Raw genomic sequence first — 57,671 nt, 5'->3', positions numbered from 1 at the left:
AGATGGTCAAGGCTAATGCATAGTTTATATCAATGTCTCTTTGTTGAATGACTACCGGCTTGGCAAAAAAATAACCCTGAAAATAATCAAAGCCCATCTTATGAGCTATTTTAAAATCATCAATAGTTTCGACTTTTTCGGCAAGCAACTTTAGCTTTTTGTATTTTTGCAGCCGTCGAATAAGCGGTTCAATTTGCTGCAAAGGAGTTATTTGAATATCAAATTTGATTAATTTAACAAGTTTTAAAAACCTTTCCCACTTAGGCTCATATACAAAATCGTCAAGTGCTAACACAAAGTTTTTATGAAACAGCGCACGACATAGCTGGTAGTTTTCTTCAGTCGGCTCAATTGTTTCGAGCAACTCAAGTACCACATCTTGCGAAGGCAAAAATGCACATAAATCCATTTTTAAAGAATCAGGACCGATATTTATCAGTGCTTTTTTACCAGAAGTAATATGTCGAGTGCCAAAATTAAGCTGATTTTCCATGATCAGTTTCGCCGTTGCGACACTTTCTTCAATATCCGGAAAATAATTATCACTACTATTACGAAACAACAATTCGTAGGCAACTACATGTTGACGACGATTGAATATTGCTTGGCGCGCAACAAATACTTGCACTTCTTCACCCTTAAACTCGACTATTGATGGTTAGTTACAAAATAAAAAACAATACTAAGTAACTAAATCATAATGTTATTACAATCCATTATAGCTAGTAAGATGATAAATAGCAGTATTAATTATAAAGTTTACTAATATAGTCCTTTGCTACGTGGGACCATGTAAAGCGAGCAGCCTTTGCATTGCTGACAATTTCGACCCATTGTTTGGGTTGTTCTTGTTTCAGAGTAAGAGTATTATCGAAGCACGTTACTAGCGCCTCGCTTTGTGTTTGTAATGTGTCACCACTAAAACTAAAACCATTTTCCATATGTGTAATGGTATCGTTTAAGCCACCAACTTGGTGCACTAAACAAGGCTGTCCAGCTCGCATAGCTAGCATTTGGCTAATACCGCATGGTTCAAAGGAGCTTGGCATCAAGAATAAGTCTCCTAACTCATACAGTAATTCGCCAACGTTATTACCATAACCCTTTAAAAACAATAGGTTACTATTACGCGCCATGGCGGCTGTCATGACATCTTCAAGAGCCGTGTCACCGGAACCTAAAATTATCATACGTCCTTGCTGTTCATTTAACTTTTCACACAATGCATCAAGCACTTGCTGGTTTTCGTAGGGTTGGCGCAGTAACAAAGCTTTTTGATCGGTTAGGCGTCCAACACTGGTGACTAAAGGCCCTTTAACTGGCTGCTCAATAAACTGCTGTAACCGCTGATGAGCTATATAGTAACTGCTTTGCAGGTTAACTTCTTTAGCCATCCAAGCAAACAATGCCTGCTCTATTTCAAAGTATAATTGTGATAACGTACTGCTTATCTGCGCATTTTGATTGTGCTCAGTGTACTCACAGCCATTTAATATTCCGACGACTTTATTGTTTGCCATCGCATTATTCAAATCGCGCTCTAAACCTTCGCCACCAAAAAAGCCGTTATGCGGTTCACTGGCTTGCAATACTTCTAGTGCGTAGCTTGGAGATACTAAATGTATCTTATCAACTAAATTGATAGCGCTGCGCATCGGATTAAAGCAATGAGGATAACGCGGATCGCATAATACCTCGCCGTTATAACTTAACGCCGGAAACCATGCTTCTAAACTTGAATCATCTCCTTTGAATGGGCGGATCCCTTGCAGTGCAATATTGTGTACTGTAAATATACTACGCAAAGAAGAAAAAGATGCAAACCGATGATCAAACTTTAACAATACCGCCACACACGCACTGTGCCAATCATGCAAATGCAACACATCGGGACGGGTGATAACACCTTGCAATAGCGCTTCACACACTGCAGCATTAAATAATGCAAACTTAGTGGCATCAGTGGCAAAAGGTCGGTCACCATCATCATTACAGTATACAGCGCCATGGTGCTGGCTAAATAACGGATGTGACATTACTAATTGCCTGACTTGCTGCTGATCTACATATACTTGCGACACTTGAACATCATAAATATATCCTGCAAAGGGCACATGGAGCGTGCCTAATTGCACACGCTCTAACGCGGTAAAACCATAATCTGGAATAACCACGTCAACGGTTAAGCCAAGCTCCGCTAATGCTTTGGGACAATCTCGTAGTACATCTGCAACACCACCCACTTTGGCATTTGGTAAAGCGTCATTTTCGGCCGCAACCATTAATACATGCATCTTTTTCTTACTTCCTACAACTGTATGATATTTAAGCTAACTGTTTACTCTCACGCTCTTGGCGCTCAAGCTTTTTGGAAAGTTCTGTGAGCATTTCACGAGTCACTAATACTATGCCCTTTTTAGACACTCTAAAACCATTTTCCTCGTCGACCTTACGATCAAAACCGATTTCAACACCCGCAGGCACTTCACAACCACGGTCGATAATAGCACGACGAATGCGACAATTACGTTGAATAATTGCACCTGGTAATATCACCGACTCTTCAATTTCACAGTATGAACGAATATGTACATTAGAAAATAACAGTGATTTACGAACCACCGAGCCTGAAATGATACAGCCGCCTGAAACGGTTGAATCTACAGCCATGCCACGTCTGTCGTCATTATCAAAAATAAACTTAGCGGGTGGCAGTTGTTCTTGGTAGGTCCAAATAGGCCAAGTTGGATCGTATAAATCCAGCTGTGGTTCTGGCATCACCAGCTCCATGTTTGCTTCCCAAAATGAGTCCAGTGTACCCACATCGCGCCAATAAGGTTGGCCGTCATGACCAGGCTCTCGAAATGGAAAAGCAAATACATTATGCTCTTCAATAATTGCCGGAATAATATCATGGCCAAAATCACGGCCTGAACCTTCGTTTTCTGCGTCTTTTTTTAGTTGTTCAAATAAGAACTCAGTATTAAATACATAATTACCCATTGATGCTAAGCAAGTCCCCGGACGACCAGGAATTGAACTTGGCATTTTCGGTTTTTCGTCAAAACGACGCACTCGCTTTTCTTCATCTACCGTCATCACACCAAATGTTTCTGCAGCTTCCTCGCAGGGAACTTCTATACAGCACACTGTCATGTCCGCACCAGTTTCTACATGTTTTGCCAATAAGCCACCGTAATCCATACGGTAAACATGATCGCCAGATAAAATCATTACATATTTAGGTAACTCATGACGGATAATATCCATATTTTGGAACACCGCATCAGCAGTGCCGCAATACCATTCGTCACCATAACGCTGTGATGCAGGTAATATCTCTACAGATTCACCCAGTTCCTTTTTAAAATGACCCCATGCACGGTTAACATGGCGGATCAGCGAGTGCGATTTATATTGTGTTGCAATCCCAACACGACGAATACCTGAATTAATACAGTTTGATAGCGGGAAATCGATAATACGATGTTTGCCACCAAAATAAACCGCCGGTTTGGCCCGCCAATTTGTTAATTCATGTAAGCGTGAACCTCTGCCCCCTGCTAAAATCAGTGCGTAGGTTTCTCGTGTCAGACTACTTATGTAGCGATTTGCATAACTTGGCATAATTTATCTCCGTATTAATCTTTGCTATTGCTTACGGCTGTGTCGGCCGAACTAGATGTTGTTAATGCTTCTAAATGCCAAATATCATCACTGTATTGGCTGATCGTTCTATCACTTGAAAAAGTACCACTGGCCGCAGTATTTAAAATACTCATTTGCGTCCAATGCTGTTGATCTTGATAAGCGTGTTCAACAGCTTTTTGAGCTTGTACAAAACTATCAAAATCGTGGGCAACCAACCAAGGATCATGAGGACTTTTGATTGCACCAATAATGTCGTCAAATAAACCAGGTTCGAATAAATTAAAGTGCCCACTTTCAAGTAATTGCATAACATTCAGTAAGTCAGGTGTATTATGAATAATATGTAATGGGTTATAGCTTTGTTTTATTCCTTCAATTTGCTCAGCTTGTGCACCGAATAAGAAGAAGTTATCAGCTCCTACTGCATCGCGAATTTCTATGTTAGCACCATCTAAAGTGCCAATTGTCAGCGCACCATTCATCATAAACTTCATATTACCAGTACCAGATGCTTCTTTACCTGCGGTTGAAATTTGTTCAGACAAGTCTGTTGCGGGGCAAATAGTTTCCATTGCTGTAACATTATAATTTGGTAAAAATGCCACCCGTAAATAAGGCTGAGCAAGTGGATCTTTGTTGATCACATCTGCAACATTATTAATTAGCTTAATAATGCGCTTAGCCATGTAATACCCCGGTGCTGCTTTGCCTCCTAGTAATACACAGCGTGGCACTAAATTGGCGGTATCGCCACGACGAATACGGTCATATAGGTGAATAATGTGTAATACATTCAGTAATTGGCGCTTATACTCATGAATTCGTTTAACTTGCACATCAAATAGCATGCTAGTATCAAATTCAACACCACAACGTGCTTTGACTAAATCAACTAGCCGTTGTTTGTTTTCAAGTTTGACGCTTTGCCATTGTTTATGGAATTTAACATCATCATAATAGCGACGCAGCTGGCTAATTTGCGCAAAATCCCTCACCCAATCTTGACCAATTTTTTCACCAATCAACTGGGTTAGTTTAGGGTTACAATGAGCTATCCACCGCCTTGGCGTTACACCATTAGTTTTATTGTTGAATTTTTCAGGCCACAATTCATAAAAAGTTTTAAACAAACCTTCTTTAAGTAATTCTGTGTGCAATGCTGCTACGCCATTAACTGAAAAACTGCCAACAATGGCTAAATACGCCATTCTTACTTGTGGATCTGAGCCTTCTTCAATTAAAGACAACGCTTGTTGTTTTGCAACATCACCCGGCCATGCCAACGCAACTTGAGCAAGAAAGCGCGCATTTATTTCATAAATTATTTCAAGAATACGCGGTAATAAACGCGCAAATAATGACACAGACCACTTTTCGAGCGCTTCTGGAAGCAACGTATGATTGGTATACGCCATGGTTTTTGTGGTGATCTGCCATGCAGCATCCCAATCCAAGTCATAATCATCAATCAGCAATCGCATTAACTCTGCAACAGCAATACTTGGGTGGGTATCATTAAGTTGAAAAACATGAAAATCAGCAAAATCACTAAACTTTTCACCATGCTGTGATACCCATAGACCAACAATATCTTGTAAGCTCGCCGACGATAAAAAGTATTGCTGCCTTAAACGTAGCTCTTTACCATTTTCGCTGCTGTCATTAGGATAAAGTACCATGGTGATTTGTTCGGCAAGGTTTTTATGCGCGACGGCTTCTGAGTAACTACCGGCGTTAAACTCACCTAAATCAAACTCATCAGTGGCTTCTGATTTCCAGAGTCTGAGGGTGTTAACTATGTCATTTTTATAGCCAGGGATCGGCACATCATAAGGGACAGCTAATACATCTTCAGTGTCTAACCATTGTCGATGAATGCGTCCGTTCTTATCAGTATAACTTTCAACATGGCCAAAAAACTTAACACGCTTGGCTTGCTCTGGTGCGCTCAGCTCCCATGGATGCCCTTCACGTAACCAATTATCAGGCTGCTCTATTTGATGGCCATTTTCGATTGACTGGTTAAACATGCCGTATTCATAACGAATACCATAACCGGTTACAGGTAATGCTAAACTCGCACAACTATCTAGAAAACACGCAGCTAAGCGGCCTAAACCACCATTACCTAACCCAGCGTCATGCTCTGCTTGCGCAACATGTTCAATGTGAGCGCAATAATTATTAAGTGCAAGTTTGACTTGCTCTTCTAAATCTAAATTTAAAATGGCATTACCTAGTGCTCGGCCCATTAAAAACTCAAGTGATATATAAGCCGTTTTACGACGCTTTTCACTGTGCATTTGCTGTTTTGTTGCTCGACAACGAGCGACTAATCGATCGCGAATTGTCAACGCTAGTGCGTTATACAAATACAGTTGAGACTTTCCGACCTTATCGCGCCCAAGGGTATAATAGAAATGGCGTGATAAATCATCTTCAAGCGTACTTTCATCTATTAAAGGGGCATCTTGCCAACCTTTAGCAACACACATTTGTTCACCATTATTCGCCATTACATTCGTCCTCTAAATTGGCTGTAAAAACCCAACTGCTTTGTGCAGCAACCTCAAACTGTTCTGTATTTTTAACCATTGCTTGATCAACACTGCTAAGCGCTAAACGCCATACCGATAAATCGTGATTAGCAGGTAATTGACATTTAACTGCCACATTACTGGCATTCAAAATAATGAGTAATGCCGTATTTAGTTGTGTATCTTTTAAGCTATACATCAAAAACTGTTTTGAACCATCATGCCAGTCACTTTCTTGCATGGCTTGGCTTTGCTCGGTATACCAATCAACACTAAATCGCTTATCGCTATCGTGTAAAAATACACTGTGTTTAAACACACAGTGTTGCTTTCGTAAGGTCAATACATCGTCAATAAAACGAATGAGGCTGTGGCTACGCTGCGAGTCTTTCCATGCCAGCCAACTAGTGCGGTTATTTTGACAATAAGCATTGTTATTCCCTCCTTGCGAGTGCCCCATTTCACTGCCTGATGACAGCATAGGCACCCCTTTGGAAAGTAGTAAGGTAAGTAAAAAGTTTTTTTGTTGTTGTAACCGCATGGAGGTAACTTTTAAATCATCAGTAAAGCCTTCAACACCGCAATTAAACGAATAATTAGCACTGTGCCCATCGCGGTTTTGTTCACCATTTGCTTCGTTATGCTTTTGTTCGTAACTCACTAAATCGGTTAAAGTAAAGCCATCATGACTGGTTATAAAATTAATACTATTTAATGGCCCACGGTGATTATGATCAAACAAATCAAAAGAGCCATGTAAACGTTTTGCAAGATCAGCCAGCATATTGTGCTGCCCTTGCCAAAAGCGCCTAACAACATCACGGTATTTATCATTCCACTCACGCCAAGGCGCAGGAAATGCTCCCAATTGATAACCACCAGGGCCTATGTCCCAAGGCTCAGCAATTAATTTCACTTGGCTTAACACTGGATCTTGATTGATTGCTTGTAAAAAACTATGGGTTTGGCTAAAGCCATGCGGCGTCCGTCCAAGAATAGTTGCTAAATCAAACCTAAAACCATCAACACCCATTATTTCTACCCAATAACGTAAGCTATCGAGTACCATTTTCAAGCTAAATGGGTCGTCTATATTTAAGGTATTACCACACCCAGTGTCATTGATATAAACTTCAGGGTTATCGTTAACACTACGGTAATAACCAGGGTTATTTAGGCCGCGCCAAGATAACAAAGGACCGTCGCTACCAGCCTCTGCGGTGTGGTTGTAAACCACATCTAAAATCACTTCAATACCCGCTTGATGAAGTTTAGTAACCATTTGTTGAAATTCACCAATTTCATCAGTTACTAAGTAATCTTTATTTGGTGTAAAAAAATTTAATGTATTGTAACCCCAGTAGTTTTGCAGGCCTTTGGCGGTTAAAAACTGTTCGCTAATAAAACTATGTACCGGTAACAATTCTAAAGTGGTTACGCCAAGTGTACGTAAATGCTCTATAAAACTGGGATGGCTCAAGCCCAAATAGGTACCTTGTAGCTGACTTGGAATAGAGGGATGTCGCGCTGTGGCGCCTTTAACGTGACATTCATAAATAACCGTTTCTCCCCAACTATGGCCCGGTTTTTTACCTTGATAAGGCTGCAGCTGTGTGACTTTAGATTTAGGGATATCAATGGCGTTATTTACCGTACTCAAAGTACCTTTAGGCATTTGCCCATAGTGGCGTTCACTCCAGGTAAACTCACCAAATAAATCTTTTGCATAGGGATCAATTAACAATTTTTGGCTATTAAAAAACAATCCTTTTTTAGGTTGATATTCACCTTCTGCGCGATAACCATATAAAGTGCCCATAGCCAGTGGGGTTATATGTAAACTCCATATCCCCCCTTCATTATTATTCATTGCTAACTTTAAAACTTCGGTATGACCACTGGCATCAAATAAACACACATACAACTGTTTAGCCAATGGCGCATAAACGGCAAAATTTACACCGTTTGTTAATACACTGGCTCCCAGCGGAAAAGTTTGCCCTTTATTTAATTCAATCGATAAACTCATCAGCCACCCTTTTTAAATAAACCGTCGCAAGCGCTGGCAGTGAGAGTTTAATACTATGTTGATGCCCGTGGCATGGAGTTGCTGTACTAGTTGTTTTAGCTGATTGCCCACACACTTGTACTCCAGAACCAAATAACTGTTCATCATCGGTATTTAAAATTACTTCAAATTCACCTGAGCTTGGCACACCAATACAATAATCATGATAAACCGTTGGTGTGAGGTTACTTACCACAACCACGTAATGACTGGCTTTCTTAGCAAAGCGAATAAAACTAAAAATACTCTGTTGAGCATTTTGATTATCGATCCAGCTAAAACCTGACGGTTCAGTATCTAGCTGATGTAAAGCTGGAACTTCGCGATATACTTTATTGAGCTGCGCGATAGTTCGTTGCACACCTTGATGCGATAGATGCTCAAGCAAATGCCAATCAATTGATTGATCATGATTCCACTCGCTACGCTGGGCAATCTCACCGCCCATGAACAGTAATTTTTTGCCCGGATGCGCCCACATAAATGCATAGTACGCGCGTAAATTTGCAAATTTTTGCCAATCATCACCAGGCATTTTTTCAATTAATGAGCCTTTACCGTGCACCACTTCATCGTGGCTCAAAGGTAAAATATAATTTTCACTATAGGCATACACCATCGAAAAAGTTAATTCATGATGATGATGTTGGCGATATAATGGATCGCGTTGCATATAGTGAAGGCTGTCGTTCATCCAGCCCATATTCCACTTGTAGCCAAATCCTAAGCCATCATGATTCACCTGACGGGTAACACCAGGCCACGCTGTTGACTCTTCAGCCACCATCATAATGCCGGGGTTATTAGCATAACAACGTAAGTTAACTTGCTTTAAACACTCAATAGCACCAAGATTCTCGCGCCCGCCAAACTTATTCGGGATCCACTGTCCATCTTCACGACTGTAATCAAGGTACAGCATTGAGGCAACAGCATCGACACGTAATCCATCAATGGCAAATTCTTCTAACCAATACATTGCATTAGCAACTAAAAAGCTGCGGACCTCTGGGCGATCATAGTTGTAGATATAGGTATTCCAATCTGGATGGAAACCTTGACGCACATCGGCATGTTCAAATAAATGTGTGCCATCAAAACGATGCAAGCCATGCGGATCACTTGGGAAGTGGCCTGGAACCCAATCAATGAGTAAACCAATGTTAGCTTGGTGACATTGCTCTACAAAATAACGAAAATCATCCAAACCGCCAAACCGACTCGTTGGTGCAAATAAGCCAACTGGCTGATACCCCCAAGAACCATCAAATGGAAATTCACTGATCGGCATAAGTTGGATATGCGAAAAGCCTTGTTCAGTGACATAATTAATTAACCGCTGTGCTAATTCTTGATAAGTTAAATAACGATCTCCCTCTTCTCGCTGCCAAGAACCTAAATGCACTTCATAGATAGAGATAGGTGCATCAATCGCGTTGCGTTTAACACGCTGACGTTGCATTTTATCAGTTAGTTTAATTGCTGCGGGCCGAGTTTGAAGTACTGAAGCAGTGCCTGGTGCTTGCTGCATTTTAAATGCAAATGGATCAGCCTTTTCGAGCACTTCGCCACTGAGAGTTGTTATAGAAAACTTATAACACTGACCTTCACTGAGCTCTGGAATAAATAAGTCCCAGACTCCAGACGCAGGGTTAAAACGCATAAAGTGTTGGCTTTGCTGCCAGTGATTAAATTCGCCAATAACTGAAACACTGCTAGCATTAGGTGCCCAAACACTAAAACGCACACCTGAAACACCTTTAAAATCAATAAAGTGGGTACCAAGATGGCGATATGCGTGCTCTAATGTGCCTTCATTAAATAAGTACATTGCACTATCATCTAGGCTGCTATCAAAACTATACACATCTTCACAAATAACCTGACAATCGCTGTAATCTACCACTAGCTGATAAGCTGAAATATCTTGATTATCAAGCTGTGCTATAAATAAATCTGAATCACCATAGCGTGTGCTAACAATCATTTTCTGAGGCAGTTTAATCGTTACTTTTGTTGCCCCGGGCATATAACAGCGTATTTCACTGTGCGTGTCAGTAATTGCATGTACGCCTAAAAAACTAAACGGATCTTTAAAACAGCCACGCTTTAAAGCATTAACTTGTTGATCATAGTGCTGTGACTTTGCGGTTTTACGAACAATACTGTTCATTTAATTAGTCCTTATGGAATTAATAGCACTGAGGAATGCACTGTGACGTGTGAATATTTGTTCACTTGAATGCGTTAATACCCGACGCCAATTAGGGTATTCTTGATCCGTTCCAGGAATGTTTACAGGTAACGTTTGCTCATCTAAATCATCGAGCTGGATAGTAAATAACCGCGCTGGTGCAGCGGCCAAGCCTAAGGTCAGCGCCTGATAAACATCACTTGCTGTACTATCTAAAAACAAGGTGTGTACTGCACATCCTGACAGAAAACGCAGTAGTCGTTGTTTTTCAATATCTCGGTCTGCACGCAGTTGAGTTAACTGTTGTTCATCAATTAATTGATATTTTAATTTCAAAGTAAGATCAAGCCCCTGCCACCAACCAAAGAAAGGCGGTACATCATGGTTTGCAACCATTAACAATGATTGTGGCGCAAATGACTGGGCCGCTAAAAATTCACCTTGATAATCTTTTTCAAAATAGAATAAGCTATTTGAAAATATTGCTTTATCTGCAAGTGCAGCTTTCACCTCTGGTGGAACAACCCCAAGATCTTCACCAATGACAATACATTGATTCAAATGGGATTCTATTGTCAGTACCGCTAATAAATGCTCAAATGGATAATACACATAGCAACCATCTTGTTGCTGTTGATGCTCGAAACACCACCATAAACGGCGAATTGCCATAACATGATCGATACGCAAACCACCGACGTTTTCCATATTTGCACGGATCAATGCTCGGTAGTAGCTAAAATTATTATCACTGAGCTTAATCGGATTCAGTGCTGGCAATCCCCAGTTCTGGCCATGCTCTGCCCATGGATCAGGCGGTGCGCCTACATAAGCAGAATCGGTAAATAACGATTGTTGATTGAGGAATTCGCTACCATCGCCGGCGCAACCCACCGCTAAATCATTGATCAAACCAATACTCATTCCCTGCTCTCGGGCGGTAGTTTGGCATAATTTTAATTGCACATATGCTTGCCATTGCAAGTAGTAAGCAAAGTCGCTGTCAGTAACTTTTAAGGTCGCAAGTGTCGCACCATGTTGTTGACAAAAATCACTAAAGTGTTGTTTGCGGTGCTTACTCCCATGCATACAAAAATGCTGGTATAGCAAGTTAAAGGCTGCGTATTTGAACTCACTCACTGCACTGTAATTAATATACTGCGACTGCAGAGTCCGCTTTTTAAAGTCACTCGCATAGTTGCTTTGTAAATACGCAGTGATATTGGGGTTATTAATGCTGTCATCGCATAAATCAATTGATATATAGAGTGGATTTAATAATGCACGATTATTCGGGCTATATGGACTTGCTCGCTCTGGTTGCTCAGAAAATAATAAATGCAGTGGATTGAGTAAAATATAATCCAGTTTATGACTTGCTGCTTGCTCTGTCAGCGATAATAAATCGGCAAAATCGCCTATCCCTAGTGCTGCATTATTTTTTAAACTGTAAAGTTGAATTGAAAGCCCACTTTGTTTTTTATCCGTCACTTGAAAGCTATATTTAGGTGTCACCCACAGTTGAGTTTCAGCCGTTAAACCTGCAACGTTAATGCTTGCATCATGATAACCAGTAGGCAATGCTGGAAGCGGGAAAATGAGCTCTAAATAAGTGACGTCGTTAAACAAATAATCGCCACTGCATTGTAAATCAGCTAATTGGTGAGTAATGCTGGGCAAATCAAGCTGCGCAAATGAGACTGTACATTGTTGCCCTAACATACGCTTATCAATACGCACTTTAACGGCTGGTTGTTCAGCACATACCAAACTACAATCGGGTACTAATTGCAGCCATTTATTGGCATCTAAGCTGATATTTAAATGAGAAATTTGGGCGTGATCCGTAACATCAACACCACAACAACTGAGTGCCGCACTGCGGGTTGCATCGCTAAAAACCACGTGTTCACCAGTATACTTGGTGTATTCATAGCCAATACCATGTAGATAAAAAAGCTGTGAAAGAGACTCCATTTACCACGCCTTAAATACGTTGTGTATTGACTATGCTATTTTCTGTACCAAAACTGTTTGCTATGTATCCATCGGCATGATGGTCATTGTCCCAAATAGTACCATTAACTAAATACCGAAAATGAAACTGTTGATCGTTCGGTAATCGCTGCTTGAGCTTAAAACATTGTTCTTTTTTATTAAACTTCATTGCAACAGGTTGCCAATCAGTAAATTCAGCGACTAACTGAACTTGCTCAGCCTGAGGATGCTGAAATTCAAATGTTACTTCAGCTTCGTTTTTAGTTTTAAAAAATCGTTTACTTAACATAGTGGGCTCCAAACTAAACCTTAAGGTCAATTAATCCTTGCCACAGAAGTGCGTTCAACTACTCAACATACGCAGGGCTGTAAAATATTATTAGTGCGTGTTGACCTTTCAGAGTCAAAATCTTCAACCTTTAGGCTGTGTGTTCGATCGGTATACTACGTTATCGCACAATTTATGTAGATAAAACACTACTATGTGCTCTGTCTAGCATAAAAACCAAACATACTGCGGTAAAAGTAAACTCAAAAAATAAACACGCTCTAGTTAAACAAAGTTATATTTATGCTTTATGACAGTGCGATTAAATAAATATTGCACCAAATGTGTGCAAATAAAGCAAAAAACACTCACTTTATGATTACCATCTTAATGACAGCAAGAACTAAACCAAGTTAATCACTGTCTGAATTGTGACCTTTAAAGTAGTTAACAAATAACCACTGGTAAAGTGAATTTATTTAATAGTTGAATTGAGTAAACGCTCAAAAAATACTGATAAAATAACATCTAACTGAAAAGATGTTCCTTATTCAGGGTCGTTATTAAAGAAATGTTTTGTCAGTTAGTCTTACAAACTATATACTGAAAAAAATGTGTAATACCTAATAACAAATTCATATAATTAGGATAAAATGGTTTAATGGAATGACTAAACTTTTTCGCTTACTCAGTATTGCCTTTATTGCTATATTTATTTTTTGCTTTAGCATGAATATTTTATTAACGAAACAAGTCAATACCATTAATCCGCAACAATCTAGTATTGCCACTCGCGCTTTTGATACTGCTACCACCCAACTAACGATGCCCTCTTGGTATAACCCGATATTAAATGGCCACTATATAGTTAGCAAAGACGGTACTGATTACTTACTAATTAGAGCAACAGATACACAGTTTATTACCGCTCAAGCATCATCCATCATCAATGCCACTATTTTATCACCTGTAAACTTTATTCTACTGATTTTAATAGGTTTATTTTTAACATGGTATTTTGGTAAACAATTAAACATAAAGCGTGAAAAACAGCTGATAGAACAACTTAATATACAAACAAAAAAAGTTATCGAATCATTTAATATTCAACTTCCTGAACTTGAGCATGCGACAGAAGTAACTCGTTTAAGCCAAGCAATTAATGCATTAACCAGCCATGTAGCTAATTATGCCCGTGAAACTCAAACCAGCATTTGCCAAGATAAATTGACTTTGTTGATTGACCGTCATGCTTATATCGAGCACCTAGACCGCCAACTCAACGGTGCTGAACTAAAAAATATTCACTGTGCCTTGTTATTTATTGATTTAGATGGCTTTAAGCAAGTGAATGACTCTTTTGGCCACAGTTTTGGTGATGAAGTATTGATTCAAGTAGCCGAACGCCTGGCTAGCGTATTACGCCATCATAAGCTTAATGATATCAATCCCACCAGTCTATTAGAGCAAAATTTAGCGCGTTTAGGGGGCGATGAGTTCTCTATTTTCATTAATAATATTGATTGCAACTCTAAAAGCTTAGATGTGGCACAGCATGTACTAAACGAAATAGAGCGGGACTTTGTTCTGGGTAATAAACTAATTAAGATCAGTGCCAGTGTCGGTATTGCTGTTTATCCTGAAAGTGCATCAACTCCCCATGCTTTGTTGCAAATGGCGGATGTTGCTATGTATCGTGCTAAAACCGATGGGCGTGGTATTTTTAAAGTCTATTCGCCAGAAATGGGTAATAAAATGCGTCGCTACCATTACTTACTCGAAGAGCTGCGTTTAGCCATTGCGTGTCATAATTTTCATTTATCATTTCAGCCTATTGTGCATGTTGAAGATTGCGCCATTGATTACTTCGAAGCGTTAGTGCGCTGGGACCATCCTGTTGAGGGGGCTATTTCTCCAGTGGAGTTTATTCCGATTGCAGAAGAATCAAACCTTATATTAGAGCTTGGTGATTGGATAATGCTAGAATCATGTCGACAAATGGCAGCTTGGCACAATGCTGGTATGCGCAAAGTTAAAATCTCAGTTAATGTCTCTGGCATTCAACTCAAACATCGCCCAATTCATGAATGGGTAATGAAAAAACTAGCCAAGACAGGGCTACCGCCCACTTCATTGATGTTAGAGATCACTGAATCGACATTGATCACCGCTAGCAACACTATCATTAATGAATTAGAGAAATTGCGTAAAGAAGGCGTCACTATTGCAATAGATGACTTTGGTACCGGTTTTAGCTCATTAAGTACCTTAGCTGATCTACCTATTGACGTAATCAAGATTGATAGATTATTCATAGCGCAAGCTAATGAAAACCCGAAATATAACAAAATATTAAATTCAATCAGTGAATTAGGTACTAAGCTTGGGCTTAAAATCGTTGCTGAAGGAGTTGAAGAAATCGCCCAGTTTGAATTAGTGAAACGCATGGGAATTAGTAGCGTACAAGGGTATTTAGTTAGTCGTCCGCAGTCATCTGTGAATGTTGGCAGTAAGGTACTACAAGGGAATGTTAATCATATCGCCGCGACGGGCACTGGCGTTTGGAACCTCGAAACTTAACGATTTGTCATTTAAAATTTTATTACCATGGAAATCTAGCTAAAAATAGATAATAATACTTAATAATTAGTATCCAATCCCCCATCTTACATGCTTAAAAAAAGTCTCTTTTCCTTAATCTCAATCGTAATTTTAGTTAGTGTTATTCTTACTAGCATGTCAATTTATACCTTATACAGCAAAAAGAAACTCAGTGTTGATCCTAAACTAAAAGAAATATCGGGGATCGAATTTGATAAATTCAAGCGCTTATGGGCAATAAATGATGGCGGTAATGAAGCAAAACTTTATCGTCTCAACGAAGATGGCTCTATCGCCAAAGAGGTACTGGTTACTAATGCGAAAAACATTGATTGGGAAGATATGACTCAGAATGATTTTGGGCACTTCTTTTTAGGAGACTTTGGTAATAATAATCAAGAACGTAAATGGCTCACTATTTATAAAATAGAAAATCCCATCGACATTAAAACTGATACCACCGAAGCTGAAATTATCAAGTTCACTTATCCAGAACTCGACGGTAGCCCTATCACTCCAGATAAACGAAACTTTGACCTAGAAGCATTTGTAGCCTTTGGCCGCCACTTATATTTGTTTACTAAAAACCGTACGGAACCGTTTGATGGGATTACAAATTTGTATAAAGTTGGCGATCATGCAGCGAATTTTGATGCGCAGTTAATAGATTCCTTTAAAACTTGTACAACGATGGAAAAGCTCTGTTGGATAACTTCAGCGGCACTTAGCCCCGATCGTACAAAGTTAGTATTACTAGATTCAACAAGCATTTGGTTATTTGAAAACTTTACTGGTGATAAGTTTTTCTCAGGAGACGTATCGCGGATAGATTTGGGTATTGTGACTCAAAAAGAAGCGATTACATTTTATGATGAAAATACCATTGTATTTACCGATGAAGAATTTAAAGGAATTGGCGGTAACGCCTATGTCATTAAACTCGATGAAGTAAAAAAAACCATCATTAAGAAAATACCAACGGCGTCAGATTAAAATAAATCTATATCAGTGCTTTTGTCGTTTGAGTTAATTAAGTTATTTTCCATTAACTGTTCATAAAAGCACAGCCTATTGCGACCATTTTCTTTTGCATAATAAAGTGCCTTATCCGCATTTTCCAATACAGTAATAGGGAAATCATAAGGACTGATACGACACATGCCTATACTTACAGTCATATTTTCAACAAATGGAAAATGAGTGTCTCTGATCATCTCCATAAACTCATTCATTTTCTTTTCGATAGATTCAAAGTTAGTAGGTTCAAACACTATCACAAATTCCTCACCACCAAAGCGAAAAATCAAGTCTGTTGAACGCAGGAAGTGACGCATTTTTTGTGCAAGTAACAATAAAACCTCATCACCACAAACATGACCAAAGCTATCATTAATTTTTTTGAAATGATCAATATCAAGCATTGCTAACCAAGATGTTGAACTGAGCTTTCGCTTGCGATTATCATCCGTTTTAACCGTTTTATGCTGTTTAATTACTTGCTTTTCAATTAGCTGCTTTATTTTTTTATCAAATGTTTGCCTATTTAACAGACCAGTCAGTTGATCCCGTTCATTCTCATGCAAGATAAATAAATAATTTTCATAAATACGGCAAAAGGCATTAAGCAAAACCTGATCCGAGCTTTTTAAACCTTTGCAAACAACAGCAATTGCACCTATCGGCTTTTCTTGCAAAGATATTGGTAACCAACGTTTCTCGATACCATCAGCATACTGTACAGTAATAATGCAAGCTGAGCGCAAACATGACAACAGTTCAGGCTCTGGTGAATCAACAACTTGACGTTGCGCCCACTCAAACTGATTACCATTGATTACTTTTAACGATATACTGCGCTCAATCGTTAAATCACTTTGCACGTCTAAATCCTTATAAACTACAATTTCTGTACAACCAACAAATTCTTGGATCGTCGAGATCAAGCTATATTCCAATGAATCTACATCACGGTTTTTGGTTATTTTAATTAGTGAATTTAATAAGTTTTCTTCCATAAGGATCCTGTATTCAAATAACTGAACATTCTTATTATGACTAATTACCCGTATAAAAGATTATAAAAATATAAATCAAACAAAAACGTCAATAAAGTTTGCTCTCATAATTACATTAACGAGTAAGAAAACCCAGTGCTAGTCGTAAGTGTAGTGTGTAAATACTGTTTAGTCACAATAGAAAGTATGACATTCTGTATTTATCGTCAACTTAGCGTTTAAATTTTGTTTCTAAAATAACAGAAGAAGTCGTACGTTCAACTCCATCTAAATTACCAATATCATCGAGTAAATGGCTGAGTTTTTCTAGATTTTGTGCTTGCACAACTGCAATTAAATCAAACTCACCACTGATAGCATACAATTGTGAGATGGCATCAATCTGCTTGAGCTCGAGGTTAGTTTTAGTGGTTAGTTTTTGCTTTACCTTAATCGATACATGGGCCGATACCATGGCACTTAAGTACGCATCGCCATAGTCAACACTGTAGCCCTTTATCACTCCAGTCTCTTCTAGCTTTAACATCCTACTTTGTACCGTTGAGCGTGATAAGTTAAGTGCCCTGGCAAGATCAGAAATACTCGCTCTGGCATTCGTGCGAAGTATAGAAAGTAGCTTTTCGTCTTGTATAGTTATCATATTGATTATTAACCTCGTCATTTTGTATTTTATTTTAATCATTTTTCACAAAATAGCACTGCAAATTTAAGCTTTGAACTCAGATAATAGCGGTAGTAAATAAGAAAAATTATTAAAGCACATTATTGCAGGGTAATAACGGCTTGATTAACCCATCAAATGCAATTTGTTTTTTTTCATATTAAGCCAGAATTAGGTGTAACAAATGCAAGTAACAAGAGAATTATTCAACGACGTAATGGTCCCTAACTATAACCCATCAGAGGTTATTCCGGTGCGTGGCCAAGGTTCTCGTGTTTGGGATCAAAACGATAAAGAATATATCGACTTTGCTGGCGGTATTGCGGTCAACTGTTTAGGTCACTGTCACCCAGCCCTTGTTAATGCGTTAAAAGAGCAAGGCGAAAAAATCTGGCACTTATCCAATGTCATGACTAATGAGCCAGCACTTCGATTAGCTAAAAAAATCACCGACGCAACATTTGCAGACAAAGTTTACTTTGCAAACTCAGGCGCAGAAGCAAATGAAGCAGCGCTAAAACTCGCACGTCGTTTCGCATTGGATGTACATGGTGCTGATAAAAGCCAAATAATCGCATTTAACAAAGGCTTTCATGGTCGTACCTTTTTTACCGTAACTGTGGGTGGCCAAACCGCATATTCTGACGGTTTTGGTCCTAAACCAGCCGCAATTGATCATTGTGACTACAATGATTTAGCTGCTTTTGAAGCACTGATCAGCGATAAAACCTGTGCCGTAATGATGGAACCTCTGCAAGGTGAAGGCGGCATTATCTCTGCAAATAATGAATTTATCAAAGGTGTGCGTGCTTTGTGTGATAAACACAATGCATTGCTTATTTTTGACGAAGTACAAACGGGTGTAGGCCGTACAGGCTCACTATACGCATACCAAGAATTAGGCGTGACACCAGATATTTTAACAACAGCAAAAGCGTTGGGTGGCGGTTTCCCTATTGGTGCGATGATCACCACTTCTGATATTGCAGCACATCTTAAAGTGGGCACGCATGGTTCAACCTATGGCGGTAACCCGTTAGCGTGTGCAGTGGCAGAAGCGGCATTTGATACCGTGAATACCGAACAAGTGCTAAGCGGCGTTAAACAGCGTGAACAGCTTTTCCGTGATGGTTTTGCAGCGATCAACGCAAAATACGACGTATTTAGTGAAGTACGCGGTAAAGGTCTATTATTAGGCGCCGTACTAAACAGCAAGTTTGAAGGGCGCGCTCGCGACTTCTTAGTAGCAAGTACTCAACAAGGGCTAATGAGCTTAGTTGCTGGTACTGATGTTATTCGTTTTACGCCTTCGCTGGTGATCCCACTTGAGGACATTAAAGAAGGTCTAGTGCGCTTTGAAAAAGCCGTAGCAGACGTTGTAAACGGTTAACCTAATTTAACGCCCTGTTTAGGGCGTTAATGGAGCACTTTTAAATGCAAGTATTACGTCCTATAACCGCAAATGATTTTGACTCACTAAAACAAATAGCAATAGAGTCAGGCCATGGTTTTACATCATTACCTGTTGATGATGCCTTGTTGCTAGAGAAAATTGAACGAGCAGAAAGGAGCTTTGCAAAAAACATTAATAAGCCTCAAGACGAGGGCTACCTATTTGTATTAGAAGACAGTGAAACAGGTCAAGTCGTTGGCACTACCGCGATTGAAGCGGCGGTCGGTATGAACGTTCCTTTGTATCACTATCATTTAGGTAAAACGGTTCATCATTCACGCACTCTTAACGTATATAACACCGTTGATATTCTCAGCATGTGTAATGATTACACCGGCTGCTCAGAGATATGCACACTATTTTTACGTGAAGATAGCCGCAAAGGGCTAACAGGACGTTTCTTATCGCGTTCACGCTTTTTGTTTATGGCTCAACACAGTGAGCGTTTTGCCGATACCATCATTGCAGAAATGCGTGGCGTTAGTGACGAAAACGGCCATTCTCCATTTTGGCAATGGCTTGAAGAACATTTTTTCAGTATTGAATTCCCACTAGCCGATCATTTAGTCGGCTTAGGCGATAAAGTATTTATTAGTGAATTAATGCCCAAGTACCCTATTTACGCCAACCTGTTAAGCAAAAAAGCGCAAGCTGTAATTGGTAAAGTACACGAGCACACTAAACCTGCACTAAAATTGCTTGAAAAAGAAGGTTTTGAGCATCGAGGTTACGTTGATTTATTTGATGCTGGGCCAACAGTTGAAGCCAAACTTGGCAATATACGTAGCATCCGTGAATCTCAAGTATGCCCTATTACCATAGGTGAACTTGATCATATTAATCAACAAAGTTCCGACACCTTAGCTATTTGTAATCAAGGCGTGAATGACTTCAGAGCCACTTTCACAAAACATGCACATTATAATCATGCTAAACATACCTTGATTATTAGCAGTGAAGTTGCAAAAGCACTTAAATTAAAACAAGGAGATGCAGCGCGGTTTTTCCGTCTGTAAACCTCTGTAGGAGTTTCTATGAGCGTTAATACGCACAACAGCCAACTAATCAATAACCAATGGCAAACTGGCTTAGGTCATGATTTCTGTTCAATAAACCCAAGTAACGGGGACATTGTTTGGCAAGGTAAAGCGGCAAGTAAAGAACAAGTAGACGCAGCCATTAAATCAGCTCGTCAGGCACACATTACATGGGCAAATACCCCAATTACAGAGCGTATTGCGGTTCTTGAACGTTTTGTCAGCCAGCTAAAAGAAAATAGCGAAGAGTTTGCGACTATCATTGCCCGCGAAACAGGTAAACCACTATGGGAAACACGCACCGAAGTGGGTGCTATGACAGGCAAAGTGGCGATCTCAATAAAAGCTCATAATGAACGAACAGGCACTACTGAAAATCCAATGCCCGGCGCTAAAGCTTTTATTCGTCATAAGCCGCATGGAGTAGTGGCTATTTTTGGCCCTTATAATTTCCCAGGCCACCTCCCTAATGGTCATATAGTACCGGCAATTTTAGCGGGTAATACCGTCGTATTTAAACCATCTGAGCTAACCCCACTTGTTGCTCAATACACACTTGAGTTATGGTTAAAAGCAGGCCTGCCAGCTGGGGTGATCAACCTTATTCAGGGTGAAGTTGACACCGGTATTGCACTTGCTAGCCACCAAGATACCGATGGGTTGTTTTTTACTGGCAGCTCAAACACAGGTCATTTATTACATAAGCAGTTTGCTGGACATCCAGGTAAAATTTTAGCGCTAGAAATGGGGGGGAATAACCCGCTCATAGTTAAAGATGTGGCTGACGTAAATGCTGCCGTGCATGATATTATCCAATCCGGCTTTATAACTTCTGGCCAGCGCTGTACGTGCGCCCGTCGGGTATTTATTGCAAATACAGCTAATGGTAATGCTATTTTAGAAAAGCTGATCACCGCAACTAAAAGTATTAAAGTTGCAGACAGCTTTAGCGAAGAACAACCTTTCATGGGGGCTATGATCAGCGAAAAAGCAGCGCTTGGGATGGTCGCCGCTCAGCAACAATTGATTGATATGGGAGCTGAACCTTTAGTTGAACTAAAACACTTAAAACCAGGCACTGGTTTTGTAAGCCCTGGTATTATCGATGTAACAAATGTGGCCAGCATCGCAGATGAAGAACACTTTGGCCCATTAATTAAAATTTATCGCTATAGCGACTTTGACAGTGCAATTGTGGAAGCGAACAATACCTCATTTGGTTTATCGGCTGGGCTTTTAAGTGACTCAAGTGAAGATTATGAGCACTTCTTAAAACATATTCGCGCCGGTATTGTTAACTGGAATCGCCCAATTACCGGTGCATCAAGTGCCGCGCCATTTGGTGGTATTGGTGCCAGTGGTAACCACAGAGCGAGCGCCTATTACGCCGCAGATTACTGCTCATACCCAGTAGCCTCTGTTGAAGCACCAAGCGTTAGTTTACCAAGTACCCTTGCGCCGGGCTTAATTATTGAATAATCAGTCTGCAGCTTAACGGCTGCAGAAATTAAATTAAGGAATTAAAAATGCACACAGATGTAAATGCCCTTTTTGACAACTTATGGCAAAACTACCTAGCGGTAACACCGTCAGCTGTAAAAGTTCATGAGCTATTAGGCTCGACACAACAAGATGATGTGATCAACGACCATATTGCACTACGCACTTTCAATCATGAAAAAATTGGTCTGGAAAAGTTAGCCGCCCATTTCTTAGCCGTCGGTTATAAAGAATGTGGTGAATATCATTTTGAAGCTAAAAAATTGTATGCTAAACATTATGAGCATACCGATCCAAAGCAACCAAAAGTATTTATTTCTGAATTACTTGTAGAGCAATGTTCTGAACAACTGCAAAACATCGTTAATGAGCTGGTTGCCAGCATAGATGCAGATGACGTAACCGCAGAAAACTTCTTATACTCAGGCACCCATTGGCAAGTAAGCTCTGAAACTTATAAACAGTTACTGGCTGAAAGCGAATATGCAGCGTGGATGTCAGCATGGGGTTACCGTGCTAATCATTTCACCGTGAACATTAATGAACTTGCCAAATTTGATAAAATTGAAGACGTTAACCAAACGCTTAAAGATGCCGGTTTTGCCCTTAATATTTCAGGCGGTGAAGTAAAAGGCTCACCTGAGGTATTACTTGAGCAATCATCAACCCTTGCCGATGACTTTGCCGTAGAGTTTAGTGACACGACGATGAGCGTACCTAGTTGTTTTTATGAGTTTGCCCTGCGTTATGCGAAACCTGATGGTGAACTATATACCGGTTTCGTTGCTGCATCGGCCGATAAAATCTTTGAAAGCACCAATGCACGTTAATTAATTAAATAAAGCCCGCAAGGGCTTTTTTAAAAGACAAAATTAAAGTTTCTTGTTATTTTTAATAATGACTGAAGGAGCTTGTATGAAAATTCTGATACTCATTTGCTGTGCTTTTATGCTGCCGAGCCTTGTCTATGCAAAGCAGGCTGTTACTTTTTTGTCTTATGAATATTTTATCACTGCAGAAGAGAAATCTATTGATGATGGACGTTACCTTGCTGCTTTTACGAAAGCACTCAGCCATAAATTTAAAGTAGAGCAACACACAACTAACGTCGCTCGGATGTTAAAGCAGCTCTCTGGTCAAACCGATGTGTGTAGTTTTAATATATTGAAAACACCTCAGCGCAAAAAACAATTTATTTTCTCTGCGATGCCCTCCTCTATGTTCTTACAACGCAGAGTATTTGCTCTGAAAGACACGCTCAAAGATTTGCCTGAACAAGTGTCAATTTCAAAGTTACTCGCAAATAAACACACTTTTGCCACACTTACATCTACTAGTTATCAAGAACTTGATAGTATGCTGACAATGTACCAACATCAAATCGTGCCCATAATTGGTGCTGGTGATTTTTCCCGTTTAGCAAAACTACTCTTGCACAAGCGTGTTGATATGATCATTGACTATGACGTAAGTGTTAAACATTTTTTAACATCCCAGCAATATGCTGAACTAGATAGTCGTGAGATCATAGAATACCCAGAGTTTAATAGCGGCTACTTTGCTTGTAGCAGAACCCAAGTTGGCACGCAGGTGATTAAGCAAATAGATGCACTCATGCAAAGTGCTAAAATGCACCAGCCCATCAAGCAATATCACTATGCTAATTTTGATCCTGAAATAGCTGAACGAATTATGACTATTTATAAAACTTACTATAAACCAAGTATTTATAATGATTAAATTTACTTACCGACAAGGTATACAAAACGAGCGTGCAATATATACATTAGGGTAATGCGGATACTCATGATGCCCTTGAGTAGGCTGTAATGTATTGATTGATAACATCAACAAACTTGCAAACTTTATTACTTACAAAAACCTGGTAGATATATTAGTTTACTTGAGTTTTAGTAATACAGATACACTTGCTGACTGCTCTAAAAATTCGGTTGTAGTCCACAAATGGCAATAGCAATAATTACCCATGCAACTTTTAGACACTCGTGTTGGAGCGCATACACTAGTAACGGCAACTAACTTTTCAATTCTTCAAATTTGCTGAAGTTGTAGTGTTAAATGCACATATTGACAGCCAAGAGTAACTGACTGACTTATCAAACTCTTAGTTATACGATACGAAAATGCAGTTGTTCATTACAACTGCGTTTTTATTGTTTTTATACTAGGATTATGAGTCACTATATAAATAGTGGTTTATAGTCGTTTTCTAACTGTTCAAATGACAAATCACCAATAAAACGGCCAAAACTAAGCCACGTTGCTAAACCACGTAAATCTTTAAAATGTGGTGGAACAAACTTAGGGTCTTCAATTACACCTAAATCATGTAATTGCGATATTAGTCTAAAGTCATCAATCGAGATTTTACCCACTAACAGCAAAGGTAATTGATCGATGCGGCCAAGTTGTATCGCAACCCGAATTAAATTGTAAACCAATACAAACCCTTTGATATAAGCGATATCTTTAGTAAATGGCAACCCTGTTGCGGTACTGCCACGAAATACTCGCTGGGCCAATGTATAGCTCTCATCTTTACTCAAGCCTTGAGCAACATAATCACGATATATATCAACAAACTCAGCCCCATCAATTACCTTGGTCACCGCTTGAATACGATTTACTAACTTCGCTAAACGTCGAGGTGTTGATTTAAGGGTGATGATTTCGGTTAGTACTGCCAGCCCCTCTTGTGTCACTGTTGAACTTGGCGTGCCTTTACTTAAACAGGTTAAGTATGGCTGAGCTAAACCATTTTGCGTTGTACCGACGTGGATCCAGCCCTCATGTACTTCTAAAATATCAAGCTCTCGTTGAGAAAACTTTACATCTTGATTTAGCTTAATATTATTAGCACCAGCAGCTGCATCACTGACGATCCCATCACTAATGACCACTTCAACATCGATACCTGGCATGCTTAAACGTACTTGTTCAGCTAGAATCCGAACGGCTTCATCAGCATCTATATTTTTAGGATCATCAGGTAAAATATCGGCCGCTAATAGATTTTTGAGCGGTAACTCAAGCATATTTGCAAGCTCTGATAACGATGGCTCACCGGCATGAAATAAATCTTTTGGATGACCAAACAACTCTACAGATAAATCATGAAATTCAGCAGTACCACGGTATTCAAGCATACTTAATACTGTTTTGTACTCGCTGCACATTTTACTCATATATTGAGCGATAGGATTGAGTTGCCCAAGCTGGCTAATGATATTACGGTTTAGATCAGAAAATGCTTGGCGTAGCTCGCTAGGTACAAAACCTAGATCCCGTTGCTGATAATAGGCTTTATCAACCAGTGGGTTTTTTTGACATTTTTGTCTAAAAAACTCTTCCTTTATGCTTTTATCCCAATTTATCGCATCTAAGATGCGGATCGGGGTTTGTAGGGCGATTAATCGATCTGATAACTCGCGAGTTTTAAGTAATAACGCCTTATCTATCATGCTCTAAGCTCACTGATGAATGAGCCTAGAGGATAGGCTAGATTTGCTCATTTTCAAAGCAAATTATTACTTACTTTGCAAATTTACAGGGCTAGAAAAATCGCTGATACGATTAACCATGTGTCCATTTTTATAAATGACCAAGGTAGGCACACTACTTATTTTATTATCAATAAATAAATCATTACCGTGATCAATGTACACCGGATGTATGACTTTAAATTTTTCGATATATTCATCAACAGCTGCTTGATCTGTCCATAATTGGCTAACCCTAGCTTCAGTATCAATTCCCTGATTGGTTAATCGATTGATTTGCTTTTGAGCTGCGGCACAGTTTGTTGCCATCTTCGGGCGAGTATCAGCTAAATACCAATCACACCACGTTGCCGTATATAATATTGCTTTTAAGCCAAACTCTGGAATAACTAAAGCAGTCGCAGCTTGCTTATTACCTTCATCTAACAAGCGTGGCTTTGCCACCACGCCGTCATGTGATAATAATCGCAGTGTATTATCAAGTGCTTTATCTGCTTCATGGCCTTGAAAAATAACTTTGCCCGTTTTATCGAGTAATACATGAAAAGGAGTGCCTATAAATTGATAATGCTGAGCAACTTTTGCGGTATGATCACTCATGATCGGCATGGTTAAATTAAACTCTTTTTTAACAGCTGCAACAGCAGCAGGATCATCATTTAGATCAATGTTAATCGCTATTGTATCAATTGTATCTCCATACTGTTCATAGGCCTGCTGAAAGTGTGGCATTTGCTCCATACACGGTTTACACCAAGTCGCCCAAAATTTTAAATACACAGGCTTTTTGCCAACGATTTTATTCAGCTCGAACAGTTCACCCTGTTGGTTTTTTAAAACCAAATTTGACTCATTTGCTAACAAATGTTGACTGCATGAAAAGTACAAAAAGACCCACAACAGCTTAATATATTTAAACTTCATCATTGTTATCCCTAAAATAAATTCACCTTAGCATGGTCGCTTTCTCAGCAGATTGTAATTTTGCGACATCGGTGAACTTTTCGATCATTTATCATTACATGGTATAAACTAAATAGAGTTAGGTTTCGTATCAATTTAATTATCAAAGCAACTTTTGGAGTAGTGATGAAAAATGACATCGAAGGAAAACAAATATTAGCTGTCTATGAGCAGATCATCCAACATGGTGAGATAAATAATGAAGGGAAACACTATAAAGGATTAACCGCATTTTCAGATATTGATGGTTATACCATTTATCTTAAAGGCAGTGGCGTATTGCTCAGATTTGGTTTTCACAACACCTATCATCTCGATTATGAACATGAGAAGCATAAAGATGACTTCCTTAAAAAGCTGGAAAATATAATCAATGAGGTGTAATTGTGTATAACAGCAAACCCCGCATTCGCCCAGCTAACAAGCACAACCAACATACAGATTTTATAGCCAAGGTTGTGCAAGAATTACGCGACGATGAAAGTAAGCTTGCCATAATTAAAGGTAATCTTGAGGAGTATCGGCAACAACGGTTCCTGAAGCGAGGGTTTTTAACTGCAATCGAACGATTCGACTGGGTGTTTGAAGCTTCTGATAATATTGAAGATATTTGTCAGCAAATCTTAGCGGATGACTATATTGGCCAGCGATTACGTCGCTATCCATTACTTTTCAAAGGAATTCTATAGCCTAATTGACAGTTTATCGTACCCATCTGGTAAACCACCGTTTATTGATGATAATAATGCTTAAAAATGATAGATTGCGGAAATTTTAAATTTTAAGAGCCTTGCTATGTCAAAAGCCGTCGACACTGCCGACTCATCGAGTGAAGAAAAACAATCGGGATTATTTAACCGATTTTTAGCCTCTGTTGAGTTTTTGGGGAATATGTTACCCCACCCAATCACCTTGTTTGCCCTATTTTGTGTGGCCATTATTGTTTTCAGTGGTATTGCTGATTGGTTTGGATTAACTGCAATTGATCCTCGCCCAATTGGCTCCGCAGGTCGTGAAGCTGACGGCGTTATCGAAGTTGTGAGTCTATTAAGTGCTGAAGGCTTACAACGTATCGTCACCGGTCTTGTTACTAATTTTACTAGTTTTGCCCCTTTAGGCACTGTGCTTGTTGCACTATTAGGTGTCAGCGTTGCCGAACATTCAGGGCTATTATCTGCTGCAATGCGTGGCATGGTAATGGGGGCATCAAAACGCTTAGTTACTTTTATGGTGGTATTTGCCGCTATATTATCTAATACCGCATCTGAACTTGGTTATGTTGTATTAATCCCTTTAGCCGCAATGATCTTCCATAGTTTAGGGCGTCATCCTTTAGCCGGCTTAGCCGCGGCTTTTGCTGGTGTATCAGGTGGTTACAGTGCTAATTTATTGTTAGGTACGATTGATCCATTGCTTGCAGGTATTACGACTCCGGCAGCACAAATGATTGATCCAACTTACCAAGTTGGCGCTGAAGCAAACTGGTATTTTATGATGATTTCAGTTTTATTGATTGCCGTATTAGGCACCATCGTTACTGAAAAAATTGTTGAACCCCGCCTTGGAAAATACAACCCCGACGATGCCAGTGCTGATCTGGCGCAGAATAATATAGAAGGCTTAACTGCTAAAGAAAAATCAGGCTTAAAATGGGCTGGATTTTCTTTATTGTTAGTATCACTACTACTTGCTTGGACAATCGTGCCTGCAGATGGCATTTTGCGCCATCCTGAAACAGGCTTATTTGCCCACTCGCCTTTTTCTAAAGGGATTGTGGTATTTATTTTTATTACCTTTGGTATACCAGGTTTCGTTTATGGCCGTGTAGTAGGCACCATGAAAAATGATAAAGACGTGATCAACGCAATGAGCAAAAGTATGAGCTCAATGGGCATGTACATTGTATTAGTATTTTTTGCCGCGCAGTTTGTTGCCTTCTTTAAATGGACTAACTTAGGGACTATTTTAGCCATAAATGGCGCTGCTATGTTACAAGCCCTCAATCTGACTGGTCCTGAAGTATTTGTGTTATTTATATTAATGTGTGCATTAGTTAATCTAAGCTTAGGTTCTTCATCTGCACAATGGGCAATCACTGCGCCAATATTTGTACCTATGCTCATGTTGATTGGCTATGCGCCAGAGACCATTCAGGCGGCTTATCGGATTGGTGATTCTGTCACGAACTTGATCACCCCAATGATGAGTTACTTTGGCTTGATCCTCGCCGTTGCCACTAAATATAAAAAAGACATGGGAATAGGCACTTTAGTCGCCACCATGCTGCCTTATAGTATGATTTTCTTTGTCGGTTGGGTTGCTCTGTTTTATTTGTGGGTGTTTGTATTTGGTCTGCCAGTAGGGCCTGGCTCACCAATTTATTACACACCTTAATAACCGATAAATAATGCCAGCTGTTGCTGGCATTATTATTGAGTAACTCTAACCTGTTTGAAAAACTAAACTATCTGCTTTAATAATAGTAACTACTTATACAATTGCCACATTACTAGCAACTTCAACGAGATCTAAAATTATGAAAATAGTATTTTTTATTATCACTTTAGCATGTTCTTTGATCAGCATAACAAGTTATGCGCAGCCACTCCCATCAGTAAATATAAAGTCCGTTGCATTAACTAATTATGCGAACCCGCAACAACACATCTATACTGCAGGACAACCTTCTAAAGAGCAATTTCAGCAGCTTGCAAAGCAAGGTATAAAGTATGTGATTAATTTACGCGGGGATGGGGAAAATAATTGGGATGAACAGGCTTTAGTGACCAATTTAGGACTGCAATACTTTTCACTGCCCATTTCATCAAGAGCCGATATCAATATTGAAAATGCAAAAAAGCTGCAGCAATTATTAGCGCAAGCATCTGAGAGCCCAACATTACTGCATTGTGCAAGTGGTAACCGAGTTGGTGCACTGATTGCACTTTATAACGCAATAGAGCTTAACCAACCAATTGAAAAAGCGATTGAAACAGGTAAGCAATGGGGCTTACAAAGTCTTGAACCTGTGGTAAGAGACGCCATAGCAACCTATAAAATAAAAGAGCATTAAAATAACACGTTAGCTATGTTAAAATGTTTAACTATTTTGTTTAACTTTAAATGGATTTAACAATGAAAAATATCTTTCTGTTACTCAGTTTATTCTGCACTTGTAGCTACGCGATAGAATTACAAAAATATCCTCTTGTACTTGAGTCATCAAGTGGCGAGCAAGTGACTATTATTAATACCCTTGATAACAGCCAAGCATTGGTCAAAGTCGTTGGGGTAAATAGTCCTATTGACGAAGTGGTTTTTTTAACCGCTCTGAAACCTCACGGAAGTATACAAGCTTACAAATACACGTTTGACGGGGAACAGCGAGCACTCGTCACGAAAGAGCAAGGTTATAGCTGTTGTAGCTACACACTATATTTGCCAAATAGCCGCCAAGCAATTTATTTGAGTGAACTAAAAGATAAGCGAGCAAAAGGAATAAGCGAAGATACCTATGCACAATATATAAGCCAACTTGAGCAAGGTATTCAGTTAAAACTAGCTAAGTTTGATCGCGATAATGCAATTAAACAATCACAAATCGCACTTACTGACGCTAGTAAAGAGCTAAATTTACAGTGTGAGAAAGACATAGCCACCTCAGTAAATTGGCAAGCACTTGATGATAAAACCTTACAAACTTATGCCGTTGGCGCATATTGTGCACAAGTAGCCAACTCATTAGCCAAGCAATGCCAACAATCAGCTAAATTTAAAGCTAAAATACAACAATTTAATCAGGTTGATTGTGAATTTAGTAATGAACTAAAACTGCGTCATACCGACTCATTAATCAAATTTACTACAGCGCCAAAAGCACCAAACCAACAACAGTTTGTTGATGCATATTTTCGTAATTTATAGCAATAAAAAAAGCCCTTAGTTAAATACTAAGGGCTTTTTTAAAATGTAATTTAAAGCTGCCATGCATAACTTAATTTAGTAAAGAAAGTACGTTGATCGCGTTCTATACTTTTTAATGAGTCATCTTGATAGCCTTTATCTGAATAACCCAAGTAAAATAATGTTTGTGCGTTAATTTTATATGAGTAAACAAGCTGACTGCCATAATCTCGGTTGATGTGATTTACAGCAAAGTAATAAGCATTTTGATTTCGGTCGATATCTTCAAACTGTAAAATCAGTTTCAGCATCGAGCGCATATTAAATTTATAATAAATTCGTAAATCGGTTAGATTCGCTGTAAATACATTTTCACCTTGTGGGTTATCTAAACGGCTATAACTGTGTTCAAGCTGTAGTTGCCAATGATCATTGATGTCCCAGGTAAGTTCTGGCTCTAGAGTAAATAAATCACCTAACTGCTCATTACTGTAATCTATTTTACTACCAAACTCACTATAGAGCGTAATACGTAAATCTTTGCTTGGGTTAAAACCACCATAAATAAAGCCGATATTTTGATTATAAAAATCATCTTTATAGCTCTCATTACGATGGATCAAACCAAACTCTAAGGATGACTGTAATTGGCCTTTTAAAAAAATATACCCTTCGTACTCTTCTTCAAGCAAGCTACCATCTTGCGCCCAGGTTTTGTCCCAATCAACATTATAAGAATATTCGGTTATCATCTCACTTGCGTCTAAGTACCAAGTTTGCCCGCCGCCTAGTAACACTTTTTTATAATCTACTTTTCCTTGATAGCCAACATCGGTACGATAATCCTCACCAATATCTTCGTAACTGGCAAGTAGCTTATAATCCCGTTTCTCGCGAGCAAACTCGATCTTATAAGCTTGATCAGATTGATTTTTCTCCAAGCCATAATTATCAGTTAAAAAAGCGGAGTTTTTAGTATCAGAGGTAGCAACTTGATACAACACACTATCTGTTTGATTAAACCAATAACTACCATCTACCGACAGTACGGTATTGTGATAGTCATTCGCTTCACGGTGGGTGCTCATCACCCCAATAGTGCCCTGCTCGCCAATGTCGTATTGATATCGGCCAACCGCTGACTTTGATTTTTCAGCTAAATTAGCAAAGCCAGAACCTTGGTTAGTCGGTAAAAAAAGACTGGTATTTTCATCATCGGCATACATAAAAGCATAACTATGTGCATCTGTTTTACCGGTTATTTTGGCGCCAATTTCAGGCTCGGCAATTGTACGAGTATATAAAAGCTCAAATAAACTGCTTTTGAAATACGATGCACCATCTAAAAAGAACGGACGTTTCTCAGCATAATAAATAGAGTATGTGGTATTGACATCCAACTCTAAACTATCGGTCTCTACTTGCGAGAAATCGGGATTAATTGTGGCATTAATAACCGCATCTTGGCTGATCCCCCAACGTAAATCGAGTCCAGCTTCAGTCTCAATATCACCATTTTGCCAATCCCCTGGTACAGCCTCTTTCACATCATTGCGAAGAGCGGTCAAGGTCGGTGTTAATTGAATATTTTTGCTCGGCTCCATGGCATTAAAGCCTGTTATTTTATCAAACTGGCAAAAACTGCATTTCACGTCGCGGTCAAAACCTACATTGGATAATTGATATAAAACATCTCGAGGATAATTACGCCACAGCGCAAACCCCCATGTCATATCGGCTTTATTTTTAGGAAAACGCAATGCAGTGAACGGGATGCGCATCTCTACGGTATAACCTTGGTCAGTTATTTGCCCTGCACTGTCCCAAATCGCATCCCACGATGGGTCTTCAGTCCAGCCATCGGTATCGGTCATGCGCATATCACCTTGTGCACCGAGTGGATTTACGTAAAACTCATAACCTGTTCGCTCATCGTTAAAAGTATCAATCATCAATGCGACATTATCATCCGACCATAATGTATCGCGATCTCGAAGTGCTGCACGTATTTGACTGGGATCATTATCATAAGCAACAAAACCAAGATATAAATAGTTGCCATCTTCATAGATATAAGCGTCTGTTTTTACAGGTGGTATGCCTTTTTCGTTGGGTTCATTTTGATAGCGTAAAGGGATTAAAGTGGCTTGTTGCCAGTGCGGTTCGCTCAACTCACCATCAAGATCAATACCTTGATCAATGTGCGCTAAACTAAATTGTTGTTGCTCAGCGTGTGCAAACGTACTACATAAAGCGAAAGCTAAAACCCAGACAGGTAACGTTATTAATTTTATATACTGCATAAACATCCATTTAATACTCAGTTACTCGGATGAGTAAGTTAAGTAGCAATTGTAATTCACGCAGGTACATTTGTTAATAGTTTGATTGTAAAAATGTTATTTTAATTAACTAATCAAGACAAAAAGCTGAGATTTTAGGTCTCAATTAACTTTAATTTATCGGCCACACCATTCCAGGTATCGGCATCTTCAGGGGCTGGTTTTACATCAGTGATACGCGGCCAAATAAGAGCAAGTTCGGCATTCAGTTCGGTGAATTCTTGTTGCGAATCAGGTAATTCATCTTCTTGATAAATTGCTTCAGCGGGGCATTCTGGAACACATAAACCACAATCAATACAATCAATCGGACTGATCGCCAAGAAATTAGGGCCTTCATAAAACGCATCTGCTGGACACACTGCTACACAGTCAGTGTATTTACACTTTATACAGTTTTCAGTGACTACAAATGCCATTTTAACGTTTGCCTAACATATCTTAATACAGCTGGAGATCATACCCAACCACAGCCAAAATACAATAAATAATCGCTGCCATCGAGGCATAAATTAACGTAAAATAGTCCGTTATTGTGAGCAACTCGCGTCAGCGACTGCTAAGACACCTAACAGAGACTAAATATGATACGTTTAACAGAAATTAAGCTGCCACTTGATCATGGCGAAGATGCCATAAAGCAAGCAATTATAACTAAACTTGGCATTGATAACAGCCAACTCCATAGCTTTAATGTCTTTAAACGTGGTTACGATGCCCGTAAAAAAACCGCCATTTTACTTATTTATACCCTCGACATTGAGGTTGATAATGAAGCGCAATTATTAATTCAGTTTGCTAAAGACCAACATGTAAAACCAGCCCCTGACACCAGCTATAAATTTGTTGCTCAAGCACCAGCAACAATTCAAGAACGTCCTGTGGTAATAGGCTTTGGCCCTTGTGGACTGTTTGCTGGTTTAATACTGGCGCAAATGGGATTTAAACCCATTATTTTAGAACGTGGTAAAGAAGTACGTGAACGTACCAAAGACACTTTCGGTTTTTGGCGAAAACGTACTCTAAATACCGAGTCAAACGTGCAATTTGGTGAAGGCGGCGCAGGAACATTCTCTGACGGAAAACTTTACAGCCAAGTTAAAGATCCAAAGCATTATGGTCGTAAAGTAATCACTGAATTTGTAGCTGCGGGCGCACCAGAAGAAATTATGTATGTCAGCAAACCGCATATTGGTACTTTTAAGCTGGTTACGATGATTGAAAAAATGCGTGCAAGTATTGAAGCGCTCGGCGGTGAAATTCGTTTTAGCACCCGCGTTGATGACATCCTACTTGATGATGGCCAAGTAACAGGACTGAAATTATCCTCCGGTGAACAACTTGATACCCGTCATGTTGTGCTTGCGGTAGGTCACAGCGCACGTGATACATTTAAAATGGTATACGATAAAGGGATTTACGTTGAAGCAAAACCGTTTTCAGTTGGTTTTAGAATTGAGCACAAACAATCTATGATCGATGAATGCCGTTTTGGTGATAATGCTGGTAACCCGATTCTTGGCTCTGCAGATTACAAACTGGTTCACCATTGTCACAGCGGCCGTACTGTTTACAGTTTTTGTATGTGCCCAGGCGGTACTGTGGTTGCAGCAACCTCTGAAGAAGGTCGCGTGGTAACGAATGGCATGAGTCAGTATTCTCGCAGCGAACGCAACGCTAACAGTGCCATTGTTGTGGGGATTTCTCCTGAAGAAGATTTCCCAGGTCATCCATTAGCCGGTATTGATCTGCAGCGAAAACTAGAAGAGCAAGCCTTTGAACTAGGTGGTAGTAATTACGATGCACCAGCACAGTTAATTGGCGACTTCTTAAAAGGTAAAGATTCAAGTGACTTAGGCGATGTAAAGCCTTCATACACACCAGGTATCAAACTCACTGATCTAGCAAATGTGTTACCTAAATATGCAATTGATGCCATTCGTGAAGCAATTCCTGCATTTAATAAGCAAATTCGTGGTTTTTCATCAAACGATGGCTTATTAACTGGCGTTGAAACCCGTACTTCATCACCAATTTGCATTAAACGAGATAAAAGCATGCAAAGTATCAATACCCAAGGCCTATACCCTGCCGGTGAAGGTGCGGGTTATGCAGGTGGTATTCTTTCCGCAGGCATTGACGGTATAAAGGCCGCTGAAGCATTAGCGTTATCTATGCTTGAGAAAAATAGCTAAGTAGTTTTTCACTGTTCACAAAAAAGCCTCATTTATTGAGGCTTTTTGGTGTTAATGACTTAACTTATACCATTATTTCTTTAACGAAAGTTTGGCACCTTTGAGGGTTTTACGTACGTTTGAGATACGTGAACGGTTTTTAGCTCGCGCTTCACCAGTTGCTTGACCTGATGGTTTATTTGAATGGCTACGACGCAAATGCGATGGTTTTTTGCCAATTTTATCAATCAGTACTTCACGGTTACTTACTTCATAACCCGGCAAGTATTCACGCTGAATTTTTTGACCGATTAAGGTTTCAATTTCAAACAACATATTTTCTTCTTCGCGGCTAACAAATGAGATTGCTTGACCTTGTTTACCGGCACGACCTGTGCGACCAATACGGTGTACGTAATCTTCAGCAAGCCATGGTAAGTCAATATTAATTACACGTGGTAGGTCATCAATATCAATCCCGCGAGCGGCAACTTCTGTAGCCACAAGCACACGTACTTTACCCGCTTTGAAATCACTTAATGCACGACGACGGTTACCTTGGGTTTTATCACCATGGCACACAGCAGCCGGGATACCATCTAAGTTTAATTCTTTAACTAGCTCATCAGCCGTTTCTTTCATGTTGACGAACACTAACACTTGCTGCCAGTTTTTCTTACCGATCAATTCAGAAAGCAGCTCTTGTTTACGGCGCTCTTCAACTGGATAAACCACGTGATGAACGGTTGCAGCAGTGCTGTTGGTTTGATCAACACGGACAATTTCAGCTTGCTTGAGTACTTTGCTAGCAAACTGTTTAATTGCCGCTGGGAATGTTGCAGAGAACAACAAAATTTGGCGATCTTCAGCACAGCCATTGATCACTGTTTGCATATCACCAATAAAGCCCATATCAAGCATACGGTCAGCTTCATCGAGCACAAGATGTTGTACGTCAGCAAGGCTTAGATTACCTAAACGAATATGATCCAGTAAACGACCCGGTGTTGCGACTACGATATCGACACCCGCTTTTAAGCCATTAGCTTGACCTACCGTACTAACACCGCCAAATAAACTCACAGTTTTAAGCTTGGTGTACTTTGCAAAATCAGTAAAATTATTTGCAATTTGCTCTGCAAGCTCACGGGTTGGTGCTAGCACTAAGGCACGTGGTGCATTAGTTTTTGTGTATTCAACTTCAGATAATTTTTGAATAATTGGTAAAGCAAAAGCAGCTGTCTTACCGGTGCCTGTTTGGGCACTGGCTAAAACATCTTTGCCTTTACGTACTGCTGGAATAGCATTACGTTGAATGGGCGTAAGGGTGTGATAGTTAAGTTCATCTAACGCCTGAAGAAGTTCAGGGGCAAAACTAAAAGATTTAAAATTCATGCTGTATAACCTGCGGCCACATTATCAAGGGTCGCAAATTATACAGCAATTTAAGGCAAACAGTTAGTTTTTAAATATATAAACCAACTAGAATTACCTTTTCTCTTCTACAGCCATTTTTGTGTTTGACCTTTTCAAAGCATACTTTGCTAAGCAATAACAACAATGGTTGGCGATCTTTTAAAGCCCAAACTAAATTATGGCAGAATAATTGTATTTTCTAAATTTAATGGTGTGGCTTTAGAGCCACCTACAACAGCAACATCATCAAGTTGATTGATCAACGTAACCCCTTGCGCTTGCTGCTGCTCATTTAATGGCACATAAGGTAATCTAAATACAGGCTTGACTGCACCTGTCATCATCAATGCAGTATTAATTGCAATTGGATTTGGCTCACAGAACAACCAACTGATCAAAGGTTGTAATGACGCGTTCAGCGCATCGCTTTTGCTGTCCATTAATTGACGATACAAGCCAGGAATTAAATTAGAGGTTACCGAGATCACGCCATGCGCTTTATAAGTATGGCGAGCATCATGTGCTTCATCGTCATTACCAGACCAACAAGCAATGCCTTGTTGCTCGTAGTGCTCAATGCGTTCATTACCACCACACTCTTTAACACCTATAAAATTTTCGTGTTGTGCTAACGGTTCAATTATATCAGGGGTTAAATCTTGCCCCGTGCGCCCTGCTACGTTATAGATAAACGCAGGACCAATTGCCAGCACTCGTTTGAAGTGTTCAATTACACCGGCAATCGATGTGCGGCCATAATAAGGGTTAATTTGTAGTGCTGCGTCCATACCGCTGGCAAAGCCATACTCAGTCGCTTTAACGGCTTCGCGGGTATTGTTACTGCCAGTGTTACCAACAATCACCAACTTATCTGCATACTTATTAACGCTGTGCGCAATCAGCATTAAATGCTCTTCCCAGTTCATTAACTGGCCTTCACCTGTGGTTCCACCGACCACAATACCATCAACACCGGCGGCGATTTGCTGTTCAACTAAATAATCATAGGTGGCTAAGTCAATTTCACCACTGGCTAAATAAGGCGTTTTAATTGCTGTGATGAGGCTTGCTTGTTTAATTTGTTCTAGGGTGCGCATAAAAAATTAATCTTAAAAAAACTTGCCGTAGTTGTAACATAAAAGCAGGCGTTTTCCGAGTGTTGCATAACTAATTAATTAAATTACTTGTGTTGTAGAGGTGCTTAGTCCAAAATAAACAACTGTATAAATAAACAGTATATTTATTTTCTAACCTTGAGTGCACTTTTATGCGTTTATCACGATTTTTAGCAACCCATTTTTATCACAGCGAAGAGCTTTGTCATGCCTTAGCAATCGATGAAGATACTCTTGCAATTTGGCAACAAAACGGGTTATTTCCAAAACCCAGTTACTGTATTAAAAATCAGCTTAGTTGTAGCTCTTACTCTGGTTTATATGAATGCGAAGAATACGACGACTTCTATCCAAGAGGATGCGTTAACTGGGGACAAGGCTTAGCCAAGCAAAAAATTGATTCATCCAGTCAAGCCTTCAATTACTTTGCACAACAATACAGTGCAAGTTTAACGAAGCTAGCTCAACAAGGATTTGAATTTAACGAAGAGCTATTTGGTTGTGAATTAGAAGAGCACCTACAACAAGTATGGCAACAATTTTTATGCAGTAAATACGGTGTGCTAACTCAAAATGGCTTAATTGAAGAAATCGCCGCCGTTGATATTGGTCGCTTAGTTGTAGATGATATAACCGAATTACGCACAAAGCCAAACCTCACACAAGCAGAGCGAAGCAAATTACACCCTGCTTTAAAACTATTAAATCGCGCGCTTAGTCATGGTGCAGAACACGAAAAACAACATACCCTTCGTGCCCGTTATATTGATGCACTAGTGCTTAAATATGATTTATCAGTAAAGTGAGCGACAACTAAAAACTCGAGGATTGCTCAAGCCCCTAAGAAGGGCTTAATTTAGTATACACAAAGGCCGCAAGGCGACTTACTGAAGCTTGCATGTAATGTATTGCCTTTATCTGTAAAACATTACAATACCGAGAAGCGCCAATTACATACTAAAACAGTCGCTTCGCTTGAAAATTTAGCACTTTAAAAAACGACTTTTTGCTCTACTATTGATGCTCAAACTGACCGCGATATACTTCAAATACTTTTAAAACCGTATGTTGTGCTTTACTAAGGCCATCAAACCAAGCATCAAAAACATCATCATCGTCTTGATCACTTAATGCCAAATACTGTGCAAGCAATTCAACAATGTCATTATGGGTGCAGCTTAATGGGTCTATTTGTTGTGCTAGGACACTATGATCACGACTACGTAATGTCTCCATGACGCCCTGATCTATTTCCTGACTTTGTTCACTACTATGCTGTTGCTGGGCTGATCCACTCATAATAATCTGACTCCTATTCTTGATTACTTATTATTTATAACAGGCTAATTCCCAATAGCTAGTTTTTTTAAATCAACTGCTGATTTTTTAACTTGTTTGTGTGAATAAACATCAAATCAGCTACTTTACCAACAACTCAAAAATAGTATTTGCAAAGAATTCTTATTTACTATAAATTATAGTGATAATATCACATAACATTAATTTCCAATAAAAGGCTATTTATGAAACCTAATATTCACCCTGATTACCAAACGGTTGCTTTTCATGACACGGCCGCCGATAGCTACTTTATTATTGGTTCAACAATTAAAACTGATCGAACCGTTGAGTTAGATGGCAAAACATACCCTTACGTACCTATTGATGTATCAAGTGACTCACATCCATTTTATACCGGTAAGCAAAAATCTGTTGCAACAGATGGTCGAGTTGCAGCGTTTAATCGCCGCTTTAAAAACTTAGGGAGCAAATAATCATGAAAGTCTTGAGTTCATTGAAAAGTGCTAAAAACCGCCCGGGATGTCAAATTGTCAAACGCAAAGGACGCGTTTTTGTGATCTGTAAAGACAATCCACGCTTTAAAGCAGTGCAAGGTATGAAAAAGAAAGGAAGAAAATAAACAACTATCACAGACTGTACACCTTGATATAGGCGTACAGTCTTTAAGGCTAAACTTAAATACAATCTAACACTACTTACCGAACAACAACTCCCAAAACCCTGGTGGCTCATGCAGTTTATGGTATTGCTTACGGAGCCCATCAATGGCTTTTAACGGTCCTTTGGCTGCATCGAGTCCTTGCTCATTCGCTAATTTTTTTGCAAGTTCAGCTTTTGCGATCACTTTATCTAAACCTTGCAGTGACTGCTCAGCCTCTTTGTGAAAAGTGGCTGTTTTACTTCGCTTAACCAATATCATAAATTCATCGATCGCGGTATTAAACTCCTGTAGTTGTGTTGCTTCAACAGTATGCTTGAACGCAAGCCCCATATTCTTCATGTTGGCTTCAAGATCTAAATCGTCGTTAGCAAATAAACTCGGAACAAACAGCAGTGCCACAAGACACAGAAATACTTTCATAATAATCCTAACAGTTACAACTCAAAAAAGATGAAAAATCATTATACACTCCAGCAGCTATGAATATAACCTTACTCTAAGTGTGGTGAAAATTAATTTTGTGTTAGAATTCGTTTTTGTTGATGAGATGTGTTTTGGGTTTAGAACGAATGCGAAGATTAAAAAAACAATTTCTGATTTTCTTGTTGTGTTTAATAATTAGCCCTTCTAGCTTTGCCAAATTAAACATTACCTTTGTAAATCCCGGGTTTGCAGATTCATCTGATGAAATAAATACAACCGGTAACTTTTGGTTCAAAGTATCTAAGATTATGCTAAATGCGGCGGATGACTTAGATATAAACTTGCACATAAAATACGCGAATCGTAATCATATTTTGATGAAAGAGCTTATCAGGCAGGCAATTAAAGACAATCCTGACTATTTAATTGTGGTCGATGAAAAAAGCGTTGTCAGTAAATACTTAGCAAAATTAAATACTAGAAATATCCCTATTTATTTTTTATATAGCCGACCTGCTATCGGAAAATTGATATCGTTACAACGTGATGGCGTTAATATTATTGGCAGCGTCATACCGGATAATTATGCTGCAGGAAAAGTGCTTGCACAACAGTTACTTATTAAACACTCAACAACATCGACTCAACCTGCTAATATACTCGCCCTTATTGGCGATTATACAACGCCCGCATCGATAGACCGTGTAGCAGGCTTAGATGAATTTGTTGAGCAACATGAAGATATAAACTTTATAGGAAAAGAGGTTGCCAATTGGTCTGAACAGGAAAGTTACACAAAAACCTTAGCATTTATGGAGTTTGCTCCTGAGATCAATATTATATGGTGCGCCAATGATGCAATTGGGTTTGGTGCAAAACGGGCATTACAAGCGCACAATAGTGCACATAAGGTCATTGTTGGTGGGATGAATTGGGACTCTGTACCAAAAGGTATCAAAGCGTTGGATATAACATTGGGTGGCCATGTGTTATTAGGCGCCTATGCACTCATTAATATCGCTGATCATCATAATGAAAAAACTCGAACTTCACTAAATCATTCATCGTTGGCCATCTTCAATAACCTTAAGGCTGAAACCGTATCACTTGTAAAGCACATAAATGAAACTGATTTGGCTGACATTGATTTTGCTCAATTTAGTAAAATGGCCACAGATCCGCAGCCATTTACAGTAGATAACCTAGTCAAAGCCCTTAATAAATAACACTGTAAAGGGGATTTACAGCCCTTTACAGTAACTCTGCCGTTTTCCAGTAAATAGCTAACTATTGTCGATTCGATAGCCATAGCGGCTGATAAGGCGCAAGTTCAATACTTTGTTGCCCCTGCTCTATTGCCTGAGCAGAAATAAGTTCAAACCACTGCTCAGTATCAATTAAGTTCAGATCAGCTAATAGCAGAGTCTGAGGCTCATCGCTAATGTTATAAACACAAAAAACACTTTGCCTACGGTCTATGCTTTGACGCCAAAAACCAAATAAAGCACCGGTTAAATGTAAGGTAAATTGCGTCGCATTAGGGTGAAAAGCATCTTGCTGCTTACGAATAGCCAGTAAATTATTGATTTGAGTAAACACGTGATAATGATGACTTGATTGATCGGCAAGCTTTTCAAGTAGTGCCGACTCTTGCCAACGATGACGGTTAATACAGCGGTTATGCTGGCTATTTTCAAAGCGTTCATAATCATTGGTGGTACCAAGTAAACTATGAATATAAAGCCCAGGAATGCCTTCGAGGGCAAACATAATAGCATGAGCACAGGTAAAACGTTGTAAGCCCCACTTATCCACGCCTTTATGAGTGCCTTGTAAGGCATCAAATAACGCAATATTAAGTTCATAGGGTGAGCTGGTGCCATTATTCGCTGTGCGCATTGACACCTTTGCGCCAAAGCGACTAACCGTATTGACCATTTGCCCTAGTTCATCCTCGTCAAGCAACCCTTCGACAGGACGTAAGCCAATTCCATCGTGAGAAGCTATAAAATTAAAGTAGGCAGTACCATTTTGCGCTGGCGGCATGCTCATCATCCAATGTTTGAGCGCTTTACTGTCACCACTGAGCAAGGTATGTAATAACAAAGGCGGCAATGAAAAGTTATAAATACAATGTGCCTCATTGGCATTACCAAAGTAAGATAAATTTTCACGATTAGGAATGTTTGTTTCAGTGATTATAACTGCACTTGGCTCCACATGCTCTATTAGCGTTCGCAGTAATCTGATCACTTCATGTGTTTGCGGTAAATTAATGCAAGAAGTATTAAGTTCTTTCCATAAAAAAGCCACAGCATCAAGGCGAAATATCTTTATACCATTATCCAAGTAATGGCGAATAATACCTACAAATTCATTAAGCACTAATGGATTAGCAAAATCTAAGTCAACTTGATCTGGGCTAAATGTGCACCAAACATGGCGCTCCCCTAGTGCCGTTTGCACTGTATTAAGTAGCGGTGATGTTCTTGGTCGCACAACGTCAGATAGATCGTCATTTAAGCTAGCTGTTTTAAAGTAGCTTAACCCCGGCTCTTTGCCCTGAATAAAGTTTTCAAACCAACGACTCCGACTAGAGCAGTGGTTGATCACTAAATCAGCCATTAGCTTTACATCTTGAGCTATTCCTTGAATATCATCCCAACTACCAAGAGATTCATTCACTTGTACATAGTTCATTACCGAAAAGCCCTCATCAGAGCTATAAGGATAAAAAGGTAATATATGCAACGCGTTAATCGTTCCCGCACACTGGTTTTTCATAAACCGATGAAGGGTATGTAACGGTGGTTCACTCGGTACCGCAACTGCTTGATCTGCATCGCGATAACGCATAATTGAATCGCCATAAGCAATCAAAATTACATCTTGCTGATCCCAGCGGTTTTTATGCGGCGTAGGGTCTCGAACCGGGTCGTCTCTTAACATGGTAGTGATCAACATGCTTGCAAGCGCATCAATACTCATACATAAGTCAACACCCTCATATATACTCGTCAGGTGCTGTTCAACCCGTTGTTCAAATAACGCTTTACTCATTACCCTACCCCGTTGTTTATACTAATTTTTAATTATTTATCTGTAATTACTTCTCTGCTTAAGTATTATTATGAAAACTCTTTATTATCAAGCTCTACTGCTTCTTCTAAACGCGCAAACACATCTGGCATTGCTGAAGCAACTCGGTTCCAGCTAGGCACAAATGGCGCTTCCATTGGATACTGTAAAAAATGCTCACCTGCGTTCATAATGTTTTGCGCAAACATTTCGACTGCTTTTTCTTCTTGATGAATATCGAGTTTTAAGCCGTTCATCATGGCATCGTTATGATAAGTTTCAATAAAATCCAGTGCGATACGATAATAAGTTGCTTTAAGTGACCGGATGGTTTCCGTGGTAAATGTCACTCCTTGCGTGGCTAACTTACGAAACAGCGCTTTGGTGATATCTATCGACATTTTTGATAAGCCAGCCGCTTGATTATCCAGTGACAGCGCTTGGTGTTTATGATCATAGTTATCTGCAATATCTACTTGGCACAAGCGATTGTGTGAGTAGTTACGGTACATTTCAGACAGTACGCCAATCTCTAAGCCCCAATCGCTAGGAATACGAATATCGTTGAGCACATCACGGCGAAACGAAAATTCCCCCGCCAGCGGATAACGAAATGAATCCATATATTCAAGGTAGTCAGTGCTGCCTAAAATGGTTTTAAATGAACGCAATAAAGGAGTAACGAGTAAACGCGATACACGGCCATTGATCTTGCCATCAGCAGTACGAGGGTAAAAGCCTTTACAAAATTCATAGTTAAAGCGCGGATGAGCAACTGGATAAATTAATCGCGCTAATAAACTACGGTCATAAGTTAAAATATCACAATCATGCAGCGCTATTGACTCAACTTTTGCCGTTGCCAATTTATAACCCATGCAGTACCACACATTACGGCCTTTGCCGAGTTCACGCGGCGCGACGCCTAACGCTTGCAACTCTTTATCGAGTGCTTGCAAACGTGGCCCTTCGTTCCAAAGCACGCGGTGATGTTGGTCAAGCTCTGCAAAAAATTGTAATGCATGACGATACTGACTCTCATCGGCCCTATCTAAGCCAATCGTAATTTGCGACAAATAAGGAACATGTTTCAATTCTTGCACAATATTTTGTAATGCAGGGCCCTCCAGTTCACTGTACAGGGAGGGTAAAATCAAGCCCATTGGGCGTTGTTTTGAAAAGCTAACGAGTTCAGCTTCTAGATCAGCCAGCGGACGGTCGGCAATATTATGTAATGTTGTTATGATGCCATTTTGGTAAAAATCAGCCATGTGATTGCTCCTGTTTAGACGCTAATTGCGCTTTGATAACACTTAGATCTGCTACTTCATCGAGCCAACCTTGTGGGGCTGGGTGTTCACTAACACGCCATGGTTTGTGGGATAATTTTGCCTTGGCTTTACTGGCAGGATTATTAATTAAAATCGCGATATCTGCGGCATCCAACATCGCCATATCATTTTGGCTATCACCCAGTGCAATAGTGGTGAAAGCATGACGACAATGTTTTTTAAATTGCTCTACTAACCAGTTTTGCGCTTTACCTTTATTGGTACTGCGATTTAAATGAATAAAACGCCCGCCTATTAACACTTCATAACCAAGCGGTTTTATTGCTTCTAAAAAGTCAAGTAGCTGTTGCTCTGTGCCTTGCCAAAAAAGCGGATCTGAATATTCACGAATACGGGCAAGTTCGCTTTGTGCTAGGCTCAAGTCTGTTATTTGACTGACTTCTTGCGCTGATAATTGACTGAACAAACGGTAATAAGCACTAAACTCGCTACCGTATTCAAGTAATTCACTGTACAACTGTTTATTGGTTGGCGACAGCGCATAACGCCAATGTTCATCCAGCTCTTCGCAGCCAATTGGTTTTAATGAAAAATAATTTTTTGGGATATATATAGCCCCGCCATTTTCAATAATAAACGGCTGGTTTAACCCAAGTGATTTTTGCAGTGCGATTACCTCTGCAAACGTTTTGCTGGTATTAAAAACTACAGCGATACCTGCGCGACTCAATTGGCTTAAAAACGGAGCAATCTCAGTACATTGGTAATCGTTATGATCAAGTAACGTACCGTCTAAATCAGTGAAAATAAGTGGCATTGCAACATCATCAGCGCGAAGTTTCATGGCACTAATATCACGTACTTTATCTAAGCTCAGTAATGCATCGACCTGCTCTGGTAACTGAGTTAAATTTTCTCGCGTAATACGTTCAAAATGAGAAATAAATCGCACTAATTGTTGCTCATCGAACGTTCCTTGGCCTCGTCCTTTATGCGACAGTAATTTTTGCTCTTGCTCTAATCGCCACCCATATACATCGGCAAATGACGGTGCTTTTAGCATCACGGTATAATCAATCATTGCAAAAATATCTTGGTATTCATTCGCTAAACAACTATTTACACAGCGTCGCCAAATACCTTCAGGATCCTCATATTGTTCTAATTGATTAACTGTTTGATGTAATTGATAAGGTTGTTGCGCTATGCTACCAACACACCAACCTTCAAAAAAAATGATATCAACAGGCTGTTTATTAGTAGGCCATAACGCTTGCGTAACTGGATCATCGGTTTGTTTATCAAACTGTGGCAAAGGCACCCCTACTTTACCTGCAAGTAACGCGGTAAAAGTCTGCTGCATAAGTGCTGTATCATGTGTACCTGGCACACCGCGCGTTGCAAATAACGGATGTACATCTTTACTTAGTTGTTGACGATGTGCGTGGCTGTGATAAAAATCATCAATCGACATCGCAATACTATTAAACGCTGTATTACAGTTGATCCAAGTAACTAAAAAATCAGCTAATGTCGTTTTACCTGAGCCTTGGCAACCATTGATTGCCACCAGCATTGGACGATCGGTTGGTTTGCTGTGGAGAATATCTTCAGCGAGTGGGACGAAATACTGTTCACTCAAATACTGATATTTGAGTGGCAGCTGATGTTTTGCTAAAAATGGGGTGATATCCACAATGTTTGTCTCTTGCATTAAACGCTCCTGATCAGTATGGCACTGTTAATGAGGTAAATGCAGTTACTAGACCAGTTTTATAACTTTATATTTTTTAGTTAGTTAAAAAAATAGCGCATATTAAATGCGCTATTTTGGTGCAAATTATTAGCTGAATGTGCAAAATATTACGTTGGCTTATCAGCCTTTGGTAACACTAAATTAAGCACTATGCCTAAAATAGCGCATAGGCTCACGCCTTGTAAGCTAAATTCGTTGCCACCGATATGCATACCACCAATGCCACACACTAAAATGAGTGCCACAATACTGAGGTTACGTGGAGCCGTTAAGTCTTCTCCACTTTTCACTAACGAATTTAAACCCACCACAGCAATTGAGCCAAACAGCAAAATCATGATCCCCCCCATCACAGGTACTGGTATGGTTTGCAAACCAGCACCCATTTTAGCCACAAACGCTAAAATAATGGCGATAATGGCAGTCCACATCATCACTTTAGGATTAAAATTACGCGTAAGCATCACTGCACCGGTGACTTCTGAATAGGTGGTATTAGGTGGCCCGCCGAATATAGACGCTGCAGTAGTAGCTAATCCATCACCAAACAAAGTGCGATGTAAGCCCGGTTTTTTCAAATAGTCTTTATTGGTGACTTGGCTAATCGCCATCATATCGCCAATATGTTCAATAGCGGGGGCTATTGCCACTGGCACCATAAATAACACTGCTTGCCATTTAAACTCAGGCCAAGTAAAAGCTGGCATTGCAAACCACTGTGCATTAGTAACAGCATCAAATTGCACGATCCCTAAATATAGCGATAAACTGTAACCTGCGATGACTCCAGCTAAGATAGGGATCAGCTTAAATACACCTTTGCCCCATACCGCGAAAATTAGCGTCACTAGCAACGAAAATGCCGCCACCCAAATGGCTTGTTGATACGCAATCAACTGAATTGAACCATCGCCGCTTTTACCCATTGCCATATTAACTGCAACAGGTGCCAGTGCTAAACCAATTACCATGATCACCGGACCGACCACAACTGGTGGTAATATTTTATGCAGGGTAGCTACACCTTTTAATTTCACTAATAGACTTAACAACATATAAGCCCCGCCTGCAGCCATTAAGCCCCCCATTGTGGCAGGCACACCCCATAGCTGCACGCAGGCAATAATAGGGGCAATAAACGCAAATGATGAAGCTAAAAATATCGGCACCTGACCTTTAGTTACCAAATGGAACAGCAAGGTACCAATACCAGCCGTAAAAAGTGCCACATTTGGATCAAGCCCCGTTAATAAAGGAACTAACACCAAGGCACCAAAGGCGACAAATAACATTTGCGCCCCAGTTAAAATTGTTTTGATTGAAAAGGTAGAGTGATCCACTGTTAGACAGTACCAAAAATTTTATCGCCAGCATCACCAAGACCAGGAATTATATAGCCTTTCTCATTTAAGTGGCTGTCTAATGATGCGGTAAAAATCTCTACATCAGGATGAGCTGCAAGGGTTTTTTCAACCCCTTCAGGTGCGGCAACCAATACAATCACTTTAATTTCTTTACAGCCAGCTTTTTTCAGCATATCGATAGTCGCAATCATCGAGCCCCCAGTTGCGAGCATTGGATCAATAACGAGGCTCAAGCGCTCATCAATTTTACCGACTAACTTTTCAAAGTAAGGGATTGGTTCTAACGTTTCTTCATTACGTTGCAGGCCCACAACGCTTACTTTTGCAGCAGGCAGTAATTGCATAACACCATCCATCATGCCAAGGCCAGCACGTAAAATTGGCACAACAGTAATTTTTTTACCTTTGATGTGCTCAACATCTAATTGATTACCATCCCAACTAGTGATTGTTACTTTTTCCAGTGGCAAATTTTTAGTCGCTTCGTAGGTTAATAATGTACCGACTTCAGACGAAAGCTCACGGAAACTCTTAGTACTTATGCCATACTCTCGCATAAGACCAAGTTTATGTTGAACAAGTGGGTGATTAATTACATGAATAGTCATAAAAACGCCTAAAAGAAAAATAAATTGCGCTTATTTTAGCTTAAAAAAAACCATCAGACTTTAAAAAAGCATGATCTGTGCAATAAAAGTATTATTTTATCACTCTGATACAGTGCTTTTATTTCATTTAACGCAATTATTATTTTTTTTTAAGTAACTAAACTATAATAATGGCTATAGAAGATTTGCTCACAAAGGTTTTATGTCAAAGTTTGCTGTTGGGATCCTGATAGGTATTTTATTTGCGATAATGCCTTCATTTGTGATGGCTAAAAAACCATTAAAGGTGCAAATAATGACCGACTTTGCACCACAGATTAATGACGATTCACAAAACATAGCCACTAGATTTATGCTTGATATTGAAAAACAGCTCAATGGTGCCATCGCGTTAAACTTTATCCCAGCGAGTAGATTAAGAGAATGGCAACAATTGCACGCAATGAAAGATGTGTGCTTATACAATAAAACCAAAACACCTGAGCGTATTGAAAATGCATTATTTAATACCTACCCAATTATGGCTTTTCCGGCCAACCGCTTAGTGGTGTATAATCATCCAGAATTACCTGAAAATATTAGTTTAAATGATGCCGTAAATAAATATGATCTCACCATCGGCATTGCTTCAGGACGTTCATATGGTCACGAAATAGATGACTATATTGCCAAGCATAACGAATCATTTATGGTTTTAGGCGGCACAACGAGCGCTTATCGCCTTAGCCAAATGTTATTTCAAAATAAGTTCGATGCCATTATTGAATATAGTGCGGTGTTTATTTCGCGTCACTCAGAAGATACCAGAATCGCCAATATACGTTATCTTAGTGTTGATAAAACCCAACAAGCTGTGTTTGGTTATATAGCATGCTCGCAATCGGAGCTAGGCAAACAAGCAATTGCGCTATTTGACCAAGCATTGCAAACACAGGCAGTCCAGCAAATTATTCTTCAGAGCCACTCACAAATATTTGCACCGCCAGAGCAGGCGTTAATGCTAAGCGCATTACAAGATGCTTTTAACGTAGCAATACCGGCACGCTGATTTAGTTGTTTGAAATTTGCTCCATCACCCAACTAGTATGTGTGGCCGAATGACCTGTTGACGGATGTGTAATATTTTCAAGTAATGACGAGGCCATATTTTGCACATGATATTGTTGAACATGAGGCGGATTTTCGATACTGAGTTGTTGCTGACCACTTTCGTTAATAACCGTAATTGCTTGTTCATCAAACACACTAAAGCTGATCTCGCCCTTTTCACCGTACACAGTAACAACATCAAAACGAGAAAAACCACCAAAGTTCCAACTTCCTGAGCCGGTAATACCGTTTTTATGCTGCCAACAAGCAGTGATTGCATCAAAAGCGCCATATAAGTTTTGCTGGTTTGTCGCCAGTCCTTTCACTTGTTCATAATCACCAAATAAGTAACCAAATAAATCGAGACCATGGCTGGCTAAATCATCAAAATAACCTCCTGGTGCAATAGTTTTATCGGTACGCCAATTGTAAACACCTGATCTATCTTGCTCGCTGGAGGCTTTACTTAAGTGCCAATTAATATGTCGCACCTGGCCGATTTCGCCCGTGTCAATCAGGCTTTTTACTTTATTAAAGCGCGGTAAAGAACGTCGATAATACGCGACGAACAAGGGAATATTTTTACTGCTGAAAGCTTCAAGAATAACTTCACTGTGAGCCAATGTAGGCGCCAGTGGTTTTTCAATACAACATGGTTTGCCCGCAGCAGCAACTTTTAGCGCCAGCTCCATATGGCTATCTGGAGGCGTTGCGATATACACGGCATCAATATCAGAACTTACGATCAATTCATCGGCCGTTTTAAATACCATAGGCACGTTATGGCGTTTTGCGTAATCTTCAGCGAGTGCGGTATCTCGTCGAGTAACGCCTTGCAACACAAAACCTTTCGTATTTTTATACGCAGGGCCACTTTTCACCTCGGTTACAGCGCCACAGCCAATCATTCCCCAACGGATCTGTTTCGTCATTCTACGTTACCCCAAAATTTGTTTTTGTAATTTGATATTGCATATAAGCATTAATTTTTACGTGTTCTGGACTCCAGCCCATTAAAAATCGGTAAAAGTCAGCCCATACAACTGGCCATAAGGTTTTCCATTCGTTAATAGCAGCATGGCTATATGCGCTTTTATCAAATATGTGCATGGCGTTGGCAAAATATTTAAAGTAGTCGGCTAAGTAATCATCAGCTCTTTGTTGTAATTGCTGTTCATTTAAACAACTACCCAAAAAGTACATAACGTCAATAACACCTACTCCAGCGCCAACATATTGAAAGTCATATCCGACAACATTTAGTGTCGCGTTATTAATAGCAAAATTCGCTATTTTTGCATCACCATGAATAAGCGTTTGATACTGACATGCCCGAATAGTTTGATCGATGCTATGTGCTTGTTGCTTGATAGCACAATCTGCCATTTTTTCATACTCGTCTGGCCGAGTAGCTAAATGCCAATAACTCCCCTGCGACCATAAGCCATCAGCTTTGACTTGAAAATGAAAAGCATGAAAATACGCCAACCACTTAATAATGGCTGTAACATGTGTATGGATTGGTTTTGCGTTTACAAAGCCACTCTCTGTAAAATCAGCAAACACTAAGACTTTGTGCTGTTCATGTTCTATGGCATTAAAACACCTTAAAGCACCTGCTCTAGATGGTAATCGCGACGCATAATGCTGATACCAATGGAATTCCACTTCATACGAGTGACGCTTTCGGTTAATTGCAAACTCAGTTTGCGAAATTCGCGGATGATTTATGTGATCGGGCACACTAATCGCTTTAATGACGCAGGCTTTACCGTCTAAACGACAACGCACTATTTCACCACAGCCACTCCATAAAGCAGTGATTGTTTCAGTGATTTTAATATTTTTATAATGAAGACCAATTAATGGCAGATAAAAAGACATACGCACCAATATCCATAAAGCCAGCGCCTAGGGTCTGTTGACCTTTGCGGATTAATATTTGTTCAAACTAGGGGCAATTTAATCGCGGCGCGAGGTTTGTAACCTAGTGGGCTAAGTAAAAACCGAGCAACAAAGAGTTAATTACCCCTAGGAAGAACCCTTCGGGCAGCTCCTGTTTGGCATTGATGCTGCGTTATCGCCTATTTATGGGGAATGACCACACCACATAGGCTCTGCCTTGCCTAAATACCAAACAGACTGCTGCAAATTTAACCTTGAAAGGTCAACAGACCCTAGTATGACATAAACATTTTAAGATTAAAGCGCTTATAGGCAACACAGCTCACTACTTAACTACATGTTAGCAATCATTATCTTTTGCCAGCTTACTATTTCAACATAATGTAAACCAATACATTAATTGAAACGTATCAATCTGCACCAGTTACTATACGAGTAATATATGTTTTCATTCTTTAAGAAAGACCCAACTAAAAAGTTACATAAGCAGCTTTCTATAAAACTAGAACAAGCAATGCATGCCCAACGTAACGGCGATATACGCAAATACTCAGAACTCTCCTTTGAAGCCGATCAAATAGACAAACAAATAATAGAGATAGAAAAACAAGCGAAACAAGATGGTTAATTTAAATTCTTAGGCATTAAATTAAGAACAAGTAGCGAATTACGTAAAAAGCCCATACAAAACTGTATGGGCTTTAAATATAAAAGCGCCCGAACTTCTGGGCGCTTACATTGTTGAATTAAAAAATATTACTGATTAACAACACTTTTCAGTGGGTTTATCGGTTTTGCATTTTCGTCTAATAAGTTCATATCAAAATCAAACTCATCAACACGAATTGCGCGTTCACGTTTTTTGTTGTAATCAATCAGTTTAGCGTATTCTTCTTCAGTGATTACATTTGCTACAAGTGCATTATCAAGAGTAAGTGCAAAACGAATACCTGGTTTGATTGTTTTAGCACGCAAGGCTTTTTTCACTTTTGCGAGTAAATCTAAACAGCCTATTTTCGCTTTATACGCTTGCTCGTTAATGTAATGTCCATCACCTTCAATAGGTTTAACTAAGTGTGTGATTTGCTTTTTAAATGCCGTGTCAAGTTGCGCCTGTGTAGCTAATTCGCGAATTAAGTCATCGCTAATTTTTGGCATTTTAGTCGAATAGTTCATGGTAATAAAACGCATAAACTTACGTGTGCCACTTGCAGGGAAGTTGTCTAAAAACTTATGCAATGCTTGTTCGGCGCTTTGTAATGCAAAACGTGTTGCGTAGTGGAAATATGGCGCTGCTTGCTCGCGTTCACTGCTTGCCACTTTTTGCTCATAATATTTAATTGATGCCATTGCCGCATATAAGAAGCTCATTACATCGCCTAAACGGGCTGATAGCATTTCCGCTTGTTTAAGTTTTCCGCCGAGTACCAGTAACGAAAAATCTGCATATACTGCTAATTTAGCTGATAATTTATGAGCTGCTTTTTCATATTCACGTACTTCTGGAAGTGGTGAATTAGCACCTGCTGTAAATGGTAATACGCCTAAACGAAATGCACGTAAACTGTTTGCTACGCTATAACCCACTGTTTTACGCAGAATGCGGTTAAATTCTTTATCTGCATTTTTATCTTCGCTGTGGATTGATTCAACCATCGATTGTAAATATGGGTGACAACGCATTACACCTTGACCAAAGATCATCAAGTTACGTGTAAGAATGTTGGCGCCTTCAACCGTGATGGCAATTGGCTGTGCAACATAGCCGCTTGCTAACGTATTTTGCGGGCCGTTCTGAATTGCTTTACCAGCTTGAATATCCATTGCTGAGTCAAGCACGTCGCGACCAATTTCAGTCATGTGATATTTTGCAATTGCAGTCACAACCGATGGCTTTAAGCCCATGCCTAAACCTTCGGTTGTAAGTACACGCATTGCTTCTTGTAGGTATGTTTTACCAGCAATATCAGCGAGTTTTTCTTGAATACCTTCAAATTGACCGATTGCTAAGCCAAATTGCTCACGTACCGCAGCATATTCAGACGCACCTTTAAATGCTACCTGAGATGAACTAACACCTAATGCAGGTAATGAAATACCACGGCCAGCGCCTAAACAGCTAACCAACATTTGCCAGCCACGGCCGATGTTCTTTTGCCCACCAATAATGAAGTCCATTGGTACAAATACTTTGTTGCCACGCGTAGTACCGTTGTAAAAACGAATCCCCATTGGATCATGGCGATTACCAAGTTCAACACCTGGGTGCTCTTTTGGAATAAGTGCACACGTAATACCGAGGTTTTCCTTACCACCTAGCAAGCCATTTGGATCAACCACTTTAAATGCTAAACCAAGTACGGTGGCAATTGGCGCAAGGGTGATATAACGCTTGTCCCAAGTGATCTCAAGACCAAGTACTTCTTCGCCGTTGTACATGCCTTTAGTCACAGTACCTAAATCTGGAATGCCACCAGCATCAGAACCAGCCTCTGGGCTTGTGAGTGCAAAACATGGAATGTCACGGCCATTGGCTAGGCGTGGTAAATAATGTGCTTGCTGCTCTTTAGTACCAAAGTGCAGTAGTAACTCACCAGGGCCTAACGAGTTAGGAACCATAACGGTTACTGCAACAGCAGAACTTTTAGTGGCGATTGTGCCAACGATAGTTGAGTTTGCGTAAGGGCTAAACTCTAAACCACCAAATGATTTAGGAATTATCAGTGAAAAGAAACGTTCCTTTTTCAGAAAATCTAAAATGTATTCAGGTAAATGAATGCCATTTTGAATTTCTGTATCGTCGATCATACCCAATAGCTCTTGTAATGGGCCGTCGATAAATGCTTGTTCATCTGCGCTCAATACAGCAGCAGGGACTGCGCGAAGTGCGTTGAAGTCAGGCTTACCTTGGTAAATAGAGCCTTCTAACCACACATCACCCGCATCAAGGGCTTCTTGTTCAGTGATAGAAATACTTGGTAATACTTTTTTTAATTTTGTACGTAAACTCATAATCAACTCATCCGACCAGACAATAATACCTACATTACGTCATAAAAAATGGTTTAGATCAATTACTCTAAGCAATTTTTTAACAGTTTTTTCAATTTATTTATTTTTAGGCTATCTAAGCCATTGAATAAAAAGAGCTAACACTTGTACGCTGAAAAGTATTTAGTTGATTTTTTTTTACTAAAAAACGCTAAAATAATTAAACCTCAGCAACAATAGAAACAAAATGAGGGAAATAAAGATATGTTAAAGTTTGTGCAAGGTAAGTAGTGTAAGCTTATCGACTGTTAACTAACACTGTTAATCACCACTAAAAGTCGGCTAATTTGCCATTACATAGTTTTATTAATGTATTGGGATCAAGTGCAATTTCAAGGCCGCGTTTACCAGCGCTTACATAAATAATATCAAACTGCTTTGCGCTACTATGGAGGTAAGTTGCTAAGCGTTTTTTTTGCCCTAATGGACTTACGCCACCAAGAATATATCCGGTGCTATTTTCTACCTTTTGTGCAGCGGCCATATGTACTTTTTTAACACCACATGCTTTTGCTAAGAGCTTTAAGTTAACTTGTTGACTCACAGGCGTAATTGCCACTACTAACTGCAATTCATTGGTTTCAAATACCAAGGTTTTGAAAACCTGCTCAGCGGCTAGATTTAACTTTTCAACAGCTTCTAAACCAAAGCTATTTGTACTTGAGTTATGCTCATAACTGAGCAGCTCAAAAGTGGCCTTGTGTTTTTTTAATAATTGTGTGGCTGGCGTCATGACTAACTCCATTGAATTGTTAACTGCTTTAAAATTAACAAAAAAAAGAGTACCAAGGTACTCTTTTTTAAACTATATATACTGGCTAAATAATATTAACAACAGGGATTAAACGACTCTTTGCAGCCATTTTATTACCATAAATACGCATAGAGCTTATTGCCAATGCAATAACGACAGCGCACCCGAGTAACCAAAATGCCGAAAACATCGGAGATTGCTTAAAGTTACCCACTTGATACACCACAGAGGCTGTGATGTAAGCAAGCCCTGTTGACCAAGTTGCAACAAATAGCATCCATTTCATTCCAGCTTCTCGGTACATAGCGCCCATCACCGCCACACACGGTGTATAAAGCAATACAAAAACTAAGTAACTGAATGCAGCAAGTTGACTGCTAAATAGGTTTTCCATGGTTGCGAAGGTCGATACATTCACTTCTTGATCAATGGCCGCACTACTTTGATCGCTCACATTAGTGACATTTAAACCCAGTGGATCGAGTAAATTACCAAATACGTCTATTAGGTTTGCAGGAATACTCGCGAATGCTTCAGCCACTTTATCGATGACATTAACTGGCTCTTCATTCACAGCCGCTACGCCATCTAAATTTGAATATAAACTATCTAAAGTGCCAACTACTGCCTCTTTAGCAAATACGCCAGTAAAAATACCGACAGTTGCAGGCCAGTTATCTTGCTCTACCCCGATAGGAGCAAACACCGGTGTTGCAATTTTTGAAATTTCACTGAGCATCGATTTATCTGTGTTGTCATTGCCAAAGGTAAAATCAGTACCTATGGAGCTTAATATTTTTAAAATAACAAACACCACAATTATAGTTTTACCGGCGCGCATACAAAAGCTTTTTAAGCGCTCCCATGCTTTGTAAAGTACGCCTTTTGCCGTTGGCATATGATACGCAGGTAATTCGAGAATAAACGGGGTAAGCGTTGGACTAAACAAGGTATTTTTAAGTACCAAACCGGTTAATACCGCCATAACAATACCTAAAATATACAGTGCAAATACTAAGTTTTGGCCATTAGTGGTAAAAAAGGCAGCGACAAACAAGGCATACACACTTAAGCGCGCGCCACATGACATAAATGGTGACATGGCAATAGTCAGTAAGCGATCTTTATGGGTTTCTAAAGTACGAGTTGCCATTACTGATGGCACGTTACAGCCAAAGCCAACAATTAAAGGCACAAACGCTTTACCCGGTAAACCAATGGCGCGCATTAATCTATCCATGATAAAAGCAGCACGCGCCATATAACCTGAATCTTCAATAAAGGCTAAACAAAAGTATAAAAAGCCAATCACCGGGATAAAGGTGGCAACAAGCTGAATACCACCACCTATACCGTCCGCAAGCAATGCGCGTAGCCAATCAGGTGCGCCTAATGAAGTTAATATTTCACCAAAGCCATCGACTAAAATCGCACCTACAGCAATATCGAAAAAGTCTATAAATGCGCCGCCAACATTTACCGCAACAGTAAACATTAAATACATGATCCCTAAAAATATTGGGATCCCTAAAAAACGATTGATCACTACCGCATCTATTTTATCGCTAATGGTTTCAGAGGCGATGCCTTTAGTATTTTGAGCAAGTTCAGCCAGTTGATGGGCAAACTCATAACGACCATTGGCAAAAAGCACATCAAGTTCATGGTGATCGGCAAACTGTTCAAATTCAGCTTTTGCCACTGCCAGTGTTTGTTTATCAGCATAGCCAAAACAGCTTTCATCTTGCTCTAATAACCGCAATGACAACCAATCAGTGTCGATGTTTTCTATCGGTTTATTATTGGCAGTAAAACTGGCTGCAATGTTGTTGGCCGCTTGCGTTATTTTTTGCTCATAACTAGGGGTATGCATTGATACTTTTTTAAGTTTAAGTCCTTGTGCAATAAACTCTTTTAAACCTGTAATGTCTGTTTTATTATTTGCACTTAAGGCAATCACAGGGCATCCAAGTCGCTTTTCTAGCGCCTTTGGATCCGTTACTAAACCATTTCGTTTTGCCACATCGACCATATTTAGCACGACGAGTAAAGGTACTTTCATCTCAAGCAGCTGAGCGGTGAGGTATAAATTGCGTTCAAGATTTGATGCATCAAGAATATTGATGATCAGTTGTGATTCACCACTGAGGGCATAGTCACGCGCAATTTTTTCATCTAAAGGGGTTTGTGCATTTACATCTAAAGAATAAGTGCCAGGCAAATCAACTAATTCGACAGTCTGATCAGCCACTTTAAATTGACCAATTTTCTTATCGATGGTCACCCCTGACCAGTTACCTACTTTCTGTTTGCTACCGGTTAACGCGTTGAATAGTGTAGTTTTACCACAGTTTGGGTTACCTATTACGGCAATGTTTGGATTCATACTGCGAGTTCCAAATTAATTGATTGTGCCTCGGATTTACGAAGACTAAGCACGGTACCGCGAACTTTAACAATCATCGGATCGCCAAATGGAGAAAAGCGCAATACGTGGACAGGAGCGCCTGGCGTTAAACCCATTGCAAGTAATTTCTGGCGCAACAAACTCGCATTAGGATCGATGCTTACAACAGAGCCATGTTGGCCAATTACTAATTTGTCTAACGTTAACATGCCATCTCATTTCATTTAATACATCAATGGCGCTGATTTTACGCCGATTATTCAATCATGCAAGTGAGACTAATTATCATATCGATAAGTAATGCAAAATAAAGCAGCAATGGCAGAATTATACCTATATTGGATCCTAAATCTCATTTGATAAGATAAAAATAGCCGTTTAGTGACAAGTGCTTAAGAAGCCTAATCGCTCTGTAAAGGTAGCATTATGAATATGTATTATACCAATCGTGTTAAGTTACTGACCATTTATAGCGACAGATAAATACAGTGATAACAAGGCGTAAATTTTGACATGTAGTTGTTCTACTTGAAAAAATTATAACGCAGTTAGCGCTTTATTTAG

Annotated in this window: 48 protein-coding genes (1 of these 48 running past the window's edge); 19 read left to right on the top strand and 29 right to left on the bottom strand. The window is 39.6% G+C overall.

Translation table 11 applies throughout. The features are described 5' to 3' along the window. From H5183_RS09860 to H5183_RS09825, 8 genes are all read right to left on the bottom strand, one after another. A protein-coding gene (locus H5183_RS09860; RefSeq protein WP_182731590.1) for an EAL and HDOD domain-containing protein crosses the window boundary here: on the bottom strand, positions 1 to 628 show its 5' portion. Its footprint begins 584 nt before the window's first position; the window shows 628 of its 1,212 coding nt (coding positions 1-628); it begins with the start codon at positions 626 to 628; its stop codon lies beyond the left edge, outside the window. Positions 629 to 746: 118 nt separating this feature from the next. Beyond that, positions 747 to 2,294: a glycogen synthase gene (locus H5183_RS09855; RefSeq protein WP_182731589.1), complete on the bottom strand. Its 1,548-nt coding sequence runs from the start codon at positions 2,292 to 2,294 to the stop codon at positions 747 to 749. A gap of 31 nt (positions 2,295 to 2,325) precedes the next feature. Beyond that, positions 2,326 to 3,627, bottom strand: a complete 1,302-nt coding sequence (gene glgC / locus H5183_RS09850; RefSeq protein ID WP_145235911.1) for a glucose-1-phosphate adenylyltransferase — start codon at positions 3,625 to 3,627, stop codon at positions 2,326 to 2,328. Positions 3,628 to 3,641: 14 nt separating this feature from the next. After that, complete coding sequence (locus H5183_RS09845; RefSeq protein WP_145235914.1) at positions 3,642 to 6,167, bottom strand: glycogen/starch/alpha-glucan phosphorylase; 2,526 nt, start codon at positions 6,165 to 6,167, stop codon at positions 3,642 to 3,644. Continuing rightward, entirely contained in the window at positions 6,157 to 8,217 is a 2,061-nt protein-coding gene (gene glgX / locus H5183_RS09840; protein ID WP_145235917.1) for a glycogen debranching protein GlgX, read from the bottom strand. Before glgX ends, H5183_RS09845 begins: the two co-directional genes overlap by 11 nt. Continuing rightward, positions 8,201 to 10,429 (bottom strand): 1,4-alpha-glucan branching protein GlgB, encoded by a 2,229-nt coding sequence (gene glgB, locus H5183_RS09835; protein ID WP_182731588.1) that lies wholly within the window; start codon positions 10,427 to 10,429, stop codon positions 8,201 to 8,203. Before glgB ends, glgX begins: the two co-directional genes overlap by 17 nt. Further along, positions 10,430 to 12,427, bottom strand: a complete 1,998-nt coding sequence (malQ, locus tag H5183_RS09830; protein ID WP_182731587.1) for a 4-alpha-glucanotransferase — start codon at positions 12,425 to 12,427, stop codon at positions 10,430 to 10,432. A gap of 10 nt (positions 12,428 to 12,437) precedes the next feature. Then, entirely contained in the window at positions 12,438 to 12,737 is a 300-nt protein-coding gene (locus H5183_RS09825; RefSeq protein ID WP_145235928.1) for an isoamylase early set domain-containing protein, read from the bottom strand. A 645-nt stretch (positions 12,738 to 13,382) separates the two neighbouring features. On the opposite strand from H5183_RS09825, the gene H5183_RS09820 reads away from it, so the two are divergent. Then, on the top strand, positions 13,383 to 15,296 hold the full coding sequence (locus H5183_RS09820; RefSeq protein WP_145235932.1) for a bifunctional diguanylate cyclase/phosphodiesterase: 1,914 nt from the start codon (positions 13,383 to 13,385) through the stop codon (positions 15,294 to 15,296). Between the two features lie 90 nt (positions 15,297 to 15,386). Further along, positions 15,387 to 16,310, top strand: a complete 924-nt coding sequence (locus H5183_RS09815; protein WP_145235936.1) for a hypothetical protein — start codon at positions 15,387 to 15,389, stop codon at positions 16,308 to 16,310. On the opposite strand, the gene H5183_RS09810 is transcribed toward H5183_RS09815, so the two are convergent. Together H5183_RS09810 and H5183_RS09805 are read right to left on the bottom strand one after the other, a co-directional pair. After that, on the bottom strand, positions 16,307 to 17,332 hold the full coding sequence (locus H5183_RS09810; protein WP_182731586.1) for a GGDEF domain-containing protein: 1,026 nt from the start codon (positions 17,330 to 17,332) through the stop codon (positions 16,307 to 16,309). The genes H5183_RS09815 and H5183_RS09810 overlap by 4 nt on opposite strands. 211 nt (positions 17,333 to 17,543) lie before the next feature. Beyond that, positions 17,544 to 17,972 (bottom strand): Lrp/AsnC family transcriptional regulator, encoded by a 429-nt coding sequence (locus H5183_RS09805; protein ID WP_145235943.1) that lies wholly within the window; start codon positions 17,970 to 17,972, stop codon positions 17,544 to 17,546. Positions 17,973 to 18,177: 205 nt separating this feature from the next. Between H5183_RS09805 and H5183_RS09800 the strand changes: the two genes are divergently transcribed. The 5 genes from H5183_RS09800 to H5183_RS09780 all read left to right on the top strand — a co-directional run bounded on the left by H5183_RS09800 (position 18,178) and on the right by H5183_RS09780 (position 23,723). Then, complete coding sequence (locus H5183_RS09800; RefSeq protein WP_145235948.1) at positions 18,178 to 19,383, top strand: aspartate aminotransferase family protein; 1,206 nt, start codon at positions 18,178 to 18,180, stop codon at positions 19,381 to 19,383. Positions 19,384 to 19,427: 44 nt separating this feature from the next. Beyond that, positions 19,428 to 20,462, top strand: coding sequence for an arginine N-succinyltransferase (gene astA, locus H5183_RS09795; protein WP_149980153.1), 1,035 nt, complete (start codon positions 19,428 to 19,430; stop codon positions 20,460 to 20,462). 18 nt (positions 20,463 to 20,480) lie between these two features. Further along, complete coding sequence (gene astD / locus H5183_RS09790; protein WP_145235960.1) at positions 20,481 to 21,962, top strand: succinylglutamate-semialdehyde dehydrogenase; 1,482 nt, start codon at positions 20,481 to 20,483, stop codon at positions 21,960 to 21,962. A gap of 47 nt (positions 21,963 to 22,009) precedes the next feature. After that, entirely contained in the window at positions 22,010 to 22,813 is an 804-nt protein-coding gene (locus tag H5183_RS09785) for a DUF1338 domain-containing protein (protein ID WP_182731585.1), read from the top strand. A gap of 85 nt (positions 22,814 to 22,898) precedes the next feature. After that, positions 22,899 to 23,723 carry a transporter substrate-binding domain-containing protein gene (locus H5183_RS09780; RefSeq protein WP_182731584.1) on the top strand — a complete coding sequence of 275 codons (825 nt, stop codon included), beginning with the start codon at positions 22,899 to 22,901 and terminating at the stop codon, positions 23,721 to 23,723. Positions 23,724 to 24,184: 461 nt separating this feature from the next. Here H5183_RS09780 and H5183_RS09775 read toward each other — a convergent pair whose 3' ends face one another. Together H5183_RS09775 and H5183_RS09770 are read right to left on the bottom strand one after the other, a co-directional pair. Beyond that, complete coding sequence (locus H5183_RS09775; protein WP_145235968.1) at positions 24,185 to 25,465, bottom strand: flavohemoglobin expression-modulating QEGLA motif protein; 1,281 nt, start codon at positions 25,463 to 25,465, stop codon at positions 24,185 to 24,187. A 66-nt stretch (positions 25,466 to 25,531) separates the two neighbouring features. Then, positions 25,532 to 26,431: a redoxin family protein gene (locus tag H5183_RS09770; RefSeq protein ID WP_182731583.1), complete on the bottom strand. Its 900-nt coding sequence runs from the start codon at positions 26,429 to 26,431 to the stop codon at positions 25,532 to 25,534. Positions 26,432 to 26,593: 162 nt separating this feature from the next. On the opposite strand from H5183_RS09770, the gene H5183_RS09765 reads away from it, so the two are divergent. From H5183_RS09765 to H5183_RS09745, 5 genes are all read left to right on the top strand, one after another. Beyond that, the gene (locus H5183_RS09765; protein WP_149980149.1) at positions 26,594 to 26,851 is read left to right on the top strand and encodes a DUF3081 family protein; all 258 of its coding nucleotides are present in this window, start codon (positions 26,594 to 26,596) and stop codon (positions 26,849 to 26,851) included. 2 nt (positions 26,852 to 26,853) lie between these two features. Further along, positions 26,854 to 27,156: a hypothetical protein gene (locus H5183_RS09760; RefSeq protein ID WP_182731582.1), complete on the top strand. Its 303-nt coding sequence runs from the start codon at positions 26,854 to 26,856 to the stop codon at positions 27,154 to 27,156. A 106-nt stretch (positions 27,157 to 27,262) separates the two neighbouring features. Next, on the top strand, positions 27,263 to 28,861 hold the full coding sequence (locus H5183_RS09755; protein WP_182731581.1) for an AbgT family transporter: 1,599 nt from the start codon (positions 27,263 to 27,265) through the stop codon (positions 28,859 to 28,861). A 142-nt stretch (positions 28,862 to 29,003) separates the two neighbouring features. Beyond that, positions 29,004 to 29,540, top strand: a complete 537-nt coding sequence (locus H5183_RS09750; RefSeq protein WP_182731580.1) for a fused DSP-PTPase phosphatase/NAD kinase-like protein — start codon at positions 29,004 to 29,006, stop codon at positions 29,538 to 29,540. Positions 29,541 to 29,602: 62 nt separating this feature from the next. Then, the gene (locus H5183_RS09745; RefSeq protein WP_182731579.1) at positions 29,603 to 30,391 is read left to right on the top strand and encodes a hypothetical protein; all 789 of its coding nucleotides are present in this window, start codon (positions 29,603 to 29,605) and stop codon (positions 30,389 to 30,391) included. A 50-nt stretch (positions 30,392 to 30,441) separates the two neighbouring features. Here the strand turns inward: H5183_RS09745 and H5183_RS09740 are convergent, their stop codons facing one another. Together H5183_RS09740 and fdxA are read right to left on the bottom strand one after the other, a co-directional pair. Continuing rightward, on the bottom strand, positions 30,442 to 32,673 hold the full coding sequence (locus H5183_RS09740) for a carbohydrate binding family 9 domain-containing protein (RefSeq protein ID WP_182731578.1): 2,232 nt from the start codon (positions 32,671 to 32,673) through the stop codon (positions 30,442 to 30,444). Between the two features lie 134 nt (positions 32,674 to 32,807). Next, entirely contained in the window at positions 32,808 to 33,131 is a 324-nt protein-coding gene (gene fdxA / locus H5183_RS09735) for a ferredoxin FdxA (protein WP_145235999.1), read from the bottom strand. A gap of 165 nt (positions 33,132 to 33,296) precedes the next feature. Between fdxA and H5183_RS09730 the strand changes: the two genes are divergently transcribed. After that, the gene (locus H5183_RS09730; protein ID WP_149980145.1) at positions 33,297 to 34,907 is read left to right on the top strand and encodes an NAD(P)/FAD-dependent oxidoreductase; all 1,611 of its coding nucleotides are present in this window, start codon (positions 33,297 to 33,299) and stop codon (positions 34,905 to 34,907) included. A 72-nt stretch (positions 34,908 to 34,979) separates the two neighbouring features. On the opposite strand, the gene H5183_RS09725 is transcribed toward H5183_RS09730, so the two are convergent. After that, positions 34,980 to 36,281, bottom strand: a complete 1,302-nt coding sequence (locus H5183_RS09725; protein WP_145236005.1) for a DEAD/DEAH box helicase — start codon at positions 36,279 to 36,281, stop codon at positions 34,980 to 34,982. Between the two features lie 197 nt (positions 36,282 to 36,478). Further along, complete coding sequence (dapA, locus tag H5183_RS09720; RefSeq protein ID WP_145236009.1) at positions 36,479 to 37,399, bottom strand: 4-hydroxy-tetrahydrodipicolinate synthase; 921 nt, start codon at positions 37,397 to 37,399, stop codon at positions 36,479 to 36,481. 170 nt (positions 37,400 to 37,569) lie between these two features. On the opposite strand from dapA, the gene H5183_RS09715 reads away from it, so the two are divergent. After that, entirely contained in the window at positions 37,570 to 38,223 is a 654-nt protein-coding gene (locus tag H5183_RS09715; RefSeq protein ID WP_145236013.1) for a DUF6058 family natural product biosynthesis protein, read from the top strand. A gap of 208 nt (positions 38,224 to 38,431) precedes the next feature. On the opposite strand, the gene H5183_RS09710 is transcribed toward H5183_RS09715, so the two are convergent. Beyond that, positions 38,432 to 38,716 carry a hypothetical protein gene (locus tag H5183_RS09710; protein ID WP_182731577.1) on the bottom strand — a complete coding sequence of 95 codons (285 nt, stop codon included), beginning with the start codon at positions 38,714 to 38,716 and terminating at the stop codon, positions 38,432 to 38,434. Between the two features lie 224 nt (positions 38,717 to 38,940). Between H5183_RS09710 and H5183_RS09705 the strand changes: the two genes are divergently transcribed. Together H5183_RS09705 and ykgO are read left to right on the top strand one after the other, a co-directional pair. Then, positions 38,941 to 39,192 carry a type B 50S ribosomal protein L31 gene (locus H5183_RS09705; RefSeq protein ID WP_145236032.1) on the top strand — a complete coding sequence of 84 codons (252 nt, stop codon included), beginning with the start codon at positions 38,941 to 38,943 and terminating at the stop codon, positions 39,190 to 39,192. A gap of 2 nt (positions 39,193 to 39,194) precedes the next feature. Continuing rightward, the gene (ykgO, locus tag H5183_RS09700; RefSeq protein WP_149980141.1) at positions 39,195 to 39,338 is read left to right on the top strand and encodes a type B 50S ribosomal protein L36; all 144 of its coding nucleotides are present in this window, start codon (positions 39,195 to 39,197) and stop codon (positions 39,336 to 39,338) included. A 72-nt stretch (positions 39,339 to 39,410) separates the two neighbouring features. Here ykgO and H5183_RS09695 read toward each other — a convergent pair whose 3' ends face one another. Then, on the bottom strand, positions 39,411 to 39,800 hold the full coding sequence (locus tag H5183_RS09695) for a cytochrome b562 (protein ID WP_145236040.1): 390 nt from the start codon (positions 39,798 to 39,800) through the stop codon (positions 39,411 to 39,413). 149 nt (positions 39,801 to 39,949) lie between these two features. Here H5183_RS09695 and H5183_RS09690 point away from each other — a divergent pair, with 149 nt between their 5' ends. Continuing rightward, positions 39,950 to 41,029 (top strand): ABC transporter substrate-binding protein, encoded by a 1,080-nt coding sequence (locus H5183_RS09690; protein ID WP_182731576.1) that lies wholly within the window; start codon positions 39,950 to 39,952, stop codon positions 41,027 to 41,029. A 61-nt stretch (positions 41,030 to 41,090) separates the two neighbouring features. On the opposite strand, the gene H5183_RS09685 is transcribed toward H5183_RS09690, so the two are convergent. From H5183_RS09685 to upp, 5 genes are all read right to left on the bottom strand, one after another. Continuing rightward, the gene (locus H5183_RS09685; protein ID WP_182718727.1) at positions 41,091 to 42,863 is read right to left on the bottom strand and encodes a sugar phosphorylase; all 1,773 of its coding nucleotides are present in this window, start codon (positions 42,861 to 42,863) and stop codon (positions 41,091 to 41,093) included. A gap of 68 nt (positions 42,864 to 42,931) precedes the next feature. Beyond that, positions 42,932 to 44,152 carry a glycosyl transferase gene (locus H5183_RS09680; RefSeq protein WP_145236048.1) on the bottom strand — a complete coding sequence of 407 codons (1,221 nt, stop codon included), beginning with the start codon at positions 44,150 to 44,152 and terminating at the stop codon, positions 42,932 to 42,934. Further along, entirely contained in the window at positions 44,145 to 45,887 is a 1,743-nt protein-coding gene (locus tag H5183_RS09675; RefSeq protein ID WP_182731575.1) for an HAD-IIB family hydrolase, read from the bottom strand. The genes H5183_RS09680 and H5183_RS09675 overlap by 8 nt, the downstream gene beginning before the upstream one ends. Before the next feature lie 149 nt (positions 45,888 to 46,036). After that, positions 46,037 to 47,269, bottom strand: coding sequence for a uracil-xanthine permease family protein (locus tag H5183_RS09670; protein ID WP_182731574.1), 1,233 nt, complete (start codon positions 47,267 to 47,269; stop codon positions 46,037 to 46,039). Between the two features lie 2 nt (positions 47,270 to 47,271). Beyond that, positions 47,272 to 47,901 (bottom strand): uracil phosphoribosyltransferase, encoded by a 630-nt coding sequence (gene upp / locus H5183_RS09665; RefSeq protein ID WP_145236059.1) that lies wholly within the window; start codon positions 47,899 to 47,901, stop codon positions 47,272 to 47,274. 202 nt (positions 47,902 to 48,103) lie between these two features. Between upp and H5183_RS09660 the strand changes: the two genes are divergently transcribed. Beyond that, positions 48,104 to 48,949 carry an ABC transporter substrate-binding protein gene (locus H5183_RS09660; RefSeq protein ID WP_182731573.1) on the top strand — a complete coding sequence of 282 codons (846 nt, stop codon included), beginning with the start codon at positions 48,104 to 48,106 and terminating at the stop codon, positions 48,947 to 48,949. A gap of 1 nt (position 48,950) precedes the next feature. On the opposite strand, the gene H5183_RS09655 is transcribed toward H5183_RS09660, so the two are convergent. Next, on the bottom strand, positions 48,951 to 49,922 hold the full coding sequence (locus tag H5183_RS09655) for a Gfo/Idh/MocA family protein (RefSeq protein WP_182731572.1): 972 nt from the start codon (positions 49,920 to 49,922) through the stop codon (positions 48,951 to 48,953). A gap of 1 nt (position 49,923) precedes the next feature. Further along, positions 49,924 to 50,874 carry an oxidoreductase family protein gene (locus tag H5183_RS09650; protein ID WP_182731571.1) on the bottom strand — a complete coding sequence of 317 codons (951 nt, stop codon included), beginning with the start codon at positions 50,872 to 50,874 and terminating at the stop codon, positions 49,924 to 49,926. A gap of 463 nt (positions 50,875 to 51,337) precedes the next feature. Between H5183_RS09650 and H5183_RS09645 the strand changes: the two genes are divergently transcribed. After that, complete coding sequence (locus tag H5183_RS09645; protein WP_145236073.1) at positions 51,338 to 51,523, top strand: DUF6435 family protein; 186 nt, start codon at positions 51,338 to 51,340, stop codon at positions 51,521 to 51,523. Between the two features lie 128 nt (positions 51,524 to 51,651). On the opposite strand, the gene H5183_RS09640 is transcribed toward H5183_RS09645, so the two are convergent. From H5183_RS09640 to H5183_RS09625, 4 genes are all read right to left on the bottom strand, one after another. Next, positions 51,652 to 53,907: an acyl-CoA dehydrogenase gene (locus tag H5183_RS09640; protein ID WP_182731570.1), complete on the bottom strand. Its 2,256-nt coding sequence runs from the start codon at positions 53,905 to 53,907 to the stop codon at positions 51,652 to 51,654. Between the two features lie 310 nt (positions 53,908 to 54,217). Further along, positions 54,218 to 54,679 (bottom strand): Cys-tRNA(Pro) deacylase, encoded by a 462-nt coding sequence (gene ybaK / locus H5183_RS09635; RefSeq protein ID WP_182731569.1) that lies wholly within the window; start codon positions 54,677 to 54,679, stop codon positions 54,218 to 54,220. 85 nt (positions 54,680 to 54,764) lie between these two features. After that, entirely contained in the window at positions 54,765 to 57,086 is a 2,322-nt protein-coding gene (gene feoB / locus H5183_RS09630; RefSeq protein WP_182731568.1) for a Fe(2+) transporter permease subunit FeoB, read from the bottom strand. Further along, positions 57,083 to 57,316 (bottom strand): FeoA family protein, encoded by a 234-nt coding sequence (locus H5183_RS09625; RefSeq protein WP_145236087.1) that lies wholly within the window; start codon positions 57,314 to 57,316, stop codon positions 57,083 to 57,085. The genes feoB and H5183_RS09625 overlap by 4 nt, the downstream gene beginning before the upstream one ends. Positions 57,317 to 57,671 lie beyond the last annotated feature (355 nt).

Origin of the sequence: Pseudoalteromonas sp. SR44-8, assembly GCF_014163635.1 — a bacterium.
Taxonomy (GTDB): Bacteria; Pseudomonadota; Gammaproteobacteria; order Enterobacterales; family Alteromonadaceae; genus Pseudoalteromonas; species Pseudoalteromonas rhizosphaerae.
The sequence above is the reverse complement of the archived record's forward strand: the minus strand, read 5'-3'. Positions and strand labels throughout refer to the sequence as shown.

Coding starts and splice junctions, on each gene's coding strand:
- H5183_RS09820 (WP_145235932.1), top strand. CDS start 13,383: ATGACTAAACTTTTTCGCTTACTCAGTATTGCCTTTATTGCTATATTT.
- fdxA (WP_145235999.1), bottom strand. CDS start 33,131: ATGGCATTTGTAGTCACTGAAAACTGTATAAAGTGTAAATACACTGAC.
- H5183_RS09775 (WP_145235968.1), bottom strand. CDS start 25,465: ATGATAGATAAGGCGTTATTACTTAAAACTCGCGAGTTATCAGATCGA.
- H5183_RS09805 (WP_145235943.1), bottom strand. CDS start 17,972: ATGATAACTATACAAGACGAAAAGCTACTTTCTATACTTCGCACGAAT.
- H5183_RS09695 (WP_145236040.1), bottom strand. CDS start 39,800: ATGAAAGTATTTCTGTGTCTTGTGGCACTGCTGTTTGTTCCGAGTTTA.
- feoB (WP_182731568.1), bottom strand. CDS start 57,086: ATGAATCCAAACATTGCCGTAATAGGTAACCCAAACTGTGGTAAAACT.
- H5183_RS09625 (WP_145236087.1), bottom strand. CDS start 57,316: ATGTTAACGTTAGACAAATTAGTAATTGGCCAACATGGCTCTGTTGTA.
- glgB (WP_182731588.1), bottom strand. CDS start 10,429: ATGAACAGTATTGTTCGTAAAACCGCAAAGTCACAGCACTATGATCAA.
- malQ (WP_182731587.1), bottom strand. CDS start 12,427: ATGGAGTCTCTTTCACAGCTTTTTTATCTACATGGTATTGGCTATGAA.
- H5183_RS09765 (WP_149980149.1), top strand. CDS start 26,594: ATGAAAAATGACATCGAAGGAAAACAAATATTAGCTGTCTATGAGCAG.
- H5183_RS09730 (WP_149980145.1), top strand. CDS start 33,297: ATGATACGTTTAACAGAAATTAAGCTGCCACTTGATCATGGCGAAGAT.
- H5183_RS09785 (WP_182731585.1), top strand. CDS start 22,010: ATGCACACAGATGTAAATGCCCTTTTTGACAACTTATGGCAAAACTAC.
- H5183_RS09780 (WP_182731584.1), top strand. CDS start 22,899: ATGAAAATTCTGATACTCATTTGCTGTGCTTTTATGCTGCCGAGCCTT.
- H5183_RS09845 (WP_145235914.1), bottom strand. CDS start 6,167: ATGGCGAATAATGGTGAACAAATGTGTGTTGCTAAAGGTTGGCAAGAT.
- H5183_RS09800 (WP_145235948.1), top strand. CDS start 18,178: ATGCAAGTAACAAGAGAATTATTCAACGACGTAATGGTCCCTAACTAT.
- H5183_RS09705 (WP_145236032.1), top strand. CDS start 38,941: ATGAAACCTAATATTCACCCTGATTACCAAACGGTTGCTTTTCATGAC.
- H5183_RS09715 (WP_145236013.1), top strand. CDS start 37,570: ATGCGTTTATCACGATTTTTAGCAACCCATTTTTATCACAGCGAAGAG.
- H5183_RS09745 (WP_182731579.1), top strand. CDS start 29,603: ATGAAAAATATCTTTCTGTTACTCAGTTTATTCTGCACTTGTAGCTAC.
- H5183_RS09640 (WP_182731570.1), bottom strand. CDS start 53,907: ATGAGTTTACGTACAAAATTAAAAAAAGTATTACCAAGTATTTCTATC.
- ybaK (WP_182731569.1), bottom strand. CDS start 54,679: ATGACGCCAGCCACACAATTATTAAAAAAACACAAGGCCACTTTTGAG.
- H5183_RS09755 (WP_182731581.1), top strand. CDS start 27,263: ATGTCAAAAGCCGTCGACACTGCCGACTCATCGAGTGAAGAAAAACAA.
- H5183_RS09650 (WP_182731571.1), bottom strand. CDS start 50,874: ATGTCTTTTTATCTGCCATTAATTGGTCTTCATTATAAAAATATTAAA.
- H5183_RS09770 (WP_182731583.1), bottom strand. CDS start 26,431: ATGATGAAGTTTAAATATATTAAGCTGTTGTGGGTCTTTTTGTACTTT.
- astD (WP_145235960.1), top strand. CDS start 20,481: ATGAGCGTTAATACGCACAACAGCCAACTAATCAATAACCAATGGCAA.
- H5183_RS09690 (WP_182731576.1), top strand. CDS start 39,950: ATGCGAAGATTAAAAAAACAATTTCTGATTTTCTTGTTGTGTTTAATA.
- H5183_RS09815 (WP_145235936.1), top strand. CDS start 15,387: ATGCTTAAAAAAAGTCTCTTTTCCTTAATCTCAATCGTAATTTTAGTT.
- H5183_RS09710 (WP_182731577.1), bottom strand. CDS start 38,716: ATGAGTGGATCAGCCCAGCAACAGCATAGTAGTGAACAAAGTCAGGAA.
- H5183_RS09855 (WP_182731589.1), bottom strand. CDS start 2,294: ATGCATGTATTAATGGTTGCGGCCGAAAATGACGCTTTACCAAATGCC.
- H5183_RS09810 (WP_182731586.1), bottom strand. CDS start 17,332: ATGGAAGAAAACTTATTAAATTCACTAATTAAAATAACCAAAAACCGT.
- H5183_RS09655 (WP_182731572.1), bottom strand. CDS start 49,922: ATGACGAAACAGATCCGTTGGGGAATGATTGGCTGTGGCGCTGTAACC.
- H5183_RS09685 (WP_182718727.1), bottom strand. CDS start 42,863: ATGAGTAAAGCGTTATTTGAACAACGGGTTGAACAGCACCTGACGAGT.
- H5183_RS09825 (WP_145235928.1), bottom strand. CDS start 12,737: ATGTTAAGTAAACGATTTTTTAAAACTAAAAACGAAGCTGAAGTAACA.
- H5183_RS09660 (WP_182731573.1), top strand. CDS start 48,104: ATGTCAAAGTTTGCTGTTGGGATCCTGATAGGTATTTTATTTGCGATA.
- upp (WP_145236059.1), bottom strand. CDS start 47,901: ATGACTATTCATGTAATTAATCACCCACTTGTTCAACATAAACTTGGT.
- H5183_RS09675 (WP_182731575.1), bottom strand. CDS start 45,887: ATGCAAGAGACAAACATTGTGGATATCACCCCATTTTTAGCAAAACAT.
- H5183_RS09645 (WP_145236073.1), top strand. CDS start 51,338: ATGTTTTCATTCTTTAAGAAAGACCCAACTAAAAAGTTACATAAGCAG.
- astA (WP_149980153.1), top strand. CDS start 19,428: ATGCAAGTATTACGTCCTATAACCGCAAATGATTTTGACTCACTAAAA.
- H5183_RS09750 (WP_182731580.1), top strand. CDS start 29,004: ATGAAAATAGTATTTTTTATTATCACTTTAGCATGTTCTTTGATCAGC.
- H5183_RS09725 (WP_145236005.1), bottom strand. CDS start 36,281: ATGAATTTTAAATCTTTTAGTTTTGCCCCTGAACTTCTTCAGGCGTTA.
- dapA (WP_145236009.1), bottom strand. CDS start 37,399: ATGCGCACCCTAGAACAAATTAAACAAGCAAGCCTCATCACAGCAATT.
- glgC (WP_145235911.1), bottom strand. CDS start 3,627: ATGCCAAGTTATGCAAATCGCTACATAAGTAGTCTGACACGAGAAACC.
- H5183_RS09740 (WP_182731578.1), bottom strand. CDS start 32,673: ATGCAGTATATAAAATTAATAACGTTACCTGTCTGGGTTTTAGCTTTC.
- H5183_RS09680 (WP_145236048.1), bottom strand. CDS start 44,152: ATGGCTGATTTTTACCAAAATGGCATCATAACAACATTACATAATATT.
- ykgO (WP_149980141.1), top strand. CDS start 39,195: ATGAAAGTCTTGAGTTCATTGAAAAGTGCTAAAAACCGCCCGGGATGT.
- glgX (WP_145235917.1), bottom strand. CDS start 8,217: ATGAGTTTATCGATTGAATTAAATAAAGGGCAAACTTTTCCGCTGGGA.